Genomic DNA, 57,457 nt, shown 5'->3' with positions numbered 1-57,457 from the left:
GCAGGACGGCCGCGGACTGCGCGGGCGGGAAGTCGTCGAGGAGCGCGCCCAGCAACCCGCCACTCCCGTTCGCCCCGGTGCTGTCCGGGTCGAGATCGGCCAGGTCGAGATCGGTTAGGCCAAGCCCGGCGAGGGCCTCGTCCGGGAGACAGTCGGCGATGGCGTGGGCGGCCTCCTCGACGCGCGGATCGGCCGGGTCGGCGTCGGCGAGCTCGTCCAGCAGCGTGTACGCCGCGTGTGTCCGCTCCAGGGCGCCCGGCACATCGGCGGTGGCGCGCAGTGCCGACAGCAGACGCTCCCGGTCCTTCGGGGCCGAGACCGTTTCGAGGAGGGCGATCATCTCGCGGTCCTTCGCGGCGATCGCGGGTTCCGGGTGTCGGGTCAACCTGCCGAAGACGGCGGCGAGTTCGGGGGAGACGGGGCCTTCGGCGGGGATCCGGCCCCCGTCGATCAGGGCGCGCAGCCGCAGTCGCCTCGCCCGGATCGCCGCCTCCTGCCGCGCGAGGTCGTCGTCGAGTTCCGTGAGTACCTCGGCGAGGTCACGTCCGGCGTCGTCCGCGAGGATGTCCCGTACCTCGGGGAGACCGAGTCCCAGCTCGGTCAGCCGCCTGATCCGGGCGAGTGCGACGGCGTGCCGCAGCCCGTAGTCGCGGTAACCGTTGGGGCGCCGCTCGGGCTCGGGCAGCAGCCCGAGCTGGTGGTAGTGCCGCACGGTCCGCGTCGTGACGCCGACGGCCGCGGCAAGCTCTCCGATCCGCATGCCTTCAGTAGAAACGTTGACGCTGCGACAAGGTCAAGCGGGCGAGCGAGCGGGGAGCGGGGGAGGGGAGGCGGAGGGGCGAACGCCCGGTAGCATGGTCGACACGGCAGACGAGCCGGGCGGACGGCCGCGTGGAGTCCCCTTCGGGGGTGCTTCCCGAGGAACGTCCGGGCTCCACAGGGCAGGGTGGTGGCTAACGGCCACCCGGGGTGACCCGCGGGACAGTGCCACAGAAAACAAACCGCCCGGGACTTCGGTCCCGGGTAAGGGTGAAACGGTGGTGTAAGAGACCACCAGCGCCTGAGGTGACTCAGGCGGCTAGGTAAACCCCACCCGGAGCAAGGTCAAAAGGAGCCGCCGCTTCGGAAGAACGGCGACTCTGCGCGGACGTTCGAGGGCTGCCCGCCCGAGTCCGCGGGTAGACCGCACGAGGTCGGCGGCAACGCCGACCCTAGATGGATGGCCGTCTCCCCGGCCGCCGCAAGGCAGCCGGGCGACAGAACCCGGCGTACAGCCCGACTCGTCTGCCGCTCTTTATTTTCGCAGGTCAGAGGCCATGTTTACCAGTTGAACAAACCCTCGGGGTCGAATCCGGGCGAATTCGGGCTGTAGGTATCGCCGTTTCTGTCTGCAGTCTGTGCGGTAAATTCGGGCATTCTGGGCGTTGAATGCAGTACAGGGCCGCTCTGGAGTGGACATCTCGGATCCTGATTGCTCGTAAGTACATGTACGAGGTGTCCTCTTGTCACCTTGATTTGGCTGAACTTGACCGCCGATGTTGCGTCCTCCGGGGAGCCGCTCCCGGGCGGGGAGATGACTTTGTTCGCGTGCCTTGTCGAGGCAGCGGTCAGTGGCGCCTCTCGGGTGTCGCGGGACGTGTCGGGCTGAACTCCGAGTGTCGTTGTCTATGTCTCGGTCGTAAGTCGATGCTGTGCGTGCGGATGAAGCGTGTCGGGCGTTCTGGCGGTGTCGTCCGGCGTGGTTGGAGGCTAGGGCGACGACTCGCGTTTGCTGTCCTGTGCTGTCATGGTGTTCAAGCCTCCTGCTTGGCGTCGATCTCGGCGACCAGGGCCTCGATACGGGTCTTGATCTCGTCGCGGATGGGGCGTACGGACCCGACGCCCTTGCCGGCCGGGTCTTCGAGGTCCCAGTCGAGGTACCTCTTGCCGGGGAAGATCGGGCAGGCGTCCCCGCAGCCCATAGTGATGACGTAGTCGGACGCCTGCACGGCCTCGGTGGTGAGGATCTTCGGCTGCTGGTCGGAGATGTCGACGCCGACCTCGTTCATGGCCTCGATGGCGGCCGGGTTAACCTGGTTGCCCGGGATCGAACCCGCGGAGCGGACCTCGACCCGGTCGCCCGCGAGGTGGCTGAGGAATCCGGCGGCCATCTGTGATCGCCCCGCGTTGTGGACGCAGACGAACAGCACGGAGGCGAGTGGAGTCGGGGACATCGGTTCTTCCTTCACGAGGTGGATCAGGTGGAGCTGGTGGAGCGGCCGGCGCGTCAGGCCTGCGGCAGGGAGTCGAGCAAGTCGGTGATGCGGGCGTCTATCTCGTCGCGGATACCGCGCCCGCGGCGCCCTCGGGGTCGCTGATGGGCCAGTCCAGGTAGCGGCGGCCCGGTAGTACGACCGGGCAGGTGTTTTCCCAGCCCATGGTGATGACGACGTCGGCGGCCTGGACGACTTCCTCGGTGAGCGGCTTGGGGAACGCGTCGCAGAGATTCAAGTCGGCCTCGGCCAGCACCTGGACGGCAGCCGGTTCGACGTCGGAGGCCGGGTGCGTGCCTGCGGAGGAGGCGACCACCTGCCCGGCTGCCCGATGGGTGAGAAGGGCGGCCGCCATCTGGGAGCGGCCGGCGTTGTGGGTGCATACGAACAGCTCTCGGGGCAGCTCGACGCCGGGCTGTCCCTCTACGTGGGCGAGAGCGTCAAGACGCTGGGTGGCGAGGCGCTCAGCGAGCACGACGAGGTGACTGCGGACGTGTGCGTGCTGGGCAAGACGGTCGTAGGAGTCGATGACGACTCGCTGGATGGTCTCTGCCGAGAACTGGCCGCGGTAGCGCGACGCGAGCCGGGATACACCTGCCGCAAGGCGCTGATCAGGGAAAACCGGGGGTGGGGATGCGTTCATCGATGACCCCCTTCTACGGGTCATGGGCCCAGTTGGTGCCGTTGGCGGGCCCGCAGGTCGGCCCGGACTGGTATCAGTCCCAGCTGATGTGACAATATCAGTGCATGCTGACATCAGTCGACACTGATCTGATCCGTGTTTTAGCCGACCCGCTCAGACTTCACATCGTGACCCTGCTCGCCCGCGAGACGCTGTGCACCACTCATCTGGTGGAGGAGACCGGTGCCAAGCAGACCAACCTCTCCAACCACCTGAGGGTGCTGCGCGAGGCGGGGGTCGTCGAGACCGAGCCGTGCGGGCGGTTCACCTACTACAAGCTCCGCCCGGACGTCGTCGACCGGCTTGCCGGTCAGTTCGCCGGCCTGGCCGCGTCCGCTCGCAGCGCCGCCGACAACAAGAGGGCCTGTCCGTGACCCCCACCGAAGCACCCACGACCACCGCCGAGGATCCCTCGGTCGTCGCGAAGCTCTCGACGCTCGACCGCTTCCTCGCTGTCTGGATCCTCGCCGCCATGGCCCTCGGTCTGGGCCTCGGCAGGCTCATCCCGGGCCTGAACGACGCCCTCGCCAAGGTCGAGATCGGCGGCATCTCACTGCCCATCGCCGTCGGCTTGCTGATCATGATGTACCCGGTCCTGGCCAAAGTCCGATACGACAAGCTCGACGCCGTCACCGGCGACCGGAAGCTCATGGTCTCGTCGCTGGTCATCAACTGGATCGTCGGCCCCGCGATCATGTTCGCGCTCGCCTGGATCTTCCTGCCGGACCTGCCCGAGTACCGCACCGGCCTGATCATCGTCGGGCTCGCCCGCTGCATCGCCATGGTCATCATCTGGAACGACCTCGCCTGCGGTGACCGCGAAGCCGCCGCGGTGCTTGTCGCGCTCAACTCGGTCTTCCAGGTCCTGGCGTTCGGCCTGCTCGGCTGGTTCTACCTCGACCTGCTGCCCGGCTGGCTGGGACTTGGCGATGGCGAGCACCTCGACATCTCCATGTGGAAGATCGCCCTCAACGTCGTCATCTTCCTCGGCGTCCCCCTCCTGGCCGGGTTCCTGACCCGCCGGATCGGCGAGAAGAAGCTCGGCCGCGAGAAGTACGAGTCCGGCTTCCTCCCGAAGATCGACCCCTGGGCCCTGTACGGCCTGCTCTTCACGATTGTCATCCTCTTCGCCCTGCAGGGAAAGACGATCACCTCCCAGCCGCTGGACGTGGTCCGCATCGCGCTGCCGCTGCTCGTGTACTTCGCGGTCATGTGGTTCGGCACCTTCGCCCTCGGCAAGGTGATCGGCCTCGCGTACGACCGCACGGCGACGCTCGCCTTCACGGCGGCCGGCAACAACTTCGAGCTGGCCATCGCGGTCGCCATCGCCACCTTCGGCGTCACCTCCGGCCAAGCACTGTCAGGCGTCGTCGGCCCGCTCATCGAAGTGCCGGTCCTCATCGCCCTCGTATACGTCTCCCTGGCCTGGCGACGGAAGTTCAGCGACGACCGGCAACTGACGGCTGCTTCGCGGGAGAGCTGATGCACTGTCTGGACTGCTCCGGCACCGGGGCACAGGTCACGGCCGTCGGCGTCTGCACCCAGTGCGGAGCCGCTGCCCGTCCCGACCACTCCGAACTGTCTGAACAGTTCCTGACCTGTACCAAGCCGGTCTCCCGTCCGGTGGCCACCGAGCCGCCGGTACGCCGACTGCTGTGTGGTGCCTGCGCCACGGCTCACCGCGCCCACGGGGCGTGTTGCCCGCAGACCACCAACTCCATTCGCACCTCGTAATGGGGGAGTGGCACACGCAGGTTGTGATCGTCGGCGGCGGTCAGTCCGGCCTCGCCGCCGGCTACCACCTGCGCCGCCAAGGCGTGGACTTCGTCATCCTCGATGCTCAGGCCACTCCTGGCGGGGCCTGGCAGCACGCCTGGAACTCGCTGCACCTGTTCTCCCCGGCGGCCTTTTCCTCCCTCCCCGGCCGACTCATGCCGACGCAGCCGGGCGAGGAGTATCCAACTGCCGGGCACGTGGTGGCGTACCTGAGTGACTACGAGAACCGGTACGAGCTTCCTGTGCAGCGACCGGTCCAGGTGCTTGGTGTGCACAAGGACGGTCGGCTTCTCAGGGTGGACACCGACTCCGGCACGTGGCATGCACGCGTGGTGATCAGCGCGACCGGTACCTGGTGGCGCCCCTTCCTCCCTGCAATCCCCGGCCGCGAGGACTTCGAGGGCAGGCAACTGCACACCGTCGCCTACCGAAGGCCGCAGGACTTCGCGGGCCGCCGCGTGATAGTCGTCGGCGGCGGCAACTCGGGTGCACAGATCGCCGCCGACCTCGCACACGACACAGAACTGACCTGGGTGACCCAGCGCCCGCCCCGCTTCCTCGCCGACGACATCGACGGCCGCGCTCTGTTCGACGCGGCCACCGCCCGCCGCCGCGCACTCGACGAGGGCCACACCGACACCGGAGGCGTCGCCGCACTGGGTGACATCGTCGCCGTACCGCCGGTGCGTGAAGCTCGGGACGCCGGGCTGCTGAAAACGTCGCCGATGTTCGTACGCCTTGACCGCGACGGTGTCGTATGGGCCGACGGTACGAGGGCGCCCGCCGACGCAGTGATCTGGTGCACCGGCTTCCGGCCGGCCCTTTCGCACCTGTCACCTCTTGGCCTGCCTGGCTCACGCGGCCACATCGCCACCCAGGGCACCCGCTGCCTGGGGGAGCCTCGACTGCACCTTCTCGGCTACGGCGACTGGACGGGTCCTGCCTCTGCCACGCTTATCGGTGTCGGACGGCCGGGTCGCGACGCGGCGCGCGAGATCGCCGGGCTCCTCGGCGCCGGAGCGTGATCCGCGCAGTACCGGCAGCGGTCACTCGCCTGAGGCTCTGGGCGCCGGGTCCAGGATGGACCGAATGCGTTGCAGTCCGTCGTGGTTGACCGAGAACCAGGCCCAGGTGCCACGTCGTTCGCGGTCCAGTAGCCCGGCCTCAGTCATGATCTTCAAATGGTGGCTGACGGTGGACTGGCGTAGTTCCAGGCTGTCGGCCAGGTCGCAGACGCAGGCTTCGCCGTTGGGGGCTTGTTCCAGTAGTCGGAACAACTGTAGGCGGGTGGGATCGGCGATGGTTCGCAGCATCGCTGACAACTGTTCGGCCTCCGCGCGTTGCAGGGGTTTGCAGTGCAACCCCGGTCCGCACGTACCGCCTTCGAGGAACCCGTCCTCCGACATCTCCAGGTCTATGACAGCCACGTACCGACCATAAGCGCTGAGTGATCACTTTGGCACGATCGAAAATGGTCGCACCGTGCGTTCGGCCGCGATTGGTCGGCTATTCGGCCAATAGTGGCTGGCTGTTGGGGCAGAAATCGAGGCAACGGCAGCGGACCGTGCGGGCACCGCTGGGCACCGCTGGGCAGCGCGTCGGCGACGGTTGCCGTTCCTGGCTGTCACGCCGTCCGGCCGGTTGGTGTGGTGTGCCAGGCGATCAGCGCGGCGGCGGCCGAGACCAGAGCGAGGACCACGAACAGCTGGGGGTAGCCGCCCAGTGGCACGGTCAGGGCTGTGCCGGCGAACGGGGCGAGTGCTGAGGCGGTCGTCATCGGGGCGGCAAGGATGCCGGACAGTCGGCCGTAACGGTTGGCGCCCCACCGGTCAGTGATGGCGGTGGCCTGCAGCAAGGTCAGGTTTCCGCGAACGGTGCCGGCAACGACGGCCAGGACTGCCAGCAGTGCGTAAGGGCCGGGGACAAGCGCGAAGGCGGCGGTGGTCACTCCCCCCAAGCCCATGAGAACAGCAGCGCGCAGGGCTGGTGAACTGCGGCGGGCCAGGGCGGCGTACAGCGTGCGGCCGAGAGTCTGCCCGGCCCCGCCCAGGCCCAGAGCCCATGCCGCCTGGGTCGCGGTGTAGCCGCGGTCGAGCAGCAGGGGGACCAGGGCGACGACCACGGCGTACATCGCGAACGCCGAGAGAGTCAAGGCGGTGGCAAGAAGCAGGAAGGGACGGCTGCGGGTGATGGCCCCCGGCGTGGCCGGAACGCTGTTCGAGGCAGGGCGCGGGGCGGGAGGCCAGGGGCCCCGTAGGGCGAAGGCGTGGGCGGGTATGGTCACGGCGGCCAGGACCGCGGCCAGGATCAGGTACGTGTGCCGCCAGCTGAAGTGGCCGGCCAACTGGGCGGTCAGGGGTGCGAAGACGGTGGAGGCCAGACCGCCGGCGAGAGTGACGGTGGTCAGGGCGCGTATGTGGTTCGGGGCCCACCAGCGGGTGAGTGCGGCGAAGGCGGGTTGGTAGAAGGTGGATGCCATGGCAAGACCGGCCAGCAGCCAACCGACCGTGAATAGGGCCAAGTTGGGCGCGGTGGCGATGATGACCAGGCTGGCTGTGCCGATGACAGAGCCGGTGGTCATGACCGTGCGGGGGCCGCGGGCGTCCAGGATGCGGCCGATGCGGATACCGGCCAGGGCGGAGACGAGCAGAGCGGCGGAGAACGCGGCCATGGTCGTGGCCGCGCTCCAGCCGGTGGCAGTGGTGATCTGCGGGTTCAGGACGGGAAAGGCGTAGTAAACGATGCCCCAGCTGGTGATCTGGGTCAGGCACAGAGCAGGCAGGGCCGCCCGCGGCCGCATCGGTTGATCAGTGGCGACGGCCGCGGTGGCCGTGGAAAGGTCGCTCATGAGTCGGTCAGCAGCAACTGGCTTCGGGCTGCTGTTCGGGCCGGGTGGGGTCGGCGGAGGTGCAGCAGGCGCTCCCGGGCTGCTTCGCCAGGGTGTCGGCGTCCGCCTTGACCACATACACCTCCCATGGCTCCTGGCCGGGGCCGCGCACCCAGACCTTGTCCTGCACGGCGTAACAACAGGCGGTGTCCTTCTCCTCGGCGGTGGCCAGCCCCGCCTGGACCAGCCGGGTGGCAGCGGCCTGGACGTCCTCGGTGGACGCCACTTCGACACCGAGGTGGTCCAGGCGGGTGTCCTCGCCTGCCGTCCCTTCGATGAGAACGAGCTTGAGCGCAGGCTCGGTGATGGCGAAGTTGGCGTAGCCGTCACGCAGCTTGGCCGGCGTGGTGTCGAACAGCTTGCTGTAGAAGGCGACTGCGGCCTGCAGATCGGGTACTCGCAGAGCGAGTTGTATCCGGGACACGGGGCATTCCTCCTGCTGGATCGATGGTGCGCGCTGCCCGCGGCCGGGACGGCGTTGGGCGGTGACGTTCAGGTGCTTCAGCAGCCGGACGAACTCGCCGAGCCAGAGGAGACGGTGATGAGCTGGACCGGCTGTGGAGCGACGGGGGCGCAGCAGCCTGCTGCCACAGCTTGGTCGGAGTCGGCGGTGTCGAAGAGGCCGGAGCCACCACACACGCCGGTCTCGGGCAGGACCAGTTCCACACGGTCGGCCGCGTCGGTGTCGCCCGCCAGGGCAGCCGCCACGGAACGGACCTGCTCGTAGCCGGTCATGGCCAGGAATGTGGGAGCGCGGCCGTAGCTCTTCATGCCGACGAGGTAGACACCGGAATCCGGGTGGGACAGCTCCCGGTGGCCGTGTGGGTAGACGGTGCCGCAGGAGTGCTGGTTGGGATCGATCAGCGGGGCGAGTTCCACTGGTGCCTGCAGACGCTCGTCCAGGCGCAGGCGCACTTCTGACAGGAAGGACAGGTCGGGGCGGAGCCCGGTCAGGACAATGACTTCGTCCACCGGCTCGAGTTGCCGCCCGTCCTCGGAGACCAGGACCAGTCGGCCGTCGATGCTGCCTTCGATGGCCTCGGTACGGAAGCCGGTGACCGCTTCGGCGTGGCCGTCGTCAACGGCGGCCTTGGCTGCCAGGCCGAGGGCGCCGCGCGCGGGCAGTTCGTCGGTGTCTCCGCCGCCGAAGGTAGAGCCGGAGATGCCACGACGCAGCACCCACACCGCCTTCGTGTCCGTACCGTCCTGGGACTGCGCCAGCTCGGCCAGCGAGGAGAGCGCGGTGAACGCGGAGGCGCCCGAGCCGATGACAGCGGTGCGCTTACCCGCGTAGCGGGCACGTACGGCCGGGTCCGTGAGGTCGGGGACGCGGTAACTGATGAGATCGGCCGCCGCGCGCTCGCCGAGAGCGGGCAGGCCGCTGCCGCCGGCGGGGGAGGGCAGTGCCCAGGTGCCGGAGGCATCGATCACGGCGGCGGCGAGGATCCGCTCTTCCCGGTCATCGGCGTATCGAACGTGCGCGACGAAGGGCTGCGTGTCGCGGTCGGTGTCCACGACGCGGTCGCGGCCGGCCTTTGAGACGCCGGTGACGCGGGCGCCGTAGCGGATTTGATCACCGAGAGTGTCGGCGAGCGGCTGCAGATACTGCTCGACCCAGTCACCACCGCTGGGGTAGCTGTCGGCGTCGGGCTTGCTCCAGCCCGTATCCGCCAGAAGTTTCTCGGCTGCGGGGTCGACGACTTCGCCCCAGGTGGAGAAGAGGCGTACGTGTGCCCATTCGCGTACGGCGGTGCCCGCGGATTGACCGGCTTCCAGAACGAGAGGAAGCTGTCCGCGTTCGGACAGGTGGACTGCGGCGGCCAGGCCGATGGGGCCGGCGCCGATGATAACCACAGGCAGAGCAGGGGCAGTGGACATAATGGCGACGACTCCTCGGATTCGATGTTTGTCGATGCCGCCCAGCATGCCTCTAGGATCGATGTGCGTCAACATAGAAGTTCATCGAATCTGTGCCCGAACGGGCGCGGAGGGGTTCCGTTTCCTGCTTGGCAAATGATTTGATGACTGTCAACATAGAGGTATGTCTAATCTGGCTCCGAGCTCCACCAATCTGACCACCACCATGACCTGGTGCTGCCAGCCGCTGGGGAAGGAAGAGCTGTCCGCTGCCGACTCGGAGAGGATCGCCGTCATGTTCAAGGCGCTGTCCGACCCCGTCCGGCTGCGGCTGTTCTCAAGGATCGCCGCCCAGGCGGGCGGCGAGGCTTGTGTCTGCGACATTCAGGACGTCGGGGTCTCTCAGCCCACGGTCAGTCACCACTTGCGGAAGCTGCGAGAAGCCGGGCTTCTGGAATCGGAGCGCCGCGCCAGCTGGGTGTACTACCGAGTTGCGCCCGGGGTGTTGTCGGCCATGGCGGGCCTGCTGTCACAGACCACCTGAACCAGTAGGCTCCGGCGGCCGTAGTAGAGGCGTCGGTCAGGTTCAACGGTCCCGGCCGCAGGCATGCCGACCGGTAACGGATCCCAGAGGGGACGCTGGGAGGGAGATGCCATGTGCCAGAAGGGGACTGCGTCCGCCTGTGACGGTTCGTGCTTGGAGCTGAGCACGGCCGACATGGCCTGGTGGTCCAACGTGTTCAAGACCCTCGGAGATCCTGTCCGCCTACAGCTTCTGATGCAGCTGGCGGAACACTCCGGGGCCGAGGTTGCCGTGCATGAACTGGCGGACGTCGGGGTGTCTCTGGCGACCGTCAGTCATCACCTGAAACGGCTGCGGTGTATCGGCCTGATCGAGGGCAGGCGTGATGGCCGCCTCATTTACTACCGGTTGGGTGTGGGGGTGCGCTCTGCGCTGATGCAGATTCTGCACCAGCGCAGCCAGGTCGACGTCTAGCGAGCGTCGGAGACGGACCAGGACTCCTGCTCCGCCCCGCGGCGATCAGGGCGCCGCGGCATGAATCGGCTCATTGGCTCGGAGACTTTGGGCGCTGTAGTGCCGCCGAAGCAATGCCGAGCATCAACCCGCGACGGCGGCCGGAGTCGCCGTCGCGGGCTGGTCCAGGTGGATGGTCGTATCGCACAGGCGCTCAACTTGGGCTGGGTCGTGGGAGACGATAAGCACCGCCCGGCGGCCGTGCAGCGCGGCGATGGACTGTTCGACCTTGTCCCTGCTGCGTTCGTCGAGCGCACTGGTGGGCTCGTCGAGCAGCAGTCCAGCAGGCTCCAAGGCCAGGGCACGGGCAAGACAGAGTCGCTGGCGCTGCCCGGCGGAGAGGTTCTGTGCGGGTGAATCGAGGCGGTCGGCAACCTCCTTCCACAGTCCTGCCTCCTCCAGCGCCTGCTCCGCTCGGGCCTTCAGCACCTCGGGGGAGGCGCGCAGGACATGGCGCAGGCCGAACAGGGCGTTGTCGAGGATGCTGCCTCCGAAGACGACGGGCATCTGGGGCACGAGAACGACCTTGGCCCGCAGGTCGGCGTCTCCCTTGCCCGGCGGGATGGTCCGGTCCAGCACCCGCAGGTCGCCGTCCCGGCTGAGTCCGTTGGGGAGCAGGTCCACCAAGGCGCGCAGGATGGTGGACTTGCCGGCGCCCGATGGCCCGCACAGGCCGGTGGTGGACCCGTGCTCCACACTGAAGGAGACCGGGCCGACCAGGGTCTTGTCGCGGCTGAGCACGCGCAACTGACTTACGGTGATTACGTTGTCCATCGCTCCCCCTCGAAGCGGTTGCGCAGCGCGACTGCCGCGCTGAGGAGTACTGCAGTGATCAGGACCAGCACCATGGCGCTCCCCCACGCCTGAGCGACCGCCTGCGGGTCCCCCGAGTCCTGGGAAAGAGTGAAGATGTGGGTGGGCAGCGCCTGCACCGGTGACTCCACGATCCCGCTCGGTACGGTGGGCGCACCGAAGAAGACGGTCGCCGTGAAAAGCAACGGGGCGGTTTCGCCCGCGGCGCGTGCCAGGCCGAGCAGCAGACCGGTGATCGTGGCCGGCCAGGTGTACGGGACGACGACGGAACGCACATACTGTGCGCGCGTCAGCCCCAGTGACATGGCGCTCTCGGTGAGTTCGGGAGGGATGCTCCTGACGCGTGCGGAGGTGGTCAGGGCGATCACCGGCACCACGACGGGAACGAGCACGATCGCACCCGCCAGCCAGGACCTGCCCCAGCCCATCGTGGTGGACAGGATGACGAATCCGGCGAGCCCCAACAGGATGGTCGGCGCCCCGCCCAGGACGACCGTGAAGGTTTGCAACACGCGTGCCGTGCGCTCGGATGCGTGGACACCGATCAGGATGCCCGCACCGAAGCCGAGCGGCAGGGCCAGGATGCCCGTGGTGGCGATGAGCAACGTGGTGCCGACGATCTGGTCGCGTACGCCCCCTCCTGCCGCGCCTGCTGCTGACGTGAACCAGAAGGAGGGATTGAATGCCGAACTCCCTCGCGTCACCAGCAGGGCCAGCATGCCGATGAGGAGGGCGCTGGGCAGAAGCAGGGCCCCCAACCGCAGCGTCATCGCCAGTCGGTCGCGCTGCAGACGCATCCGCGACATGCCGCGGAACTTGGGGGAGCGTTCGGCCGTTGCGTCGCGGGTGCGGCCTCGTGTGCCCCAGACCGTGATGGCGGCCACGAAGGCCAGAAGGACGAGGCCGAGTCCGCAGATCGCGGCGAAATAGGGGCCGGACGTTCCCGCCAGTACGGGTTCCGGTCCGGCGAGCTTCGTCGTGAGGGTCTGACCAGGGTGGCTCAGTGAGTCGAAGAACTCCCCGAAGGTGGTGGGCAGTCTCCCGTCCGCCCGCCCCACGACCAGGAACACGGCGATGGCTTCACCCAGGGCACGGGCCAGACCGAGCAGAACACCCGCTCGCATGCCGGACCGCGCCAGCGGAAGCACCGCGGAACGGATCACTTCCCGGCGGGTCAGGCCCAGCGAGTAGGCGGCCTCGCGGACACGGTCCGGTACCGCGGCGAGCGCGTCCACGCTGACGGCCACGACAGTCGGGATGATCATGACGGCGAGGACGATCCCGGCGGCCAGCAGGCTGTCCCCGCCGGGCACGTCGGCGATCCGAGCGATGACCGGACGGACGACCATGATGCCGATGAGGCCGTAGACGATGGACGGGACGGCGGCGAGCAACTCCACGCACATGCGCAACGGTCGCGCCAGGCGAGGCGGGAGGTACTCCGACAGCGCGACGGCCGCCCCCCAGCTGACGGGTACGGCGATGACGAGGGCGAGAGCGCACACCACGGCGGTGCCGTAGATCATCGCCAGGCCGCCGTACACCGAGTTGGCCGGGCTCCACTCGGATTCGGTCAGCAGTTCCGGCCAGTCGACGTGTCCGCTGGTGACTCCTGCGCCGAGATAGCCGACGACAACCAGGAGGAGTGCCGCCACGGCGGACGCCCCGGCATACAGCCAGGCCCAGATCCACTTCGACGGGCGCGGGCGGCTGTCGGTGGCAGGTTCGACGGGCGGCCGGGTCAGAGTTTCGGTGGTCATCGGCTACTTCCCGATTTCCTTGAGGGTCAGGTAGCCGTGCTTGGTCATGAGCTTCTGGCCCTTGGCTGTCAGCACGTAGTTGATGAACTTCTTGGCGGAACCCTTCGGCTTTCCGTCGGTGAGCAGGTAGAGCGGCCGGGACATGGGGTACTTGCCGGAAGCGATGTTGTCCGGAGACGCCTCGATGCCGTCCAGTGTCACAGCGGCGAGACCGTCGCGTCCCTCGACGAAGCTGGTGGACAGCGGCGCCACGGCGCCGGGTGTGGATTCGAGCTTGTTGCGGGTTTCGAGGTTGCCGCCGACGATGGCGAAGTTGCCGGACTTCGGGGGCGGCGGAGCCTTTTTGTCTCCGTAGATGTACTTGTCGAGGACCTCTCGCGTTCCGCGTCCCGGTTCCTTGTCGTAGACGAAGACCTCAAGATCCGGGCCGCCGAGCTCGGACCAGTTGGTGATCTTTCCCTCGAACAGGTCGCGTACCTGTGCAGCGGTGAGGTTCTTGACCCCGGCGTCGGCGACCTTCTTCGTGACGATGACGCCGACCGCGTCGGCGCCGATCTGAGTGGAGAGGAAGTCCGTGTTGGGGTTGGCGGCCTTGTCCTCCTTCGCCAGAGGCTTCGAGCTCATGGCGATGTTGATCTGGCCGGCGGCGAGCTGGGAGATGCCACCGGCGGAACCACCCTGGGTGGCGACGGTGATGTCGAGCCCGTCGGCCTTGAGCGCATGAGCCGCGTCCGCGGCGACCGGTGCCACGGTGGTCGACCCGCTGACCTGCAGGGCACCATTCGCACCGGTGTCGCTGTCGGCGCAGCCTGCCAGAGCCATGACCGTCACAACCGAGGTGACGAGGTATGCGCGGCGGAACTTCTTGTTGACCACTGAGGCCCTTCCTTCATGCGTGACCGCGGTACGTGGGACGAGAGAGATCGGGGCGTGGTGCGGTGCCCCCGAGGCGATCACTGCTGTGCCGATCGGGGAAGGGCCGACCCGCAGGTAGGTCTGGACCGGCTGCGGCTAGCGGCGGTGAAGAACGGCAGGCCGTCGGGACGGGCAGCTGTTCCGGCTGCCCAGGCCGATATCGAGTGCTGTGCAGATGTATTCATGTCAGATCCTTCGGGGATGGCGGTGCCCTGAAAGAGAAGAACGCGGGGCAGCGCACCCGTAGGAGGCCGCCCCGCGCAGGCTGCGTTGGATCTGGCGAGGCGGTGCCGACGGGTTCATACCCGTCGGCACCCGGACGCGGGGTGACCAGGCGTCATACGAGCTGGCCCCCAGCACCCTCCTCTACGAGGCTGCGGTGAGCCACGTCGTGCCGGCTGCGTCCAGGTGGACGTACATACCGTCGGTCGCGTCGCTGGTGTGCATGGAACCGCTGAGGAAGCGCCACGTGCCGTCGGCGCGTTCGGGCAGCAGGGCGCTGAGGTTGATACGGGCTTCGGTCGCGGACGGGTTGTGCAGGCCCAGCACCACGCGCGAGCGGTCGGCGGGCTCATGGAGCACGCCCTCTATGCTGCCGGCGCCCAGTTCGCGGACAGTGGCGTCCTCGGCGAAGGCGGCTGCGATGTGTGGCTTGCTGAGACAGCCGGACAGAGCCGGAGCCTGATGCGACAGGGCGTGGGTGGGTGTGGGGGTGAGGGGACTCACAGCAGGGGCCTTCCTGTCATGGCGGATCCAGGTTTGTGTCCCAGCAGGCGCAGGACAGTGGGGGCGACATCGGCCAGCGTGGCCGTCTCCCGCAGCGCGGGTGTGGACCTGTCGGTGCCCGGAGGGACGATCACCAGCGGCACCGGATTGGTGGTGTGTCCGCCGTAGGGCCGTACGGTGCCGTCCGGCGCCGGCTTGGTCATGCGTTCGGCGTTGCCGTGGTCACCGACGGCAAGTACCCACCGGTGACTGTCCCCGGCTGCTTCCAGGATCTGACCGACCGCGGCGTCGGTCGCCTCGCAGGCGGTGACGGTGGCCGCCAGGTTGCCGGTGTGCCCGACCACGTCGATGTTGGCCAGATTGGCCACGACCAGGTCGACCTCCGGGCGGGCGGCGGCCTCTACCACGGCCGCGGTGACGCGGTCGAGATTCATCCGGGGACGCGCGACGTAGTCGGGCTTGCCGTCCCCGGTGATGCGTACGTGCTCCTCCCCGCCGCGCGCCGCGGCGTCCCGGCCGTTGATGTAGTAGGTGACGTGCTCGAACTTCTCGGCCTCTGCGATGCGGACCGTGCGCAGCCCGACCGTGGCGAGCTCGTCGGCCAGGCCGCCGGAGGCATCTGCGCGTTGGACCAGCGCAGGTATGGCGGCGCGGGTGTCGTACTGGGCGAGGCTGACCATGTCCACCGAGCGGCCGGTGTCCAGCAGATGCTCGCTGAGTCGGTCGGCGAACTGCTGGATGCGATCACTGCGGAAGTTGAACCACAGCACCGCGTCCCCATCGGCGACGCCCGCGCTTCCGACGGTCGTGAAGACGGCCGCAGGAACCCACTCGTCACCGCGCTCACCGGCGGTGACCGCGTCGTGAATGCTGTCGACGGGCGCACCGCGTCCGTCGGCGACCAAGGTGACCGCCTCTTCGGTCAGATCTAGATTGCCGGCCTTGTCCATCGCGTAGCCGCGGCCGATCACGGTGGCGATCTGTCCGATTTCGGCCCAGGCGGTCAGTTCGGTCAACCGGCTCAGATAGGTCTTGCCGGTGTGGTCGGCGACATCCCGGCCGTCGGTGATCGCATGGATGAGGACGCGCTGTACCTGGTGTGCGGCGGCAGCAGCCAGCAGCTCGCTCAGGTGCTCGACATTCGCGTGGATCTGTCCGTCCGAACACAGACCGATCAGATGCAGCGTGCCGGAGGAAACGGCGAGCTTGTCCAGCAGGACGCCCAGTTGGGGGTGCGCGCGCAGGGTGCCGTTGTCGATGGCCTGTTGGACCAGGAGGCTGTCGTAGGGCAGAGGCCGCCCGGCTCCGATGACCATGTGACCGATCTCGGAGTTGCCGACCGTGCCGGGCAGCAGGCCGACCGCATCGCCGGAGGCTTCGGCCAGCGTGCTGGTACGGCTGGCCACCAGTCCGTCCAGGACCGGAGTGCGGGCCAGTGCCAGGGCATTGTCGTCGGATGCGTCGGCGTGGCCCCAGCCGTCGAGGACCAGCAGGATGCCGGGGCCGGTGAACGCCCCTTCGGACGCGCTCACTTGGTGCTCTGCAGGTCGGGGTGGAGGGTGTCGAGCGTCTGCCAGAAGGTAGGGAAGGACTTCGCGACGCAGCCCGGTTCCTTGATGACGACGCCTTCGGTACGCAGCCCGGCGATGGCGAAGGTCATGGCGATGCGGTGGTCGTCGTAGGTGTCGATGGTCGCGCCGTGGGGGGTGCCGCCGGTGATGTACATCGCGTCGGGGAGTTCCTCGACCTCGATGCCCATCTTGCGCAGTTCGGTGGTGACGGCGGAGATGCGGTCGCACTCCTTGACGCGCAGCGAGGCGATGTTGGTGATGCGGGTGGTGCCCTCCGCGTAGGCGGCGACGGCGGCCAGGGACGGTACGACGTCGGGCATGGCTTCCATGTCGATGTCGATGCCGCGCAGCGGGCCGCCGGTCAGGGTGATCTCGTCGTCGGTGATCTGGGTACGACAGCCCATCCGCTCCAGGGCGTCGACCAGGTCGACGTCGCCCTGATGTGAGCCGGAGCCGATGCCGGGGATGACGACGCGGCTGCCCAGGATGGCGGCGGCGGCCAGGAAGTAGGACATGCCGGAGGCGTCGGGCTCGACGGTGACCTCGCCGCCGCGGGCCTGCTGGCCCGCCGCGACGGTGAAGGTGCTGTAGCCGTCGCGTCCGACGTTGACGCCCATCTCCTTGAGGGCGGCCAGCGTCATCTCGACGTACGGCTTGGAGACCAGGTCGTCCGCGATGGTGATGTGGGTGTCGTTCTCGGCGCGCAGCGCGTTGATGATCAGGCTGGAGGTGAACTGGCTGGAGACGAGGCCGTTGATGGTCGTGGCGCCGCCCTTGAAGGAGCCGCCCACGACGCGGATCGGCGGGCTGCCGTTGCCGCGCACCGCGGTGGCGTCCACACCAAGCGGCGGCAGTGCCTGCAGCAGGTCGCCCATGGGCCGTTCCTGCATGCGAGTGTTGCCCGTGATGATCGTGGTGCCCTGGGCGTGGCCGGCCATGGAGATCAGGAAGCGCAGCGGGGTGCCGGCGCCGCCGACGAAGATGTCCTCCTTCGGGGCGCGCATGGGCTGCCCGGTGGGGGTGACGTGGATGCTGGCGGTGGCGTGGTCGATGGCGCAGGTGACGTGGCAGAACGTCTCGATGGCGCGGGCGAAGTAGAGGGTGTCGTCGGACAGCAGGGCGCCCTTGATGACGGTCTCCTGGCCCGAGAGGGAGGCGATGGCCAGGTAGCGGTTGGTGTAGCTCTTCGAGCCGAGGACGTTCACAGCCTCGTCGAAACCGGCCAATGTCCGGACGGTGACGGACTCGGCCTTGAGGCGCGGGTCGGGCGTGGCGGACATGCGTTGCCTCCAGCATTGAGAAACGGGTGGGTGGCGCCTGTACTGGTGCGGTGGTTCAGGCCTTGACGACCCGGCAGGCGAAGCACTTGAACGCCTGCTGGCCGGAGAGGTTGTCGTAGAAGCGGTCGTCGGGGAGGGTGTTGGCCGCCTCGTAGCGTGGGTCGCCGAAGAGATCACCCAGCTTCTGAGCGGGGCCGAAGGTGTTGGGGACGAAGACGGTGTCCGTCCTGATCCCCTCCCACAGCAGTGCTGTGCCCGTCACCGATCCGCGAGGGCTCTCGACGCGGACGTCGTCGCCGTCGGCGATGCCCGCACGCTGGGCCGTCCTCGGGTGGATCTGAATAAAGCGGATGCCGTTGAGCTGCTTGCCCGTCGGCGTCCAATGGGTGACCTCGGCGAAGTGCACGACACTGGGCCGGCCGGTCATACCCATCAGCGGGAAGTCACGGTGCACCGCGTCGCTCCCGGGCACTCCCAGACGCACCGGATGGGTGACGGCCTGCGGGTTGAGGGGATTGGTGACGAACTTGCGGCTGTAGGACAGGGTCGGATTCTTACCCGTGACCTCGGGGTGGGTGTAGAAGATCGGCAGGGCGCCGTGCCCGGTGCCTGCCAGCTTCTTCTCCAGGGCCGGAGTGGTGATCTCGATCTTGCCGCTGGGAGTGAGGAAGCGTTTGCCCCGGTTGGCCGGGTCCAGCGACTCCGCGGCCCGGTACCAGCTGGGGTGGTCCAGGTAGAGGGTGCTCACACCCGGGTGGCCCTCATCGGGGCACGGCCAGCGCAGCGGCTCGACGCGCTTCTGCATCCGCGTACGCGTCATGCCGCCCACACCGGGAGTGTGGGTGACGAAGTCGTCCCACAGCTTCGGGTAGTCCATCCACCGCTTCGGAAACGCCTCACGCCATTCGGCCGCCGGGCGGCGGGTGTCCAGTTCGGCCATCGCGTGCGCGAGGCCGACCCAGATCTCCCAGTCCGGCCGGGACTCGCCGACACGGTCGACGACCTGCTCCTGCCAGCGGATGGCCCGGTCGTCACGGCGCATGTAGACGCCTTCCATCTCCAGTCCGCTGCAGACCGGGAGGATGACGTCGGCGTAGTAGGCGGCCTCTTCCATGAACAGGCCGGTGTAGACGTAGAAGTCGAGCTGCTCGAAGGCTTCTTTGACCTTGGTGGTGTTCGCGGAGGACACCAGAGGGTTGCCCTGGGACATCACCGCACGCAGCCGGTAGGGGTTGCCCGTCAGGATGGACTCGGCGAAGTAGTCCGGCCCGACCGGCAGCGCTTCACGCCGTTCGGGCACCTCGGCCTCCAGAGGCGGCAGGTGCAGGTCGCCGGGCCAGGTGTTGTGCATGAAGTTGCAGCCGGCGCCGGGCTTGCCGATGTTGCCGGTCACCGCGGCGAGGAAGGTGAGCACCCGGTAGGTGTCGAACGCGCCGAGCTGGTGCGAGATCCCGGCGTTGCAGAAGATCGCCGCCGTTTCCGCCGTCGCGTACTCCACGGCCATCTCGGTGATGACCTCGGCTTTGAGACCGGTGACCTTCGCGGCCCACGCGGGGGTGTACTGGTGCTCGGCCAGATGCGCGCGCAGTTCGTCGAAGCCGACGACCCAGCGTTTGACGAACGCCTTGTCGTACAGCTCCTTCTCCACGATGTGGTGGAGCATGGCCAGCAGCAGCGCGAAGTCGGTGTGCGGCTTGGGCGCCACCCACCGGTCAGCCACGGCTCCGGTCGGCGTCAGGCGCGGGTCGACCACAGTCAGGGTGGCCTTGGTCTTCGCCCGGCCGCGCAGCAGGTAGTCGAAGGTCACCGGGTGGGTCTCGGCCTGGTTGGTGCCCAGGAACAGGTAGTGACTGGCCGAGCCGAGGTCGTCCTTGCCCGTCGCGCCGTCGGTTCCGTACCCGTTGGTGAAGTTGCCCAGGCCGAAGGAGGTCGCGAGTGCGTTGCCGCCGGCGTCGTTGCACACCGGGCCCACGTCGGTGTTGTTGGGGCTGCCCAACATCGCGAAAAGGCGGGCCACGAGCGACCCGGTGCCGCGGGGCAGACGGCCGGTGGTGCGGTTGGCGATCGTGTGCGCCTGCCCGGCATCGCGCAGTGCCAGGAACTTCTCGGCGATGGTGCGCAGGGCTTCGTCCCAGCTCACAGCCTCGAACTTGGAGTGCGGTGAGCCCTTCGCCCCGGAGACGCGACGCAGCGGGCGGGTCAGCCGTTCGGTGTTGTAGACGAGCTGGGGCATCAGCTCGGCCTTGACGCACACCTGTCCCTGCTGGACGGGGTCGCGGTCCTCGCCCCGTACGGCCAGTACCCGGCCCGCCTTGAGATCGACGTTGAGCCGGCAGTTGGAATTGCAGAACTGGCAGGCCGTGGCGACGGTCTTGTCCGGGGTCAGTGCAGCGGACTGGTCAGTGAAGTCTGCGCTCGCCCGACCGTCGACAGCGGGTAACCCGCCCGTCGCGGTGGATCCTTCGGCGGCGTGAGCTGAGATCACCGGAAGCAGGACCGGCGTTCCAAGGCCGGCGCCGCCGATGACGCTGCCGCGGACAAAGCCGCGCCGGGACATACCGTGCTGATCATGCTTCATGGAGACGTGGGGATCCTTCCGCCTGGTGTGGGGAACGAGGCGGGCATGGCGGTGCCCGGGCCGTGCGGACATGCCGCACGGCCTTGTCACAGCAGATGTTGCTCGGTCGTGGTCAGGAGGTGAGTGTCGACAGGGCGTTGGTGTCGGCCTTGGCCCGCACAGCAGCCAGGAAAGCCTTGAGAATCTTGTGCTCGGCGCCCGGAGCCGACGAGAGCTCGGGCTGGAAGAGGCTGCCCATGAAGAACGGGTGCCCCTCGATCTCCAGTGCGCGCGGTGCGCCGTCGATGTCCCAGGCGCTGAGCTGCAGCGAGCCCTGGTTGGCGGCGTCCATGAAGGTGTCGGTCAGCCCGTAGTCACAGTGGAAGATCTCCTCCACCTCGGTGGTGCCGTAGATGGAGGCGAGCCGGGAATTCTCCGCGACCCGCAACGGGGCCTTCTCACCGCGGAAGGAGCACTTCAGCGGCGTGACAAGGGGCATCAGCTTCTCGGGGTCCTCGTCGACGCCGATGGCCTCCGGCAGGTGCAGCACGTTCTGGGCGTGCTCGATCAGGGCGCTGAAGAAGCCGCCGCAGGTGCCCAGGAACGGGAGTTGGTTCTCCCGGGCATGGCGCACAGCGATGTGTACGCCCTTCTGGTTGAAGTACGGCGCTCCCGGCACTACCCATACGCCGTCGAAGCTGTCCAGGAAGGAGGCGTCGCTGATTTCGGTGGTCGGTATCCACTCGGTGGTCAGGTCCCACTGCTCACGCATCGCGTCGATCTTCGGGTGAGACGGCTCGTCATGATTGCCGTGGTCTCCCACGAGGGCAAGGCGCGGCTGGGCGTGGACTGACATCGTTGTCCCCTTCAATTACAGGAAGGCCATGAACTGCTTTCGCCAGTGACAGTTCCAGCCCCGTGAACGCAGCGGAGCGCGTGCCGAGCGCACCGCTGCGCGGGTGTGGTGTGGTGTGGTGCCTGAGGTGACGTCAGGACCGTGCCGCCACGCACGGATTCCATGACAAGAGAAGTGAGGGGTGCTACCGCCGCGTTGGCGGTGGTGTGGCTGGGAGTTGCCGCCTACCGGATGTACGCATGTCTTCCAGCCCCCTAGCCGCCCCGTGCAGAGGTCCTTCGCAGGCCCTCCGTGCTGCTTCTCGCTCAATTTATCGATGGCGGTCAAAGTATTCGAGTGCCCCTCGGTAACTCTGGAAACTATTGCGCCATCACTACTGCGCGGTAGGAGAAATCTCGAAATGAGCGGTTGATTCGAGTAAGTGCCTTCCCATCAGCCGCGTTGGTCGAGATCGGGACCTGGCCGATAGCCCGTCCCGGATGATGTCGCTTCGTGCTCACCTCGTCGCTTTGGGTGCGTTTAGGCATGCCAGCGCGTCAAGTGCCCTGATTCGAGGGCCACTTGAACGGGGTCTGTGGAGATGGCTGGAATCGGTGCACAAAGTTAGCCATTATCAACAGCGATGACTGTTGATAGCGGCGGATGCTGTTTAGTCTGGAGTGGCTGGCAGCCGGCCTGCTGTCCGAACCCCGCGGACACGGGCGGCGCCGGCCGCCCTACGGGGCGCCAACCTGTTCCGTTCGAGGAGAAGTTAAGTGACCCGCTCCGCCGGCCATCCCCGCCGATGGCAGATCCTGAACATCCTGTGCCTGAGCCTGGTCCTGATCGGCCTGGACACCCTCATCCTGAATCTGGCGCTGCCAAGCATCCAGAAGGATTTGGACGCCACCAGCAGTCAGCTGCAGTGGATGGTCGACTCCTACGCCCTGGCCTTCGGCGGACTGCTGCTCATGGCCGGCGGTCTGTCCGACCGGTTCGGCCGCAAGCGGCTTCTCACCATCGGCACGGGCGCCTTCGCACTGACCAGCCTGGGTGCCGCGTTCGCCTCGAACGCCGAGATGCTGATCACCTTCCGTGCCCTCATGGGTATCTCCGCGGCGCTGATGATGCCCGCCACCCTCGCCATCATCAAGGACGTCTTCCCGCGTGAGGAGCAGGGCAAGGCGATCGGCATCTGGTCCGGCGCGGCCGCCGTCGGCGTGCCGCTCGGCCCGCTGGTCAGCGGGCTGCTGCTGGAGCACTTCTGGTGGGGGTCGATGTTCCTCATCAACGTGCCCCTGGCGGCCATCGCCCTGATCGGCGGAGCCAAGCTGATCCCCGAGTCCAAGGCCGAAGCTCACCCCGGACTGGACCTCGTCGGCGCTCTGCTCTCGGTGGCCGGACTGGTTGCCATCGTCTACGGCCTGGTCGAAGCGCCGCACAACGGCTGGGGCGACATCATCACCCTCGGCTCCCTCTTCCTCGGCGTGGCCCTGATGGTCGCCTTCGTCGTGTGGGAGCGCAAGACCGCCCATCCGATGCTCGACGTCGGCCTGTTCCTCAACGCCCGCTACGGGGGCGGGGCCCTGGCGATCGCCGCCACGTCCTTCGGGCTCTACAGCGGCCTGTACCTGCTCACCCAGTACCTGCAGTCGGTACTCGAACTGGACCCGCTGGGTGCGGGCCTGCGGATGCTCGCCATCGGCACGATGATGGTGGGTGCCCCGCTGTCGGCGAAACTGGTGGAGCGCGCGGGCCTGAAGGCCACGGTGGTGTCCGGTCTGCTGCTGTGCGCCGTGGGACTGGGTGTCCTGGCCGGGCTCACCGTCGACGACGAGACGCAGTCGCTCATCGGGCTGGCCGTGTTCGGTCTGGGCATGGGTATCGCCCTGCCGGCCGCCGTCGACGCCATCCTGGTCGTCTCCGCCGCCCGCCAGGCAGGAGCCGGCTCCGCGGTCGCGGACGTGGGCATGCAGGTCGGCGGCGCCCTCGGTATCGCCATCAGCGGCAGTGTGATCACCACGCTGTACCGTGACGACCTGCCTCAAGCCGCTCAACTGCCGGGAGAGGCCGGGCAAGCGGTGCACGAGTCCCTGACCGGTGCGTCGGCAGTCGCCCAGCAGCTCGGTGGCGCCGCCGGCCAGCGTGTCCTCAACGCGGCGCAGGAGTCCTTCGTCGGCGGATTCGCCACCACCCTGCTGATTGCCGTCGGTGTCGCCGTCGTCGGCGCTGTCGCCGCCGCGGTCATCCTGCCGAAGGCTCGCGTCGGCGACGACGATGGCGCAGCACAGCTGGAAGCCAGCGACCACAGCGGCAGTGCAGACGCACCTGCCGCCTCCTGAGGACCGAGGGAGCGACAGTGCATAGGATCGAAGCCACAGCCCGGCCCGGCCCACGCGCCAGGACCGGACGCGGACCGGACAGCCGGTCCACGGGCGAGAGGGAGGTGGCGATGGCCAGGCCATCGAAACTCAGGGTGGCCGTCAGCGATCCTGCCCAGTGGCTGAGCGAACGCGAGCGGGCACAGATGCTGGCGCCCAAACTGCGGGCCCTGGCGGACGAGACCCGGCTCACGCTGATCCTGTTGATCGCTCAGCGCCCCCGCACGGTCAAGGAGTTGCAGGAGGCCACAGGTCTGAGCCAGACCTTGGTCAGCCATCACCTGGCTCCGCTGCGCGAGCAGAACCTTGTCGAGGCGATTCCCAAGGGCCGCAGCAATCAGTACGTGATGTGCTGCCAGACCTTGGCCGAACCGTTGCGCATGTTCGCGAGCCTGGCTGCCATGGACCCCGAGACGGTTGCGGCCTGTCTTCAGACCGGGGACGGCGAGCCCGCGACGGCCCAAGGAGCCTGAAGCCGGGAGCCGGTGACGAAGGGGGTGTTCCGCGCCGCGCGCGGAACACCCCCTTCAGCGTAGGCGCGTTACTGTCGCAGATCGCTCTGGAAGCGGTCCCGGATGTCCAGCGTGCTGAGCGCGTGGGTCGCGCGCGGCGGCATGGCCCCCGTGCGAGGCAGTGTCTTGACGCAGACCAGATGCGGGCCGGGAGTCGCCTGGGCCCGTGCCATCGCCGCCTGCAGGGCGTCCTCCCGGTCGCAGACGACCGCGCTGGCGTAGCCGGCAGCCGTCGCCATGTCGGGGAACGAGGTGGTCGCCGATGTGGTGGCCTGCCCGCCGGTCGATTCATGGACCCGGTTGTCGAGCACGACGTGGATCAGGTTGGCGGGCGCCTCACTGCCGATCATCGACAACGCGCCGAGGTGCATCAGCAGCGCGCCGTCCCCGTCCAGGACCACTACGGGCCGCTCCGGATGCGTCAGAGCCACACCAAGGCCGATGGAGGAGGCGTGGCCCATGGAGCCCTGCATGTAGAAGGTGCCCGGCGTATCGGCCACCGCGAACGTGTCACGGCCGGTGAAGCCCGTGGTGGCGATGACAGCGGCTTGCGGCGCGGCGGCGGTGACGATCCGAATAGCTTCCGAGGCCGGCAGCCCTTCGGTGTGCGGGTCGTTGGCCGCGGTGGCCTTGCCGATAGCGCCTCGTTCGACCAGGACGAACGGCGCCCGCTGCTCGGCCAGATCCTTCTCCGCCTTCTCCAGGACCGCGGAGAACTCCTCCACTCCGTCCTGGGCGTACAGGGTGTGATGCGGAGTGTTGACGCTGTCGAGCAGTTTGGGGGTCGCCGGGCCCATGACCTCGTGCTGCGGCTCGTCCGTGGCCGGGTCGGGCCAGCCGCGCAGACTGGTGAAGGTCAGGATCGGCAGTTTGTAGGTCATCACCAGCGAGGTGAGCGGGTTGATGAGGTTGCCGAGACCGGAGTTCTGCAGCATCACATAGGCACGCTGTCCACCCAGGGCGGCACCGGCGGCCACCGCCAGTGCGTTGCCTTCGTTCGGCGCGGGTACGTAGCGGCCCGGGCGCGTGCTCAGATGCGCGATCGGCCCGCCGAAATGGGAGCAGGGAACGCCACTGGCGAACGTGAATCCACGGTCGGCCAGCAGATAACAGAATTCTTCTGCGGAGATCATGTGCGGGGCAGCTCCGTTTCAGGGGTGGCGGCCTGTGTCGTGGACGGCGCCTGGTCCGCAGCCTGGGCCTGGCGGCTGCGGCGCCTCATCTTTATGCCCTCGATGATGATCGGGATACCCGAGATCAGGACGATGCCGATGACCATGCCTTCGATGTTGTCGCGGACGAAGGCGATCTGGCCGAGGTAGTAGCCGACCAGGGTGAGACTGACGGACCACAGGACGGCACCGATGACGTTGAAGAGGAAGAACGTCCGGTAGTTCATGCGGCCCACGCCGGCGGTGATCGGGATGAAGGTACGGAACACCGGGATGAAGCGGGCCATCACCAGGGCCTTGGGGCCGTGCTTGAGCATGAACTCCTGTGCGCGCTCGGCGTTTTCCTGCTTGAAGAAGCGGGAGTTGGGCCGTCTGAACAGTGCTGGGCCTACCTTGCGACCGAAGGCGTAGCCGAACTGATCACCCAGGATGGCCGCCGCGGCGATGGCCAGCATGACCACCCATAGGGGCTGGTGCAGGATCTGGTCGTTGGCGACGAGCAGGCCTGCGGTGAACAGCAGTGAGTCGCCGGGCAGGAAGAAGCAGACGATCAGGCCCGATTCCGCGAAGACGGTGGCCATGATGCCCAGCAGGCCGAAGGTGGAGATGAGCTGTTCCGCGTCGAGCAAGGGTGATGAGGCGAGATTCTGCACAGGTGCCCCCCTGGACGTTGGTGAGAGTGAGCGGACATGCCGTCTGCCGGCCCCGTGGCGGGGCCGGCAGACGGTCGGGGTCGGTCAGTTGGCGGCCCAGCTGGGCCGCTCGTCGATGCGTACGACAGCGCAGGTGATGGACACCCCGCCGCCGTGGGCGACGATCAGGACGTGGTCGCCGGGACCGACCTGCCCGGTCTCCACCAGGTGCGTCAGGCCCACGACCTGGTCGTTGACCGTCATGTGGCCCAGATTGCGGCCGAAGTCGAGCAGGCCCTGTTCGGGGGAGAGGCCCATCGGGTCGAGGATGACCTTCAGGTAGCTCTCCTGGCCGGTGAAGACGTGGCAGACACGGGTGATGTCCCCCGACTCCAGACCGGCTTCGGCCATGGTTCGCAGAGCTATCTCTGTGCGCAGCTCGCCCTGACGGCGTACGACCTCTGCGACGGTCTCCTCCAGCCCGCCGCCGGCAGCCAGACGCTCCTTGAAGTCCATGCTGCGCCCCACTGTCAGTGACGGTGGAAAGAGCGGCTCGCTACCGCGGTACTGCTCCTCAACCTCGGCGGTGGAGCCGGTGTTGATGGACAGCAGACTCGCGAAACCCTCGGACTTCGACAGCAGGACCGCGCTGCCCCCGTCACCGAGGACACCGTTCTGGATGCCGAAGGCCCACCGGTTGAAGTTGGGCGTACCGACGTTGTCGGCACCGGTGATCAGCGCGGCATCGCGCTCGGGCACAGCCTGGAGGTAGCAGGCGGCCAGTTCCAGAGACCCGATCAGGCCGCTGCAAGCCTGCCAGACACGGAAGGAGGGCACGTCACGGTCGGACAGATGCCGCAGGATGTAGTGCTGCGGCGACCACCCCTCCGGCCCCTGCTCGTGACCGCAGGCATGGATATGCAGGTCGATGTCGTGCGGGTGCAGCTCGGAACGTTCCATCGCCTGCCGGGCGGCGGCTATCGCCATGTCCGGAGCAGGCATGTCGCCGGCGACAGCGGCACCGGTCCAGCCGTAGAACTCGTACTCGTCGGCGTCGTACAGGCCCAGAGCGACGGCCTTACGGGCATCGACGATCTCTGGGATGTACGCGCCCAGGCCGGCGATGCGAATGTCGGTGGTCTTCATGAGTCGGTCCTCGTCACTCGCTCGGTCAGGCCGAGTTGTCTGCGGAGTTGAGTTCGGTGGCCAGGGCCTGGGCGACGGTGGTGACGGTGCCGTCCTTGAGGAGTTGCACCATGGGGAGTTTGATCTGGTAGCGGCGTTCGATGCGGTTGCGCAGTTCGACGGCCATGAGGGAGTCCATGCCGAGGCGGTTGAGGGGTCGGCTGACGTTGACGCGTTCGGCGCGCAGCCCCATGACCACGGCTACTTCCTGCTTGAGGAAGTCGAGCAACTCGCTGCTGGGCGTGGCGTGTCCGGGGGCAGGAGTCTGCGGCGTGGGCTGAGCAGTAGCCGCGGGCTCCGGGACAGACGTGGCAACGACCGGTGCCGGAGCCGGTGTAGCAGCCTTCTGCGCTGGCGCGTCGTCGGCCGTGGTGGGCGCCGTGGCAGTGTCCGCTGTGCTCTTGGGCGCGGCGTCGGTGGAGTTGAGTTCGGTGGCCAGGGCTTGGGCGACGGTGGTGACGGTGCCGTCCTTGAGGAGTTGCACCATGGGGAGTTTGATCTGGTAGCGGCGTTCGATGCGGTTGCGCAGTTCGACGGCCATGAGGGAGTCCATGCCGAGGCGGTTGAGGGGTCGGCTGACGTTGACGCGTTCGGCGCGCAGCCCCATGACCACGGCTACTTCCTGCTTGAGGAAGTCGAGCAACTCGCTGCTGGGCACGGCCTGGCCGGAAGCCGGAGCCTGCGGCACAGGCAGGGCAGCAGCCGCGGGCTCCGGGACGGCCACAGGGACGACCGGTACCGGTGCCGGCGCGACCGGGTGTTGCGCAGCGGGCTCGGCAGCCCGGGACGGCGTGACAGGCTCGACAACCCGCTCCTCACGGGCGGGGGCCTGCTGCCTGGCTCGGTTGCCGCCGGTCAGATGCTGCAGCAGCGGAGCCGTCGCGGCACTCGGGTAGGCACGGGCCCACGCGGGCCAGTCGGCCGGCAGCACCGCGGTCTGCACCCGGCCCTCGGCCAGGATCCTGCCCAGCAGCGCCAGTCCGTCGGCCGGGCTGAAGGAAGCCATGCCCTGCGGCAGCAGAGTGCGCTCGTCCTCCTCTTCCTTGCGGGCCACCATGCCGACGCTGTCCCAGAAGCCCCAGTTGACGACCGTGGCGGGCAGTCCCTGGGCATGCCGGTGGTGGGCCAGCCCGTCGAGGAAGGCGTTGCCGGCCGCGTATCCGCCCAGCATGGGAGAGCTGAGCAGGGCCGAGCCGGAGGAGAACAGTACGAACGCGTCCACCGACTCCTCGCTCAGCATCCGGTGCAGGTTCCACGCCCCGGACACCTTGGCCGCCAGGACGCGGTCCATCTCGGAGCCGCTCATGTCGCTCAGCGGGGTGTAGTCGATGACCCCGGCCGCGTGGAAGACACCGCGTACGGGCGGCAGTCCGGTGCGGCGCCGGGCTTCGAGCATCGTCTTCATGGCCTGGGCGTCGGCGACGTCCACCGCCTCGTACGTCACGTGCACGCCGCGCTCGCGCAGCTGCCTGATCACGGCGACAGCTGCGGCCTGCGGATGGTTCGCGTCCAGTTCCGCATCCCACTGCGGCAGCGCGCTGCGGCCGGTGAGCAGCAGGTGCCGGGCTCCCTGGTCCGCCAGCCACAGTGCGAGCTGTCCGCCGATGCCGCCCGCGCCCCCGGTGAGCAGGTAGGTGCCGTCGGCATGCACGGTCACGGCCCGGCCGCGCGGGCCGTTTGCTGCTGCGGCAGGCGCCTGGCCGAACGACAGCACGATCTTGCCGGTGTGCCGGGCCTGGGCCATGAGGCGGAAGGCGTCGGCTGCCTGCTCGACGGGGTACACCGTGTGCGGCAGGGCTTGCAGGTCGCCCTTGTCGACGAGGGCGGCGGCGTCCCGCAGTACTCGACCGGCGCGCTCGGGAGCGTGCTGGATCATGTGCACGACGTCGATGGCGTGGAAGGACAGGTTGCGGGCGAAGGCCCCCAGCGGCAGCGCGTTGTTGTCGAGGATGTCGCGCTTGCTGAGCTCCAGGTAGTGCCCGTACGGGGCCATCAGTGACAGGTTCGCTTCGATCGCCTCACCTGCCAGGGTGTTGCAGATGACGTCGAAGCCCTCTTCCCCTGCGGCCGGCTTGAAGGCTTCGGCGAAGGCGAGGCTGCGGGAGTCGGAGACCTGCTCCACACCGAGTTTGGTCAGCAGTTCACGCTTGGCGTCACTGCCGGCGGTGGCGAAGACGCGGGCTCCCTTCCAGCGGGCCACGTTGAGCGCGGCTCGCCCGGTGCCGCCGGTGGCGGTGTGGATGAGGATCTTCTGGCCGCGCTCCAGGCGGGCCATGTCGTGCAGCGCGTGGTAGGCGGTGAGGTAGGCGGCCGGCAGCGTCGCGGCCTCGGCCGCGGTGAGCCGGGACGGCTTCGGGGCAGTGAGGCAGGCGCGCGTGACGACTTCGGAGGCCAGGGACCCTTCGGCGAAAGCGATCACCTCATCGCCCGCCACGACGTCGGTGACGGCGTGGCCGGTTTCGATGACCGTGCCGGCGCACTCCCAGCCCATTACAGGCGGCTTGTCGTCCTGTCCGGGGTACATGCCAAGGCTCAGCAGCACGTCGCGGTAGTTGACGCCGGCATGGCTGACCTGGATACGGACCTCGTCCGCGGCGAGGGCACGCGAGGGCGTGTCGAGCAGCTGCAGGTCGTCGATGACACCGGGAGCGGGCAGCGACAGCGCCTGCGGCGTGCGGGCTGCGGTGTCCGCCGGGCGCAGCCGGGCGGCAAGACGGCGGCCGTCGCGCAGCGCGATCTGGTCCTCCTGGTCCGCGTTCAGCATCAGCTGCGCCAGGGCGGGAACGCTGGCTGCGGACCGGTCGAGGTCTACCAGGCGCGGATGCAGCGCGGGGGCCTCGGCGGCCAGCGTGCGGCCCAGCCCCCACAACATGGCCTGGAGGGGATGGCGCACTTCCTCTGCGCCACCGGTGGCCTGGGACAGCTGGGTGAGCAGCCACAGCGGCGGGTGTCCGAGCGACTCCTTCTCCAGGGCGTGGGTCAGGTGCAGGACACTGTGCGCGGCCAGCAGCTGGGCACGGCGGATCTCGGTGGATGTGGCGTCCAGGCCGGCCTGGGCGTCCAGTGCCCACAGGTGGACGATGCCGCGGCAGGCGCCGTAACGGGCGACGTCGACCAGGACCTCGCGGTAGTGCCCCTCGTCCGCCGGATCGATGCGGTAGCGGTCGCCGCCTCCGGCCAGGTGACCCGCGCCGGCGGTGACGGCCACCACGCGCTGCCCACGGCCCGTCAGTTCCCGCACCAGGGCCCGCCCGGTGGATCCGCTGTCGGTCAGCACCAACCAGAACCCCTCCGGGGTGGTGGAGGCAGTGTTGGGGACGGGCAGAGGCGCCTGGTCCCAGGTGAGCGTGTGCAGCCAGGTGTTGCGCGCACTGTCGTGCGGGGAGGCCGGGGAGGCGGGGGTAAGCGGTGCTGTCACGGAATCCTCGGAGCGGGGGTGGAGCAGGGCGGGGGCGTGGCCGGCCAGGTACTGCAGCCGCAGGCCGCGCATCTGGGCGATGAGGCGGCCGTCGTCGGCGCGGATGTCGATGTCGGCGACGAAGGAGTCCTCGCGCGCGGACGGCAGGAGCCTGGCGTGGCTGAACAATGAGGCGGGCGGTTGCTGGTAGAAGCGGACCTCGTCGATGCCGCCAAGGACGAAGACGCCTTCCTCACCGGGCACGGTCAGGGGGCGGGCGGCGGCCATGGAGTGGCCGCTGGCGTCCAGGAGCGCCGGGTGGAAGTGGTGGCGGGCCAGGCCGTCCACGAGCGGGGCGGGGCAGGTCAGCTGGGCGAGGACTTCGCCGTCTGCGCGCCACAGTTCGGTGATGCCTTGGAAGGTGCCGTTCCACTGGTTGCCGCGTTCGGCATTCCAGGGGTAGAAGTCGTCGGCGCTCTGGTGCTGCGGCAGGCGGGTACGGATCGACTGGAGCGCTTCGCTGGGCTGGGGCGCGTTGCCGGGCAGCGCGCGAGCGGTGGCCTCGGTGTTCAAAGTCCAGTCGTCGGCGTCCGCGTCCTGGCTGTCGATGCGGCAGTGCAGCGAGCCGTCAGGGCGGGGGGAGAGGGTGACCCGGACCTCGGGTGCGGGTCCTTCCTCGTCCAGGAAGAGGGCGCGGTGGTAGTGCACCTCACTCAACGACAGCGCGCCCGCGCCCAGTTGGGTGCGCGCGGCGGCGCTGATCAGTTCCAGGTGGGCGGTGCCCGGCAGGATGATCGTGTCCTGGATGCAGTGGTCGCGCAGGTAGGCGTTGTCGGTGAGCCGCAGAGGGCCCTGCCAGACGCGTGTGGTTCCCTCGGCCGGGACCGGCCGGCCCAGCAGCGGATGCGCGGGCTGCTCGGCGGATTCCGGTTCGGCAGGTGCCGTGGCGGCAGGTGCCGCGGGGGCGGGGGTCTGGCTTATCCAGTGGCGGGTGCGCTGCCACGGGTAGGTGGGCAGCGGGACGTAGTGGCCGCCGGCGGTCAGCTTGCCGAGGTCGAGGTCGGCGCCGGCCGTGTGCAGGGCGGCGGCGAAGGTCAGCAGTGCGGTGCGCTCGTCGGAGTGGCGGCGCAGGCTGCCCACCGCCGTGGTGTCCGTACCGGTGGCCACGCGGCTGGTCTCGCGGATGCCGGCCACGAGCAGCGGGTGAGGGCTGACCTCGACGAACACCGTGTCGCCCAGGTCGAGTTGGCCGCGGACCGCGCCGACGAAGTCGACCGGCTGGCGGATGTTGCGTACCCAGTAGTCGGCGTCCATGCCAGAGCCGTCGACCACTTCGTTGAGGAGGGTGGAGTGCAGGGGGATGCGGCCCGCACGCGGGGTGAGGTGGGACAACTCGGCGAGCAGGTCCTCGCGCAGGGCGTCCATCTGAGGGCAGTGCGAGGCGAAGTCGACGTTGACACGCTTGTTGTCGATACCGCGGGCGTCGAGGTCGGCCAACACCTGCATGAGGGCGTCGACGTCGCCGGACAGCAGGGTGGAGGTGGGGCTGTTGATGGCGGCGACCGCCACCTTGTCCTCGTGACCGGCCAGTGCGGCGGTGGCTTCGTCCGCGGGCAGACCGACCCAGGCCATCGTGCCGCGACCGGAAAGACGCTTGGCCAGGCGACTGCGGCGGCAGATGACCGCTGCGGCGTCGGGCAGCGACAGCGCGCCGGAGATGTAGGCGGCGGCGGATTCACCCATGCTGTGGCCGATGACCACGTCCGGCTCGATGCCCCAGGAGCGCCACAGTTCGGCCAGAGCGATCTCCATGGCCCACAGGGTGGGCTGGATGACGTCGAGCTGCTTGAGCCGCTCCTCGTCCGCTGAGCGCAGAAGCTCGATGACCGACCAGCCGGTCTCGGCCTTGATGGCTTCGTCGCAGGCCTGCATGGTCTGGTTGAAGACCGGTTCGGTGTCCAGGAGTTCGCGGCCCATGCCCGGCCACTGGGAGCCCTGGCCGGGGAAGACGAACGCGATCCGGGGCGCCGCTTCGGGGTCGGTGTAGTCGCTGGAGGACAGACCGGGCTCGTTGCCGCCTTCGACGAAGCCGCGCAACGCGGCGATGGTCTCGGCATGGTCTTCCATGGGCATCGCGAGCCGGGCGTCATGCGGGGTGCGGCGCAGTGCTGCGGAGTAGCTGATGTCGCGCAGCGTGTGCTGGGCGCCGGGGCCCTCAAGGTGGTCGGCCATGGCGTCGGCCGTGGCGGCAAGGGCTTCGGGGCTGAGGGCCGACAGCACCAGCAGCTCGCTGCGGGAGTCCGGCGCCGGGGCGTCGGCGGTGCGGGTGGCCGGCTCGGGCGCCGCTTCCAGGACGAGGTGGGCGTTGGTGCCGGAGAAGCCGAAGCTGGAGACCCCGGCGATGGCGGGACGGCCCCGCTCGGGCAGCGGTGTCGCCTGGGTAGGAATGGTGAGCGGCAGGTTGTCCCAGTCCACGGCCGGGTTGGGGTTGTTCAGGTGCAGGTTGGGGGGGACCGTCTTGTTCTCCAGGCACAGCACGGCCTTGATGAGGCCGGCGATTCCGGCCGCCGCTTCGGCGTGACCGATGTTCGTCTTCACCGAGCCGACCAGGCAGCGCTGGTCGGGAGTGCGCGGGCCGACGATGTCGCCCAGGGCCTGCAGTTCGACCGGGTCGCCGACACTGGTGCCGGTGCCGTGGGCCTCGATGTAGTCGATGTCGGCCGGGTCGACACCCGCGTTGGCGTAGGCACGGCGCAGTACGCCGAGCTGGCCCTCGACGGCGGGAGTCACGAGGTAGCCGCTGCTCTGGCCGTCGTTGCCGACGGCGGAACCGCGGATGACGGCCCGGATACGGTCGCCGTCGGCCAGAGCCGCGGACAGAGGCTTGAGGATGACGGCGCCGATGCCGTCGCTGCGTACGAAGCCGTCGCCGGAGGCGTCGGCGAACTTGCAGCGGCCGTCGGAGGCGAGCATGCCGGCTCCGGAGTAGACGACCCCCTCCTCCGGAAGCAGTACGAGGTTGACGCCGCCGGCGATCGCCAGGGGGCACTCGCCGAGCCGGATCGCCTGTACGGCGTTGTGGACCGCGACGAGCGCGGAGGAGCAGGCGGTGTCGACGGTGAAACTGGGCCCGCGCAGGTCGAAGGCGTACGAGAGGCGGCCTGAGGTGATGGCGCGTGAGGCGGCGCCGGTCATCGCGTACAGGTCGAGCTGATCACGGTTGTCGTACTGCAGATGCCAGTAGTCGCCACCGAGTTGACCGATGAACACGCCCGTGTCGGAGCCCGCGATGCTCGGCAGGGGCTGGCCCGCGTCCTCCAGGGCTTCGTAGGCGACTTCCAGCAGCAACCGCTGCTGGGGGTCCATACGGTCGGCCTCGCGGGGGGAGACGCCGAAGAACTCCGCGTCGAAGGCGTCGATGTCGCGCAGCAGCCCGCCCCACCGGCTCACCGTGCGGCCGGGGGTGCGGGGCGTGGGGTCGTAGACGGCGTCGATGTCGTAGCGCTCGGACGGGATGTCCGTGATGGCGTCACGTCCCTGGAGCAGCATGTCCCAGAGCTGTTCAGGGCTGGTGGCATCGGCGAATCGTCCGGCCAGGCCGATGATGGCGATCGGTTCACTGGCGGTCTCAGCCGCGCGGGTGGAGTCGTGAGGCATGGATGTCCTTCCGGGCATGGCGAAGCCGTTCACTGGTGAAGCAGCACGGAAGGAACTGCGGTACAGGCGCGGCGAACCGGCAAAGAGGAACCGGCCCGGTGGCGGGCGCACATACCGAGGACAAAGCGGGAGTGGCGGGAAAGCGTCGGCTCCGCTGGCTGAGCGGCCGCGTGCGGGGCGAGCGCACTGACCGTTCACGGGCCGGGCGCGGCTATCGGCACAGCCGCTGCTTCCCGATGTCGAGGTGGCACTGGGCGCTTGGCCCCGTACCGCTATCCCCGCTGATTCGACATGTATCGAGATTGGCCCGACGCAAGAGTCAAACGCAACGCGGCGCGGAGTGAGGCTCGTCACAACCCGTCAAGCCCGGACGTGAGGTTGACATTCATCAAATCAGAAGCGAGGCTGGAGCTTTGATTCGTTGTTTATCTATATAGGCGGTTGTGATGCGTTCGCTCCCGCGTCGCCGTCTGAACCGCCGCGACAGGAGCCGACTTTGACGAGTGAATCCGCCGGTGCCGAGCAGACCCGTTCCTGCTGTGCCGCGATCGACGCACTACGGCAGCGGGCAGAGCAGCGAACCGAGCAGCACGCACAAGCGGACCGCGGTGAGGGCCTCGTGACGCCCTCGACCGCTCCCACGCAAGACGCCTGACTCCCGCCTCGCCCCTCGTGAAAGGACACCGCACCGTGGTTGACCTCACCCCCGACCGTCTGCCCGTCGCCGTGATCGGAGCTGGCCCCGTCGGCCTTGCCGCCGCAGCGCATCTGGCCGAACGCAACCTCCCCTTCGTCGTCGTGGAAGCCGGCGACGCCGCGGCATCGGCCGTACAGGCCTGGTCCCACGTTCAGCTCTTCAGCCCCTGGGAGTTCAACACCGACCCTGCCGCCCGCCGTCTGCTCGCAGCTGCCGGGTGGGAGGAGCCCGACGCCTCCGCCCTGCCCACCGGCGGCGACCTCGTCAAGCAGTACCTCCAGCCGCTGGCCGAACTGCCCGCCCTGGCCCCCCACATCCGTTACGGCACTGCCGTCACCGCCATCAGTCGCCTGGGCATCGACCGTCTGCGCACCGCCGGCCGGGAAGAAGCCCCCTTCGTCCTTCGTCTGGCCGACGGGGACGAAGTGCTCGCCCGCGCCGTCATCGACGCCTCCGGCACCTGGAACCAGCCCAATCACCTCGGCGCCAACGGCCTGCCCGCCCACGGCGAGCAGGACGCCGCCGCCTGGATCAACCACGGCCTGCCCGACGTCTTCGGGGCCGACCGCGACCAGCACGCCGGCCGCCACACCGTCGTCGTCGGCGCCGGACACTCAGCGGCCAACACCCTGCTCTCCCTGGCCGAACTGGCCGACACCGCACCGGGCACCACCATCACCTGGGCCATCCGCGGAGCCGACCCGGCCGGCTCCTTCGGCGGCGGCAGCGACGACGAACTGCCCGCCCGCGGGGCCATCGGCTCCGGCCTGAAGATGCTCGTGGACACCGGCCGTGTCGCCCTCGCCCCCAACTTCCGCACCCACACCGTCCGCACTCTGGGCGGCGACCCCGGGCGCGACCAGGTCGAACTCATCTCCCGGGGCCCGGACGGCACCGAGCAGACCCTCACCGCCGACCGGGTCGTCGCGGCCACCGGCTTCAGGCCCGACTACCGCATCGCCGACGAGCTGCGCCTGGAGCTGGACCCGATCATGTCCGCGTCCCGTGCGCTGGCGCCGCTGATCGACCCCAACCAGCACTCCTGCGGCACCGTCACCCCGCACGGCTACCGCGAACTGGCCCACCCCGAGCCGGGCTACTTCGCCGTCGGCATGAAGAGCTACGGGCGCGCTCCGACGTTCCTCATGCTCACCGGCTACGAGCAGGTCCGCTCCATCGCCGCCGCCCTCGCCGGTGACATGGAGGCCGCCCAGTCGGTCGAACTGCAGCTGCCCGAGACCGGGGTGTGCTCGGTGACCGCCGGGGGTGAGGCGATCGCACTGCGCCTGGGTCTGAGCAAGGAGCAGCACGAGCAGCTCCTGCACGTCACCGCCAAGCACCTGGGCACCTCGGCCACCGCCTCGGACGCCGTGCTGTCCGCCGCCACGGAACTCGGCATCGACCACACAGCCGCCCTGCAGCTGGCCGCCTACGCCGCCGACATGTTCGACGCGCCCGGCGCCTCCGGCTGCTGAACGACGCCGCCGCGGTCGCCTCCCCGCACCGGGGGAGACGGCCGCAGCGGCGCTTTGGCGTCAGGAGGTGCGGTGCACCTTGTGCTGCGCCGCCTGCGCGCGTGGCCGCACCACCAGGAGATCGATGTTCACGTGCGACGGCCGCGAGACCGCCCAGGTCACCACGTCGGCGACATCCTCGGCGACCAGCGGCTCGGCGACCCCGTCATAGACGGCATCGGCCTTGTCCAGGTCCCCGCGGTAGCGGTTGAGGGAGAACTCCTCGGTGTGCACCATGCCCGGGGCGACCTCGACGACCCGCAGAGGCTCCCCGCAGACCTCAAGGCGCAGGGTCTCGGCCAGTACGTGCGCCCCGTGCTTCGCGGCGCTGTAACCGCCGCCGCCCTCATAACAGGTGAACGAGGCGGTTGAGGAGATGACGACCACGACCCCGTCTCCAGAGGCTTTAAGGCTCGGCAGCAGCGCCTGGGTCATGTGCAGCGCCCCGACGACGTTCACCTCGAACATGGACTGCCAGTCGCCGGGATCGGCGTGCTCGATGTGTTCCGTCCCATAGGCGCCGCCGGCGTTGTTGACCAGTACGTCGCATGTCGGCACCTGCTTGGCGAAGGCGCGGACCGCCTCCTTGTCGGTGACGTCCAGCGGGAAAACTCGGGCCGTTCCGCCCTCGTCCCCGATCTCCTTGGCGACGGCCTCCAGCCGGTCGGAGCGGCGTGCGGTGAGGACGACCTCGAAGCCGTCGCGAGCCAGTGCCCGCGCGGTCGCAGCCCCGATTCCGCTGCTGGCTCCCGTGACGACGGCCGTCCTCGCGGACCGTCCTGCGTCGGCGGTGCGCACGTCTGTCATGCTTCCCCCAGCTTAATGATTAGATAGGCATCGAATTAAGCGATCTTGGCAGGAGGCGGAACCGGTGTCAACATAGATGCATGTCGAAACTAGCGCAGTTGGCGGCCGCCCCCGTCGCCCCGCCCTGCTGCCCGTCCCTCACGGACCGGGAGCTGACCGATGAGGAAGCCGAACTCACGGCCGCCATGTTCAAGGCGCTGGGGGACCCGGTGCGGCTACGCCTGTTCTCCAAGGTCGCCTCTCATCCTGACGGTGAGGCCTGTGTGTGCGACATCGCCGATGTCGGCGTTTCCCAGCCCACGGTCAGCCACCACCTGAAGAAGCTCCGCGAAGCGGGCCTGCTGCTGTCCGAACGGCGCGGAACCTGGGTCTACTACCGGCTCGCTCCCGCGGTCCTCGCCGCGCTGTCCGGATTCCTCACCACCGGCGACTGAACCGCGCTCTGACGCGCTCGCCGAGCCCTGGCGTGAGGGGCTGAGCCCCGACATGCCATGTGTGTCTGAGTCATGCCCTGCCACCGGCGCTGAGTCCTGTCGCGTCCTGCAGAGCGAGCTCGGTATGTGACGCCAGGAATGAACTGGCGATCCGCCGCTGTCCTGTGAAATTTCCCCTGGTCTCGTCTCCGGCTCCGCCGCCCGAGCGACCTTTTTCGTGCCCGCGCCCGCGGCCGTGCCGCCGTGCGCCGCGCATCTTGCGTGTGACGCCCGCCCTCACCCTCCCGCGGTGAAGATCGTTTGCCTTGAGTTCCGGGAAGTGGTTGACAGCCGCCGCGGATCGACGCCAAGCTGATTCTTAATTCGGCAACAGTCGATATAGCGAAGTCGCGGCAGCCCGTTGTGGCGTGGCGACGACCGTGGTGTTCCCTGACGCACCGACGCGCAGGGGACCTCCACGTCCTCGATCAGCGACGCGCCGCCCCTCGGCCGCGCCCTCCATCCCTGTCAGTTCGCCTGTTCAAAGCGCCCTGCGTGAGAGGACTCGCACATGACCAGCACCATCCTCAGCACTGCTCAGGACCGCCCCGACAACATCCTGCGGAGCGACGACGGCCGTCCCTCCGAGCCCAACATCTTCCTGTCGGGCGGAAAGGACATCCCCGAGGACCTGCGGGTCCATCAGGTCGCGGACTTCACGGACCGGGTGAAGCTCAGCGTTCAGAACCGTTACGAGCACTTCGAGGCAACCGCCGAGGTACGGGACGTCGACGGACGTTCCCTGCGGGTCTACGGATGGATCTACCGGACCTACATGGCTGAGTAGGACTTATCCCATGTCACAGGCATGGAGAACCAGCGGCAGCGGTCACCACTGTCGGCCCGTGCCGTCACCTCCTCCACCACCAACGCCCACGAAAGGCCCTCTGACCATGGCGCGCGAGTCGGAGTCCGGACTGCCCATCGAACCGGTCTACGGGCCCGCAGCACAGGGGGACTGGGACCCGGCCGAGAAGCTGGGCCAACCGGGCGCGTACCCCTTCACGCGTGGTGTCTACCCGTCCATGTACACCGGCCGGCCGTGGACGATGCGCCAGTACGCCGGCTTCGGTACGGCGACGGAGTCCAATGCCCGCTACAAGCAGCTGATCGCCAACGGCACGACGGGCCTGTCGGTCGCCTTCGACCTGCCCACCCAGATGGGCCACGACTCGGACGCGCCGATCGCGAGCGGCGAAGTGGGCAAGGTCGGCGTGGCGATCGATTCCATCGACGACATGCGGGTGCTGTTCGACGGGATCCCGCTGGACAGGGTGTCGACGTCGATGACGATCAACGCGCCCGCTGCGCTCCTCCTGGTGCTCTACCAACTGGTCGCCGAAGAGCAGGGGATCAGCGCCGACCGGCTCACGGGAACCATCCAGAACGACGTGCTGAAGGAGTACATCGCACGCGGGACGTACATTTTCCCGCCGACGCCCTCCCTACGTCTGACCGCGGACATCTTCAAGTACTGCCGTGCCGAGATGCCCAGGTGGAACACGATCTCGATCTCCGGCTACCACATGGCGGAGGCCGGTGCCTCGCCCGCCCAGGAGATCGCCTTCACCCTGGCGGACGGCATCGAGTACGTACGCACGGCGGTAGCCGCCGGCATGGATGTCGACGACTTCGCGCCCCGCCTGTCCTTCTTCTTCGTGGCCCGCACGACGATCCTGGAGGAGGTCGCCAAGTTCCGTGCCGCCCGCCGGATCTGGGCGCGGGTGATGCGCGAGGAGTTCGGTGCGAAGAACCCCAAGTCGCTGATGCTGCGCTTCCACACGCAGACAGCCGGTGTACAGCTGACGGCCCAGCAGCCCGAGATCAACCTCGTCCGCGTCGCGGTGCAGGGCCTGGCCGCGGTCTTGGGAGGCACCCAGTCGCTGCACACCAACTCCTTCGACGAGGCCCTCGCGCTGCCGACCGACAAGTCCGCGCGCCTGGCCCTGCGTACCCAGCAGGTCCTCGCCTACGAGACGGACGTGACGGCGACCGTCGACCCCTTCGCCGGCTCCTATGTCGTCGAGCGGATGACCGACGACGTGGAGGTGGCCGTACTGGAACTGATGCAGAAGGTCGAGGACCTCGGCGGCGCGGTCAACGCCATCGAGCACGGCTTCCAGAAGAACGAGATCGAAATCAACGCCTACCGCATTGCTCAGGAGACCGACTCCGGCGAACGGGTGGTCGTCGGCGTCAACCGCTTCCAGCTCGACGAGGAGGAGCCGTACGAGCCTCTCCGCGTCGACCCGGCCATCGAAGCCCAGCAGGCTGAACGCCTCGCCACGCTCCGCGCGGAGCGTGACCAGCAACTGGTGGACTCAGCGCTGACGAGCCTGAAGAAGGCCGCCGACGGCGAGGACAACGTGCTCTACCCGATGAAGGAAGCGCTGCGAGCGCGAGCAACGGTCGGTGAGGTGAGCAACGCCTTGCGGGAAGTCTGGGGAACCTACGTCCCGTCCAACCTCTAGAGCTGAGCCGACACGCACTTTGAACGAGGAGCCGTCATGCCGTCTTCACCCCTGCGCGTCATCGTGGCCAAGCCCGGCCTCGACGGCCACGACCGTGGCGCGAAGGTCGTCGCACGAGCACTGCGAGACGCCGGAGTGGAAGTCATCTACACGGGGCTGCATCAGACCCCCGCGCAGATCGTAGCGACCGCTGTCCAGGAGGACGTCGACGGCATCGGACTGTCTGTCCTGTCCGGGGCCCATATGACCACCTTCGCGGAAGTCGTGAGGCTGCTCCGGCATGAGGACGCTGAAGACATCGTCGTCTTCGGAGGCGGCATCATCCCCGCGGACGACGTCGAAAACCTCCTCAAAGAGGGAGTCGCCGCACTGTTCACGCCAGGGACTTCGATGGCGACGGTCGTGGACTGGGTGACGACGCACGTGGGAGCGAGCAAGGACTCTCTCGATCCCGTGCCTTCGTAGCATCCCCTGAACGACAAGAACCTCGTACGTGTGGTGTCCGGAGCCCACCGCCCGAGTGCCGACCGTTGCTGCGACGCCGACCTGTCACGGTCGCCGGTCACGGATAATGAGACGGGAAGCACTGAGCGTTGAGGGAGGCCGGTATGCGGGTCGGTGGTTGGGGTGCGGACATCGGGACGCGACGCTGCCGGGCGCTGCGGACAGACGCCGTGCGCAACCGGACCAGGATCCTCGCCGCAGCCCAGGAAGTGCTTGTCGAGCAGGGCTGGGAAGCGCCGTTGGACGAGATAGCACGTCGCGCTGGGGTGGGTAACGCCACTCTCTACCGACACTTTCCGGTTCGGGATGCGCTGCTGGCGGAAGCGATCGAGCGAATCGTGGTGAACGTCGCTGATGCGGCGGAAGAGGTCGCTGCGAAGGACGACGATCCCTGCGTCGCGTTGCGCCATTTCTTGGAGACCGCAGCTCACGAGCGGCTGGCTGCCCTGTGCTGCCTGTCAGAAGAAAAAGCTGGCGTGCGTCCGGAACTGGCACGGCAGAAGGGCCGGATGATGCAAGCCGCTCAGACGTTGCTGAACCGTGCGCAACAGACGCAACAGGTGCGCGCAGACATGTCGTTGGAGGAGATCATCATGGCCGTCGCTCAGCTTGGCCGCCCGCTGCCGGGCACCAGCTGGTCCGCCACTGACCAGTTCGGCCCACGCATCCTGCGCTTGTATCTCGACGGCCTGCTGGCTTCGGCTCCCGCCTGAAGGACACCGCCAGGCCGCTGCAACTCGGGCATCACCGGGCCGGCGATAATGCCGACGGCACGGCGAACCGACACGATGTAGTTCCCAGTCGTGGGCGCACCACTCCGGGGCGCGCTGCACAACTTTCCTACGCGGCTGCCACCCTCGCTCACCCCTCCGCCGCTATGGCGCACCGCACGTGAGGTGAGTTGTACATCACAGCGATGGCCGCTCAGGGTGGCTCGTGCGCGGCACCCGGAGGGGTTTCAGCCCTCTTGTGTGGAAAGCCATTGTGCAGACAGTGCATCATTCTGTCCGGCACACGGCAGTCAGCCGGTTCAGACAGCTTGTTGCCCCGACCAGGGGAGAGCGCTGCATGACTGCGCACCCGGCGGTTTGCGATGGCATTGACCCCATCGGGCGGCAACTAAAAGGCCATCGGGCGCACCGTTGGCGCTGCTCGACGGGCCCGACAACCCGTATCCATGGATCATGTGCTCCCGCAGCCCAGCTGTCGATACACGGAGACAGAGAGCCAGGTCCGGGAAGGCCGTCCTAGGTCTCACTGTTGCTGAAGTCCGCTGGTTCCCAACTGACGTGTTGCCAGGTTCTTATAAGGATGGCACCGCATGTGCGGTACTGTTCTTATAACTTGGAGTCTGTCTAGCCCCGGAGGTTGCATGGCCGTCCTTTCCGTCGCCGCACCCGAGCCCGACGACTATCGCGTGCAGCTGGCTGCCCTCGGCACCAAACTGGAGTACCTGCATCCCGCCCTGCGGGCCGGTGAGGTCGCCCGTCGCTCCGTAACGCCCAACCACCCAGCCAACACGGCGGGCACCCGGGCCTACCAAGAGCACGTCCGTATCGTCCGGGAGATGCACATCCAGAATGAGGGCTGGAAGCGGCTCCTGCATGACCATCTGGAAGTGGTCTGCAGCCCCGACGGGGCCATCGCGATCGGCGCCATGGCGGGGGACGCCGCGACGGGGGACCGCGGGCTTCACCCCCGAAATCAGCGCCGCCGAGGTGCCGCGACGGAACGTGCCGCCGAGGTCAACACTCAGCTGGAGTTCTTCCCCCGGCCGGTGCCCCGTCACGAGATTGCGCTGAGTGAAGAAGAGGCCGATCGGCTGCAGATCTGGTTCCTCGTCTCGTACCGGGTCGAAGACGGCGACAAGCTGCACATCCACAGTGAGCTGTCACTGCCGGGCGAGGTCACCGACGGCTACGTCACAAAATGGAAGCAACGCATACCTCTCCCGGCCCTCGAAATGGACGGAATCGAACCGCTGTACGAAGATGGACCCGGCGAGATCGACATCCCCGTCGACTTCCGCTGATCGTCCGTCCTGGTGCGGCACTGTCTACCTAGTGCCGCACCGAGCACCACGACAAATGAGGCAGTTCCACCATGGTGACTCCATCACGCATCACACTGGCCCGGAAACGCCGGGGACTGACCCTCGCAGAACTTTCCCAGCACGCAGGCGTCTCTCTGCAGAGCCTCTCCAACTACGAGACAGGGCGCACGTCACCCCGGCCCCCCACCGTCCGGAAGATCGCCGCAGCACTCGACTTCCCCGAAGCGTTCTTCAGCGGTGCGGAGGTCAACGAACTTCCCTCGGACGGCATCTCGTGGCGCGCTCGGACCAAGACCCCACCGCGCGTACTGGACTCGGCCCGGGCTGCAGGCACTCTTGCCGCGCAGTTGTATGACTGGATCGCCGAACGCTTCCTCCTGCCAGAGCCCGATCTCCCCTCCCTCGGCAAGCCGGACCCGGAAACCGCCGCAGGCATGGTCCGCACCCGCTGGGACCTGGGCCAGGCGCCGGCACCGAACATGGTGCACCTGCTGGAAGCCCACGGCGTTCGAGTCTTCTCTCTGCCGCCGGACTCGCTGGAGGTCGATGCCTTCGCCGTCTGGAGGAGCGGTGTGCCCTTCGTCTTCCTGAACACACTGAAAACCGTGGAACGCAGCCGGTTCGATGCCGCCCACGAACTGGGCCACCTCGTCATGCACGCCAGCGGCGAGCGCCCCTGCATCGGACCAGAAGCCGAACGCCAGGCAAACGACTTCGCCAGCGCCTTCCTGATGCCCGCCGCCAGCGTCCTCGGCCACATGCCCGCAGGCGCCCGCGTCGATCAGATTTTGAGCGGCAAGCGCATCTGGAAAGTTTCCGCCATGGCCCTGACCTACCGCATGCACGACCTGAACCTCCTCACCAACTGGCAGTACCGCTCCACCTGCGCGGAACTGAGTGCTCGCGGATACCGCACCGACGAGCCGCAGGGGCTGAGGAAGCGGGAGGCATCCCAGATTCTGACCAAGGCCTTTCAGGGCCTGCGTACCAAAGACATCCGCCCGCACAACGTGGCCGACCAACTCGGCATCACGCCAGGAGAGCTGAAGAACATGCTCTTCGGGCTGACGATGACTTCCATTGACGGAGGCCGCGAACACTCCCGCAGTCATAGAATTGACGGCGTCCTGAGCCTCGTCCGCGGATAAGCGAACAAAACCTGCAGGCAGGAGGCACCAGGAGCCCTGGCTCGCGGACGGCGCACACCTCACCGCCGAGGGCGAGCCGGCCTTGGCGCTGCGAACGTGGGGCTTACCCAAGGGAAGCATCGGCGCGCTGTGCGACCCAGAGCAGCCGCTGACCTTCAACGCCCTGTACACGAAAGTGCGGGCGGCCTTCACCTTGCGCGGACTCCGGTAGGACCATCTACTTGCTTACGGGATCGCGGCGGCAACGCTGGTCAGCGAACCGCTGAGTGGGTAGATCCATGAGATGTGCTGAAATTCCCGAAGGGCCGGCGGAGATACGCAAAGCCATCGGTCGATGGCTCAGCGACATGGATCGGCGCTCAGGGGACACGAATCTGTGCTGGCAGGCCCTCGGCGTACAGCGCGTGTGGTTGGCAACGTTGCTTCAAACGATGTGGTGGCGCGAGGCGTCACTGCGGCCCTGGGTGGCTGCTCAATTGGCTTTCTGGTACTCCTCGCGAACCGATGCCGGCACGCGTCCGCGGTCGCTGATCTCGTAGCCGTTGTTCTTTGCCCACAGCCTGATTGCCGACGAGTCGGCCCCACGTGCCGTAGTTTGCTTGCGCTTCCCGTTGACTTTCGTGGCTCCGCGGATCCTGCGGGCTCCCTCAGCGTGGAGGTAGGGGTTGAGGAGTTCGAGGAGCCTTTCGTAGTTTTCGTCAGTAAGGTCGATCTCGACTCCCGCTCCATCGATAAGAATGCTGTGCGGGGCGATATCGATTGCTTCTTCGCCGGTCACATCGTCCACATATGTCGTAACTACTTTCGAGGCCATGAGGACGACTATAATCGTGCTCCACCTGTGGCTTCTCCTTGCCTCGGCGGTGCTCACGCAGCGCGGGGCGACCACGGTCAAGCGCCTGGAGCTGGAGTACGCCGAGCGGCAGCGGGCCGCCGAGCGACGGGCCGAGGAGCACTGCCAGGCGCTGGAGGTGCGGCGCACCTGCTACATCAAGGTGCATCAAGTGATACGTCACTACGAGGCGATGCTCTACAGCCATATGCGCATGCCTTGGGTCGGGGCCCGACCACCGCCGAGCGCCGTGCTGGAAGCGGCCCGCTGCAGCGTGCGGGACGCCTACGCCGAGGCTCTCATAGGCGTCCCGGACGGTGTTGTTCATGTAGGGGGCGGGTCAGGAGGTGGCCCGAGTTGACGGGGCTCAGATTCTCGTTCTCCGGAAGACTGGCGTCCAACCAGTTGCGTTGCTGGGTGGGTGCGAGCAGGGACTCGATCGTGGACGACCAAGCTTGGCGCAAGGCTCGCAGGAAGAGTCCGTGCAGGTCTCCCGACCAACGCCATCATTGTTTCTGCCAGGTGAGGGTGCGGTCATTGTGGGCCGACTCGTATGCGGGGTCGCGTGCCGCGACGTCTGGGAAGACCTCGACCAAGGGCGGGGCGAGCGCTGAGGTGAAGATGGCGAGCCAGTTGTCGGGCAGTCTGACTGTTTGTCCAGACGCGTAGGTCAAAGCCAGTGGGGGTCGGCTCCGCAGGGACAGGGGCCTACCGGCGGCCCAAAAGATCTCGGTCTTGCTTGCGGCTCAGTCGGCTATACCGGCTGGTACGTGACCATCCCTCGTTGATGGGCGCAGCTGTGTGAACCCTCAGGGCGGTCAGAACGATGCGGGAACGATGAGTGCACTTCCAGAACCATGGAGCAGCGAAAGTTACAACCCTGGGGTGGCGTGGTGCGACGAAAGTTACACTCTGAACGTAACAAATGCTGGATCGGCGTGTAATGATTGCTGTATGAGTCAGGCTGACGTGCTGAGGAAGCTAGGGGAGCGAGCCTCCGACCAGTGGGGGCTTGTGACCGCTGCCCAGGCGAAACTGGACGGTATCCAGGGAGTGCACCTCCTGCGGCTGGAGCGTGCGGGCCTGCTCGAAAACGTCGGGCGCGGGGTCTACCGAATCGCAGCCGGTGCACCGCCAGAGCACCTGGAGACCAAGGTGGCCTGGCTGCGTCTGGACCCCGAGACGCCGGCCTGGCAGCGCAGCAGCGCCCAGAAGTGGGCGGGCGTCGTTTCGCATGCATCCGCCTGTGAACTCCACGCACTGGGTGATCTTCCCGCAGACCGGGTGGAGCTCATTGTCCCGGCACGGCGCACCACCCGGGACGAAAGCGTGCTGCTTCACCGCCTGACGCTAGAAGCCGATGACGTCACCATGGTGGAGGGGCTGCCGGTCACCACGGCCGAACGAACCATCACCGATCTGCTGCGCTCGCGTGCAGACGGCGCGCACATCGGCACGGTGATCGCTGACGCCGACCGCAGAGGCCTGATCGACATCGACCGCCTGGCCGACCGAGTGGTTCCCTTCGTCCGTGGCTACGGCCTTCCCGCCGCAGCCACAGGAGAGGAACTGCTGCAGGCCCTGTGCCAGCAGGCAGGCCGCAGCCTGCTCCGCCACGAAACCGAACAGGCCGCCGCAGCAGGCTTCGCTTCCGCCCTGAGCGCACTGGAAGAACTGGCCGACCCGGCCTCGCTGGAGAAGGTCCTACAGAACACGCCCGTGGACGACCGTCAGCCCCTGCCACGTTCTATGGCTGCCGAGCAGACTGCGGTGGAGAAGGTTCTGCAGAGACTCGGGTCGATGCCTCTGGAGAAGATCCTGCAGGATGCGGCTGCCCGCCAGTCCGTACTGCAGGGGCAGACTGCGGTGGAGAAGGTTCTGCAGAGACTCGGGTCGAAGCCCCTGGAGAAGATCCTGCAGGACGCGGCCGCACGGCGCTCTCTTGAGGCTTCGAGCGGTCTGGGCCAGGCCCTCAAAGGCCTGGATGTATGGCGGCCTGTGCTGGAGAAGAGACCAATCCGGCCTCGGGCGCTTGAGAGGGCGGAGCGCGATGAAGAGGAAGCTGACTGACTACCCGGTCCGCGTCCGTAGGGCCGGTACCTTCGAAACGGCCCGGCGAGGAGCACGATGAACGACGGCTATGCCACTCCGGGAGCGCTGGATGCAGCGCTGAAGCACCATGCCAAGAAGCATGCGAAAGACGCCCGGGATGTAGGGGCGCTGCGCCGTGCCTTCTTCTTCCAGCGGCTGGCGGCACGCGTCTTTGTCGCCGACCCCGACGGCTGGATGATCAAGGGCGGGCAGGCGCTGCTGTTGCGCTACTCCACTGACGCACGTCTGAGCAAGGACATTGACATCCTGCGGGTAGACAGCGGGGCGAGCATCGAGGAGGCAGTACAGGCTCTGAAGACCGCGGTAGGTGTGGACCTGGGCGACCATCTCACGTTCGTCCCCACCGGTCTGATCCTGCACGGCGATGAGGAAGGCGGTGCCAACCAGGCTTTCACTGTTCAACTGGGGCCTCGCAAATCCGAATCCATCCGAGTCGACCTGGTAGTCGGGCGTATCCCGACGGCTGTTCCCCAGGTGTGCCGTATCGAGCCGGCCGTACCGATGCCCTGGCCCGACGACTGGCCCGAGGTGCGTCTGTATCCCGTGGTCGATCACCTGGCCGACAAGATCTGCGCCATGTACGAGTGGCACGGCGCCATCCCTTCGAGCCGGTTCCGCGACCTGGCGGACCTGCTGCTGATCAGTCAGCGCGAGGTGATCGACGGTGTACAGGCCCGGCACGCGCTCCACACAGAGGCCACCCTGCGGATCGCCAGGGGCAAGGTCCGTCTTGAGCTGCCGGACTCCTTCAAGAAACCGCACTCGTCCTGGCAGACGGGCTATCCCAGGGCTGCCCGCGACGTGAGCGGCCTCGTGGGGTGCGCGACCTGGGAGACTGCCGAAGCTGCCGCCGCCAACTTCCTCACCCCCCTCCTGGGGAGCGACCCCATTGGCACCTGGGATCCCGAGCACCGCCAATGGCGAGCAGGATGAGCTGTCGCAGATTTTGATGGAGACCGACCTGCCACCCGGCCTGCGCGCCTGGATGCGCTCCGAAGAACCCTGGGCCCCCGGGGAGCCAGTTTCTCCGCAGGACTCGTCGCGCCGTTGGTCAGTGCCGGCTCACGACTGGTCCTCCTCGCCGTTTGGTCGAAGTTCAACCGGCTCGTCCTGCGGCACGAAGATGTGCCGCGTAATTTCGTCGTACTCGCTGGGACGCAGGGTCTGCAGAAGCGGAATCGCGCTCTGAAGGAACTCCGAGAGGTAGAACTGGGCCACGGTGCGCCCGAAAGCCGCGCGCTTCGTCAGATCGCACTTCAGGTGTCGGCTGCCCTGCCCCAGGGTGACGACCGCGGCGTGGACCGAGGAGCGGCGCCCAAGTGCACCTCTGAGATCTTCAAGGATCTCTTCGCGCCCCAGCGTGGCGTGCGGCGGTGCCGAGTACTCAATGTGCCCGCCTGCCGCAGACTCGATCACCAGCTCGCTGATGCTCACGTTTGCTTCCTCGGACCGGTCGAGGAGTTCGGGAAGAGTGACGGAGCCGTCCTCGATCGCCTCCATGAAGTCCATGGACGAGACAGGGCCCGTTGAGAAGAGTGCACGGTATCTGTCCGTGGTAAAGCCCAGGATTCCCGAGTGCGTGAACCAACGCAGGTCGTGGCCGTAGCCACCGGTCAGGGGCATCCCGGACACGCGACAGCTCTTGGCCTTGAACCGGTCCAGATTCGCGTTGACGAGTCGTTGCAGGTTCGCCGAGTCAGGTGGCATCTCCACTTCACACAGTCGTGCCAGTGTGATGCCGGTTCCGATGCGCCGCCAGAAGTCTTCGTCGTCGGTGACTGCGATGTCCAGCAACAGTTTTAGACCGGCAGCGTCCAGGTCGGCTGCTACGTCCGTGGCGCCGGGAAAACTTGCCGGGGAGGCCCCGGAGCCGAGCCAAACGGCGTGCAGCAGCCGGGTGAACTGGTCGGCGTGCACGGGATCCAAGAGGGACTCAGCCATCTCGACTGCATCCCGTGTCGGATCGACCTGTGCCTGCTGGGCGCCGGCGAAGCCCAGGCCGACAGCGTCACTCGCGGACCGAGCGCGCGCTTGGTCTACGAGGCCTTTGCCGCCCTGCAGCACAGCTCGTGACAGCAAGTTGAGGACCGGCCGTTCGGCCCTGTCCGAAGAGAAAGCGTGAAGGCTGTCTGGGTCCGCTACCAGGGTCCTGGCGTCGGCTGACTCGCGGCCCAGCTCTTCGATGTACTCGGGAGACTGCAGCGGGGCCAATGGCATAAGAATGGGATTGCGCTCAGAGATGGTTTCGATGTCTTCCCTCAGGTATTGCGCGTTCGTGCTCGTTCTGAGGAATACCAGACGCTGTTCCTGGGTCTGAGCCCATCGCAAGACGAGATCAGGTGCATACGTATGATTGAAGTAGTCCGTGGACTCGATCTGTACCGAACTGTCCGATGACCGGATGTTCGAAATGACAGCGTTCTTGATGGACTGCACGTTCCGGCCCGGGTCCTCTCCCACGAGATTAGAGATGGCGACGCTGTACTCGCTCATCAGATCTCTCCCTTCTCGGCTTGGTGGGCGAGGATGAGTCCCCGGTGCTGGGGCGTAATGACTAGCCTCTCCTGCTTGCTATTGAGGACAATCAACCAAAGGCGGGTCGCCACGTCGTTGACGACATCTTGGTCAATCTTGCTCTTCGCCTCTTCCTCGTCTTCTGTGTCGAAGACTCTCGTCAGGTTGCGTGGCCTGCAGAGGCCTTCGGTCACCGCCTCGGCAGTGCACAGGTCCTTCCACTTCCCGATTCGGAAGGGGGCCCAGGTGATCCACATAAAGTGGTCCGCCAGCCGGTGGTGGTCACGGCGGGTCAGATAGCACTTTGCGACCCAGTCGTCGTAGTGAGTTCCCTGATCGTTGGCATCCGCGTAGTTCTTGCACTCCGCCACGAAGAAGTGCCCTTCGAACTCTGCACCGCTGAGAATTCCGCCCACGTCGAAGGAGTATGGCTGCTGCTCGCCGTGCGGCCAATTGAACTCAAGACGGGAGGCTAGAACCTCGTCCTCGTTGGTCCAGGAACTGCGCACCCGCGTAGTAGCGTCGAGCCAGCGCTTCGCCCGTCTCGCGCCGTCCGCTCCCTTTTGATGCATTGCTTCCCCCGGCATGCCGTGATGGTAGCGGACGAAGCTGGACACCTGTATTCAAATGATCGATAGTGTGCCGAATGTCCCTGCTGCCGTTCAGGAGCAGACAGATCTTGTCGTGGTGCCATACCTCCACACCTCTGATTGAGAGGCCGAGTTTGCGAGCGCGCGCCCACAGTTCTGCCTCGCCACGGTGCATGCCACCACTTCCCGGTTTCAACGAGAGGATGACGTTGCTGGTGACGAGCAGGTACTGGGGCATACGCCCCTTCCGGACACGGTTTGAACCGGGAGTTGCCCACGCCACCAGCTCGGCCGTCATGCGCCGGATCAACCACCGCGCGTTCTCGGCAGCGGTCTCCGGGCGGCTGCGGAACTTGGCCTGCAGCACGCCGTAACCGGAGCAGGGGGCGCCAGGCATCGGGAAGTGACTCAGGTCCTCAAAAGAGGCCTCCCGTCCGCCGTCGGGTCCGCCGCCGAAGACCTGAACGGCTGGCCCGAGCAGGCCAAGAGCTCGCAGAGAACTAGGGTGTTGCTTCCCGTGACGTGGCTCGTCGCTGTGATATGAGCGTCTCCGGCGAGGTCCGCGGCCAACTCGCTGTGAGGTTCCAGGTGTTGTTCCCACACCTTGATGATCGGCAGCGGCGGCTGATGCTGGAGGCCGAGGCCTCCAGCTCGTCACTCCCGCCAGCCGAAACGGTCCCTGCCCGACGGGCACGGGAGACCCAGCTCACCAGCATGGTCTCGTTGATCCCCAGGTCGTAGGCGACCTCGGCGATCGTCTTGCCGGTCTCCGTGACAATGCGTACGGCCCCCTCACGGAACTCCGCATCGAACTTCCGTCGCTTCTCCGCCATGACTCCCAACTTCCCCTGCAGCCACGGCCTTCACGCTACGAGGGGAGGGACACAGCCTCCACCCCGTAGGCCAGCCGGGAAAGCCTGGCCTGCCATGCAGCACAGTTTTCGCGGCAATGCGGTGGTGAGAGCCTGGCAGGTGAATGTGCCCCTGTGATGTGCGGATAGGGCATGCCCGTGGTGGGACGCTGGTGGTGTCCGGCCGCCGCCGCGCGGGAGCAGCGACGGCCGGAGAGCGCGAGGGACCGAGATTCCTCCCGATCGGACCTCGCGCGAGGTGCTCTCCCGGCGGTGCGAGGCAGCGGGAGTTGCCTCGCTGGGCGCGCCCGGAGAGCCAAGGCTGGAGCTGCGCTGTCGGCTGGCGCGGCTCCAGCCGACCTCAAACAGTTCAGGACGGGCTCGGGGGCTGGGACTTGCGGTGGCAGGACCGTGGCCCAATGCAACCTTCCGCCAGCGTAGAAGATGGCCGCAGTGATCGGAAGCCGAAGACGGTTTTGGACGCGGTCAGGAAAACTGCCGTCGTGCGCCGGGCGGCCCAACGAGCTGACACCACGGCCATGCGGTCACGGGGTCCTTACGCGCATCGGCTCAGCCGTGTCCGCACGGTACGAGGCGGCGGCGTGCGGACACGGCTGGCGGTGCTTCGGGTTCAGCTGCGCGGGACCCGCCGTGGGCGTGCATGATGTCGGTCTGCCGCTCCTCGAACAACCGGGGCAGGATCTTGGGATCGCGGTCGGGGTCGCGGTGCCCCTCGATGAAACCGCACGCCCAACGGGTGAAGGGTTTTCTCCGCTCCCAGCGCTGAGAGGCAGCAACGAAATGGGCGGGTGCCGCAGTCACTCGGGATGACCACGGCACCCCCCCTCACACACACGCATCGGGAAGACGCCTGGGAGGCCGTATGCCGACACGCTCAGATCCTGGTTCCCCCTCGCTTCCGCAACAGGCAAGGCCAATCAGGTGATCCGTTCGACGATGTACCTCCAGACGCCGGTCAGCCGACCGATTACCGGAACGCATCGATCGCGGTGCGCACCTCGTGCGCCTGGTCCCACTCCCCGGGGTGGCCGCCGTCGTAGTGTGCAGGCGCCGGGCCATGAGCGCGTCGGCCACCTCCAGCTCGCAGCCGCACCGGTGAGGCACTCGCCGCATGTCCCGGCAGGCGCGGCGTTCCGGTGGGCTGCCTGACCGTTTGAGGTCTCGTGCAACGATGGATGGTGAGCCGAGATCGTGGGCTGGCCGCAATAGCCGTGTACCTAGTCGGACCCCCAGACCCTGGGACGGCGATCTCGCAAGGCTCGGCCGTCCTCGCCGGCGAGGACGGCCGCAGGCAAGAAGGCCCGACAGGGGACGCCCTGCCGGGATCTTGGTTTCCGGCGCGGGCTCGTGCCTCGTTGACTGGCCGCGCTGCAACCATCATTAGCGCCCGCTCCACCGTCACACTGTCGGCTTCCCGCACCGCCCCGGCCTTGACCGGGGCGCGCTGCGCGGAGACTCCCGGCCGACGCGCAGCAGGCAAGCAGGGCACCTCGGTCCCCGAGGCGCGCCCGCCCGCCCCGCCCTTCTTGTCTCCTTTTCTCGGCCGGGCGGGGTGTGGGGGTGTGCAGAGGAGGATGTCGGACTCCATGGTCGGGCGTCGGGCGATATCCGAGGACAGCCGCCCTGTACGACGGGCTCGGCCATGACTGCCAAGACTTCTTCGGGCCTTACGACGTGCGGGAACTCAACGCGTTCGAGGGCGTCGCGCGGTGGGTTGCGAGATCGAGCGCACGCCGCGAGCGCTGGAGATCGTGTGCAGCCCGCTTCAGGGGTCAGCGGTTTGTCTTCGTCACGCTCACTGGTCGGATGGCCAGGACAGTGCCGTACCCAGCTGGCTCCACCGTGGCCGTCGTGCCTCCGCACACGACCAGATCTATGAGCGCAAGAAGGAGTACATACTGCGCGCCAAGATCATCCCGACTGCGCCTGAGGCTGTCTGTAACCCGGTCAGGCGGCCGGCCGTCGTCGACGAGTTCCAGGGCATGCTCCTGGCTCATCTGCCCACCACCGGCAAGCCCGTCATCCTGTCGCACCAATACCGGATGGCGGATTCCCGCTGACCCGCTCTCCCTGCGAGGCCAACGGTCACATTCGTCACCTCAATGTGATCGTGTCGAGCCGATAAGGCTGCCCCTCCCGGAAGGGATCCGGGAGGGGCTAGCGCCATTCGGCGGGGCAGCTGGATGTGGTCGCGGCGCAGGTCGATCTCATTCGTCGACTTCACACCGCGGCAGGATCAGTGGAGCTACCGCGCCCGCGGGTGGCGCTTGGGCGGATCTGCCCGGTGCGGCGGCAGTTCGAGCGCCTGGACGGTGGCCGAGGCGCGGCGCATGCGGATGCAGTCCAGAACCACGAGGGCGACGCAGACGGCCACGGCTTCAGGGACGTCGGGCTGCAGATGCAGCAGGTAGAACATAGCGAGGGCAACGACGACGGTGGCGGGTGTTGGGCGTCGCACTTCGACTCCCAGGTTGCGCCATCGTTGTGATTCCATGGACAGAGTCCTCCCGTATCGCTTAGGGGCGTTGGGTGCAGGACGCGTGCGGGGGTCGCCTGGCAGGGCGGCCCCCGTCCTGCTTGAAGAACGGTAGATGACAGGCGTGTTGCACGCTGCTACGCCCGTGTTACATCTTCACCCGGCCGCTCAGGCACGACGGTAGGCGATAGAAACCGGCCCTGATTTAAGCAGGGCTTCCCGTCAGCCATGCGGCTTGCGACCGTCGGGCCATCCACGCAGATCAATCAGCTAGATTCGCAGGTCGGAGGCTATCTGACCTAAAACGCGCATCTTGGAGAATCGCACAAAATCTATGCGGTGAAAGGGAGTTGTGGCTTGGCTGAAAATCGTCGACAATTTATGCTCTCGGTGCTCTAGCGAACGCAAGGGGTATCGAGATCGGCTCGACGCATACCCGGGGCGTACCGCGCTGCACCCTGGCACGATCAGCTCATGCTCATCACTCCGCGGCCCGGTGCCCACCGAGACAACATCCTGAAGGCCCTTGAGCAGGTTCGCCAGGACGCATCGAACCTGCGAGGCTCAGGCTCTGCCAACTATGAAGGGCTGCTGCGATATCTGGAGTGGGTCACCGTCGCCGCCCGGCTGTTGCAGGATCAAGTCAGCGGTAAGGACGTTGAGCGTCTCGTCCAGACCCGCCGGTACTACGCCCTCCTCGGGGCCTGCGGCACCATGGCCGGCACTAGTCAGCAGCGGCTAGTCAATGGGCTCGTCCAGCAGGAGCTCGACGACCGTGTCGGTGCTCTCGACGCTGCGGTGGAAGCACTTCAGAGCCACATTCGGCGCTGGTCGGGCCCGGGGCGGCTCGCGGTGGCAGATTCGAGTTTCTACTGCAACAGCCCCAAGCCCCTCGCCGACACGGATCTGCACGTGCTCATGGGCTTGCCCACCGACGAAAACATCCATCTGCTCTTTCCGATCGTGGTGGTCGACGAGCTCGACCGGCTCAAGGAGATGGGCGCCGACCATCCGAGGTGGCGGGCCGGTCACACGCTGGGGCGCCTTGATGAAGCGATCACCTCAGGGGCCACAGGCACCCTGCATGACCGGAAGCCTGGCGAGGGTCAGTCCGTCGTCGCACAGGTCACCGTGGAGATTGTGCTTGACCAGCCGGGCCACATTCGACAGTCGATCGCCGATGACGAGATCATCGAACGTGCCGCCACGATCCAGGCCGTTGCGGGTCGCGAGGTGCGTCTACTGACGTGCGATACGAGTCAAGCCACCCGTGGCCGTCTGGCCGGGCTGCCAGTCACCAAGCTCCCCAGCAAAGCGGGCACTGGCGACGAGCCGCCCCGTCGCGGCAGTCAGTCGCGCGGCAACGGTACGCGCGCGCAGCGGAAGAACCGTCGGGAGGCCGAGATGGTCAAGGCCCTCCCCGAAGGGCAGGACGAGGCGTAACGGTTGCTCGATGCCGTGTGATCGTCGAGCGAAGCGGCGAGCAGGGTCCCTACCGGAGGCGTCCGGTGATGAGGGCGCGGTTCTAACACGGATCCCGTGTACAGAACCAACGCGGTGGGCTCCGGTCGCGGCTCTCACCGGTCCGCGGTTCTATGACTGCTGGCTACCGTGGGTACCGGGAGATGCCTGGGGTCGCGATAGCGCGACATGCCCATCAGAACGACGCATCGGTCGAGCCTGTCGGCGCTGCCCTTAGCGCTCATCGAGTGCCTGCTCCCGGCGCAAGTCCGCCATGAAGGGCTCAGTCTCGGCGGAGAACCGAACAGCTGATGGAAAATTCGGCCGGACACATTGATGAGAGGGTCCCAAGAACGTGCAGCTCGCAGCGGTCTGTTCGGATAAAAAGATTGAGAACCTGCATCGGGTGCACTCTTGCAACGATCGCAGACCAGACATGACTCAGACGGACGGCCACCATCTATCCGCGTCGAACGGAATTTCGTCATGAAGTCCGCTTACGACGGCTCCGGCTGAGGCGCCAGGCTGGGCGGGTAGCCCTTGGCTCGCAGGAAGGTGTCGAGGGCGAGGGCGACGATGTCGCCGTGTGGGATGTCGGAGTCGGCGTTGTAGCGGCGGATACGTCGTTGGAGTTGCAGTGCGTCGGGTACGGCGTAGTTGAGCTGCCGTCGGTTGGTATGACGGCCGCTGAGGATCTCCTGCGTGTCTGGGTGAGGAGAGTGTGGGTCTTCTGGGCGGCTGGTTTGTGCTTCGAGGAGGTCAGCCAGGTCACGTAGTTGATGGGCGTGGTGCGAGAGGTCGGGCATGGGATGCTCCGGTTCGGTCCACTATTCGAATAGTGAGCCGCCTATTGGCCTAGTGGACTATTGGAATAGTCGGGCGACGGGTGGCCGTGAACGAGTGGTGCGTTCGCGGCCACCCGGCGCCGTTTGCTGGGTCAGAACCCGCGGGTGGTGAGCCACTCGTCCAGGGCGACGGAGACGATGTCGCCGATGGGGAGATGGTCGAGTTCGTTGTCCAGGGCGAAGCGCTTGATCCGCTTCTTCAGCTTCAACGCTGCGGGGACTGATGAGTCGAGGCTTTCGCGGGCGATGATGCGTTGGTTGAGGACTACGGCGGCTTCGGGGATGTTTGTGGGCCGGCCGGGGCCGTGGGTCCAGGGTGTTCCCTCGCTTGCTGTTGGTTGTGCTCGTGCGTCCTGCTCGTACCGCAGGTCTCGAACGTCGTCCCGCACAGGAAACATCGTGTCGGTTGTCGGGGGGAGTGCTGCTGAATGGACCGCGACTTCGGCAGCCTGCGCCTGCGCTGGGTCCGTCCGGGTGTGTTGGGACGCTCCGCGCTGCGGAGTGTGGTCGGTAGCCTGCGCTTGCTTCTGGTCTGTCGCCGGAAGTCCGCCCGAGCCCAGCTGTGCTTGCGAACTGCTGATGGCAGTGCCCGCCGGCTCGCGGGACACGGAGTCCTGCTCCGGGCCGCGCTCCACGACATGCGTGGAGGGCTGGGCGGCTTGTTCCGCGGCGAACTGTTCGGGGGTGAGTTCGGCGGCTGGCGGGGGTGGAGGCGGAGCCGTCTTCTTGGCTGTTGCGCCCAGGGCGCGCCCCTTGGAGCGGGGCGGGGGCTTCATCCTGTCGGTCATGCGTTGAGCTCCTTCATGAGTGCGGTGTACTCGCTGAGTTCGGTGGGGATTTCGCCGAAGGCCTCCATGTAGTGGACCCAGGCGTGGATGACGGTGTCGGCGAGCGGGAACGGTTCGTCGTGGTCCGGGCCGATGCCTTCGCCCTGGGCGGGTTGGAGCAGCTTGTCCTTGGCGGTGCGGGGCAGGCTGGTGCGGTCGTCGGCCTTGACGAGGACGACGTGGGCGGTGATGTCGCGGGTGTTGCGGACGGCGGCGCGTTCGGCTTCGTCGAAGGTGGCGACGAGTTTGCGGCGTTCGATCTTGGTGGGGGCGACCGGCACGATCAGCCGGTTCGCCTCGGTGACGGCCTCGTGGAACAGCTTGGCGCTGCCGCCGCCGGCGTCGATGACGATCGCGCCGAACTCGGTGCGCTTGTCGCGGATGTACTCGGCGATGTCGTCGAACGGGTAGCGCTCGATGACCAGGTTGGCGGGGATCGCGAAGCCGGCGGCCTGGGCGACTTTGTACCAGTCGTAGGCGGACTGGCTGGTGGCGTCCGCGTCGAGCAGCAGGGTGGGCAGGTCGAGGACGATGGCGTAGTAGAGGGCGATGAACCAGGCGGAGGTGGTCTTGCCGGTGCCGCCCTTGAGCATGCCGATGACGATGACGAAGGCATCCCAGACAACAGCCGTGGTCTTGGCCAGATTCTTGTGACGGGTCAGTTCATTCACGTGCGTGATCTCCTGAAACTGGACGGTGTACTGCATTGCGGTGGGGGGGGCGACGTCGACGCATGGCGGCTTGTGCGGCAACTGGAGGTGCGCGTGCCGTATGCCTGTAGTCGGGTTGGTGCGCGCGCGTGCTGGTGCTCTGGCCGGCGCGGGCGGCGACAGAGGCGGAGCTCGGGCCGCTCATGAGCGCCGCCTGCGGCGGGGCGCGGGTCCGTGTCGGTGCGGGGGCCGCATCCAGGTCTTGGCCAGGTGCAGGAGCCGGTAGATCGTGGCGATGGAGTAGTTACATTCCTTGGCCAGTTCCGGCACCGAGGCTCCGGCCTCGTACTTCGTCCGCAGGGACATCGCGAGCTTCTTGCGTGCGGGAGCATCCGCGGCAGAGCGCATCCGCAACGTCTGCTGTGTGGTGCGCGGGGTGCCGCCGGCTTCGATGAGCAGGCGGCGGGCGGCACGCCGTGTTCCGGCTCCGGCCGCGGCCAGGTCGGTGAGGGTCGCGCCGTGCTTGTCGTAGAGAGTGCGCAGCCGGGCCGCCAGATTCCGGCGGGCCTGCGCGTCCTCACGCAGTCGGCGGGTCTGCCACGAGGTACGCATCACCGTCCCGGCCCCGCGCAGCCGGTTGAGGACCGTGCCGTACGAGAGCCCGCTCGTGGCGACGAGGTCGGTGACCGTGGCACCGGTTTCGTACTGCTTCCGCAGAGCTTGAGGAG

The 57,457-nt window shown here is 67.5% G+C and carries 48 protein-coding genes, 1 other RNA gene and 1 pseudogene (2 of these 50 running past the window's edge); 21 read left to right on the top strand and 29 right to left on the bottom strand.

Annotated elements, in window-relative coordinates:
• A protein-coding gene (locus K3769_RS10985; protein WP_267026252.1) for a MerR family transcriptional regulator crosses the window boundary here: on the bottom strand, positions 1-760 show its 5' portion. The gene continues 65 nt to the left of window position 1, outside the view; 760 of the gene's 825 nt are visible here — the first part of the coding sequence; it begins with the start codon at positions 758-760; its stop codon lies off the left edge, out of view.
• A 111-nt stretch (positions 761-871) separates the two neighbouring features.
• On the opposite strand from K3769_RS10985, the gene rnpB reads away from it, so the two are divergent.
• An RNA gene (gene rnpB / locus K3769_RS10980) (RNase P RNA component class A) lies at positions 872-1,287 on the top strand.
• Between the two features lie 506 nt (positions 1,288-1,793).
• Here the strand turns inward: rnpB and K3769_RS10975 are convergent.
• Together K3769_RS10975 and K3769_RS10970 are read right to left on the bottom strand one after the other, a co-directional pair.
• Positions 1,794-2,213 carry an arsenate reductase ArsC gene (locus tag K3769_RS10975; RefSeq protein WP_267026251.1) on the bottom strand — a complete coding sequence of 140 codons (420 nt, stop codon included), beginning with the start codon at positions 2,211-2,213 and terminating at the stop codon, positions 1,794-1,796.
• Between the two features lie 97 nt (positions 2,214-2,310).
• Positions 2,311-2,895, bottom strand: a complete 585-nt coding sequence (locus K3769_RS10970; protein ID WP_267026250.1) for an arsenate reductase/protein-tyrosine-phosphatase family protein — start codon at positions 2,893-2,895, stop codon at positions 2,311-2,313.
• 104 nt (positions 2,896-2,999) lie between these two features.
• Between K3769_RS10970 and K3769_RS10965 the strand changes: the two genes are divergently transcribed.
• The 3 genes from K3769_RS10965 to K3769_RS10955 all read left to right on the top strand — a co-directional run bounded on the left by K3769_RS10965 (position 3,000) and on the right by K3769_RS10955 (position 5,735).
• A complete protein-coding gene (locus tag K3769_RS10965) occupies positions 3,000-3,308 on the top strand; it encodes an ArsR/SmtB family transcription factor (RefSeq protein WP_267026249.1) in 309 nt (102 codons plus the stop codon).
• Positions 3,305-4,417, top strand: coding sequence for an ACR3 family arsenite efflux transporter (gene arsB, locus K3769_RS10960; protein ID WP_267026248.1), 1,113 nt, complete (start codon positions 3,305-3,307; stop codon positions 4,415-4,417). The genes K3769_RS10965 and arsB overlap by 4 nt, the downstream gene beginning before the upstream one ends.
• Positions 4,418-4,667: 250 nt before the next feature.
• On the top strand, positions 4,668-5,735 hold the full coding sequence (locus K3769_RS10955; protein ID WP_267026247.1) for an ArsO family NAD(P)H-dependent flavin-containing monooxygenase: 1,068 nt from the start codon (positions 4,668-4,670) through the stop codon (positions 5,733-5,735).
• Between the two features lie 21 nt (positions 5,736-5,756).
• On the opposite strand, the gene K3769_RS10950 is transcribed toward K3769_RS10955, so the two are convergent.
• The 4 genes from K3769_RS10950 to K3769_RS10935 all read right to left on the bottom strand — a co-directional run bounded on the left by K3769_RS10950 (position 5,757) and on the right by K3769_RS10935 (position 9,475).
• On the bottom strand, positions 5,757-6,116 hold the full coding sequence (locus K3769_RS10950) for an ArsR/SmtB family transcription factor (protein ID WP_267031319.1): 360 nt from the start codon (positions 6,114-6,116) through the stop codon (positions 5,757-5,759).
• 218 nt (positions 6,117-6,334) lie between these two features.
• On the bottom strand, positions 6,335-7,558 hold the full coding sequence (locus K3769_RS10945) for an MFS transporter (RefSeq protein ID WP_267026246.1): 1,224 nt from the start codon (positions 7,556-7,558) through the stop codon (positions 6,335-6,337).
• 7 nt (positions 7,559-7,565) lie between these two features.
• Entirely contained in the window at positions 7,566-8,021 is a 456-nt protein-coding gene (locus tag K3769_RS10940; protein ID WP_267026245.1) for an ArsI/CadI family heavy metal resistance metalloenzyme, read from the bottom strand.
• A 77-nt stretch (positions 8,022-8,098) separates the two neighbouring features.
• Positions 8,099-9,475: an NAD(P)-binding domain-containing protein gene (locus K3769_RS10935; protein WP_267031318.1), complete on the bottom strand. Its 1,377-nt coding sequence runs from the start codon at positions 9,473-9,475 to the stop codon at positions 8,099-8,101.
• A gap of 163 nt (positions 9,476-9,638) precedes the next feature.
• Between K3769_RS10935 and K3769_RS10930 the strand changes: the two genes are divergently transcribed.
• Positions 9,639-9,998, top strand: coding sequence for an ArsR/SmtB family transcription factor (locus K3769_RS10930; RefSeq protein WP_267026244.1), 360 nt, complete (start codon positions 9,639-9,641; stop codon positions 9,996-9,998).
• A 153-nt stretch (positions 9,999-10,151) separates the two neighbouring features.
• Positions 10,152-10,451 (top strand): ArsR/SmtB family transcription factor, encoded by a 300-nt coding sequence (locus K3769_RS10925; RefSeq protein WP_267026243.1) that lies wholly within the window; start codon positions 10,152-10,154, stop codon positions 10,449-10,451.
• Positions 10,452-10,574: 123 nt separating this feature from the next.
• Here the strand turns inward: K3769_RS10925 and K3769_RS10920 are convergent, their stop codons facing one another.
• The 8 genes from K3769_RS10920 to K3769_RS10885 form a co-directional block, all read right to left on the bottom strand.
• Positions 10,575-11,264, bottom strand: coding sequence for an ATP-binding cassette domain-containing protein (locus K3769_RS10920; RefSeq protein WP_267026242.1), 690 nt, complete (start codon positions 11,262-11,264; stop codon positions 10,575-10,577).
• Positions 11,252-13,063 (bottom strand): phosphate ABC transporter permease subunit PstC, encoded by a 1,812-nt coding sequence (gene pstC, locus K3769_RS10915; protein WP_267026241.1) that lies wholly within the window; start codon positions 13,061-13,063, stop codon positions 11,252-11,254. The genes K3769_RS10920 and pstC overlap by 13 nt, the downstream gene beginning before the upstream one ends.
• Positions 13,064-13,066: 3 nt before the next feature.
• Positions 13,067-13,939, bottom strand: coding sequence for a phosphate ABC transporter substrate-binding protein (locus K3769_RS10910; protein WP_267026240.1), 873 nt, complete (start codon positions 13,937-13,939; stop codon positions 13,067-13,069).
• Positions 13,940-14,344: 405 nt separating this feature from the next.
• On the bottom strand, positions 14,345-14,704 hold the full coding sequence (locus tag K3769_RS10905; RefSeq protein WP_267026239.1) for a hypothetical protein: 360 nt from the start codon (positions 14,702-14,704) through the stop codon (positions 14,345-14,347).
• Positions 14,701-16,236, bottom strand: coding sequence for a 2,3-bisphosphoglycerate-independent phosphoglycerate mutase (gene gpmI, locus K3769_RS10900; RefSeq protein ID WP_267026238.1), 1,536 nt, complete (start codon positions 16,234-16,236; stop codon positions 14,701-14,703). The genes K3769_RS10905 and gpmI overlap by 4 nt, the downstream gene beginning before the upstream one ends.
• Positions 16,233-17,555: a 3-phosphoshikimate 1-carboxyvinyltransferase gene (gene aroA, locus K3769_RS10895; RefSeq protein WP_267026237.1), complete on the bottom strand. Its 1,323-nt coding sequence runs from the start codon at positions 17,553-17,555 to the stop codon at positions 16,233-16,235. The genes gpmI and aroA overlap by 4 nt, the downstream gene beginning before the upstream one ends.
• Before the next feature lie 55 nt (positions 17,556-17,610).
• Entirely contained in the window at positions 17,611-20,133 is a 2,523-nt protein-coding gene (locus K3769_RS10890) for a molybdopterin-containing oxidoreductase family protein (RefSeq protein ID WP_267026236.1), read from the bottom strand.
• A gap of 112 nt (positions 20,134-20,245) precedes the next feature.
• Positions 20,246-20,968 (bottom strand): glutamine amidotransferase-related protein, encoded by a 723-nt coding sequence (locus K3769_RS10885; protein WP_267026235.1) that lies wholly within the window; start codon positions 20,966-20,968, stop codon positions 20,246-20,248.
• A gap of 755 nt (positions 20,969-21,723) precedes the next feature.
• On the opposite strand from K3769_RS10885, the gene K3769_RS10880 reads away from it, so the two are divergent.
• Both K3769_RS10880 and K3769_RS10875 read left to right on the top strand, forming a co-directional pair.
• Positions 21,724-23,289, top strand: coding sequence for an MFS transporter (locus tag K3769_RS10880; protein WP_267026234.1), 1,566 nt, complete (start codon positions 21,724-21,726; stop codon positions 23,287-23,289).
• Positions 23,290-23,399: 110 nt separating this feature from the next.
• Entirely contained in the window at positions 23,400-23,801 is a 402-nt protein-coding gene (locus tag K3769_RS10875) for an ArsR/SmtB family transcription factor (RefSeq protein WP_267026233.1), read from the top strand.
• Positions 23,802-23,869: 68 nt separating this feature from the next.
• Here K3769_RS10875 and aepY read toward each other — a convergent pair whose 3' ends face one another.
• The 4 genes from aepY to K3769_RS10855 all read right to left on the bottom strand — a co-directional run bounded on the left by aepY (position 23,870) and on the right by K3769_RS10855 (position 33,883).
• Positions 23,870-24,973 carry a phosphonopyruvate decarboxylase gene (gene aepY / locus K3769_RS10870; protein ID WP_267026232.1) on the bottom strand — a complete coding sequence of 368 codons (1,104 nt, stop codon included), beginning with the start codon at positions 24,971-24,973 and terminating at the stop codon, positions 23,870-23,872.
• On the bottom strand, positions 24,970-25,665 hold the full coding sequence (locus K3769_RS10865) for a DedA family protein (RefSeq protein ID WP_308216302.1): 696 nt from the start codon (positions 25,663-25,665) through the stop codon (positions 24,970-24,972). The genes aepY and K3769_RS10865 overlap by 4 nt, the downstream gene beginning before the upstream one ends.
• Before the next feature lie 84 nt (positions 25,666-25,749).
• The gene (locus K3769_RS10860; RefSeq protein ID WP_267026231.1) at positions 25,750-26,790 is read right to left on the bottom strand and encodes a ketoacyl-ACP synthase III family protein; all 1,041 of its coding nucleotides are present in this window, start codon (positions 26,788-26,790) and stop codon (positions 25,750-25,752) included.
• A gap of 25 nt (positions 26,791-26,815) precedes the next feature.
• Positions 26,816-33,883, bottom strand: coding sequence for a type I polyketide synthase (locus K3769_RS10855; RefSeq protein ID WP_267026230.1), 7,068 nt, complete (start codon positions 33,881-33,883; stop codon positions 26,816-26,818).
• Positions 33,884-34,573: 690 nt separating this feature from the next.
• Between K3769_RS10855 and K3769_RS10850 the strand changes: the two genes are divergently transcribed.
• Complete coding sequence (locus tag K3769_RS10850) at positions 34,574-36,055, top strand: NAD(P)-binding domain-containing protein (protein ID WP_267026229.1); 1,482 nt, start codon at positions 34,574-34,576, stop codon at positions 36,053-36,055.
• Between the two features lie 60 nt (positions 36,056-36,115).
• Here K3769_RS10850 and K3769_RS10845 read toward each other — a convergent pair whose 3' ends face one another.
• Positions 36,116-36,901, bottom strand: coding sequence for an SDR family oxidoreductase (locus tag K3769_RS10845; protein ID WP_267026228.1), 786 nt, complete (start codon positions 36,899-36,901; stop codon positions 36,116-36,118).
• An 80-nt stretch (positions 36,902-36,981) separates the two neighbouring features.
• Here K3769_RS10845 and K3769_RS10840 point away from each other — a divergent pair, with 80 nt between their 5' ends.
• The 7 genes from K3769_RS10840 (at position 36,982) to K3769_RS10810 (ending at position 43,550) form a co-directional block, all read left to right on the top strand.
• A complete protein-coding gene (locus K3769_RS10840; RefSeq protein ID WP_267026227.1) occupies positions 36,982-37,335 on the top strand; it encodes an ArsR/SmtB family transcription factor in 354 nt (117 codons plus the stop codon).
• Positions 37,336-37,885: 550 nt separating this feature from the next.
• Positions 37,886-38,161, top strand: a complete 276-nt coding sequence (locus tag K3769_RS10835) for a DUF5988 family protein (RefSeq protein WP_267026226.1) — start codon at positions 37,886-37,888, stop codon at positions 38,159-38,161.
• Positions 38,162-38,267: 106 nt separating this feature from the next.
• On the top strand, positions 38,268-39,845 hold the full coding sequence (locus tag K3769_RS10830; protein WP_267026225.1) for an acyl-CoA mutase large subunit family protein: 1,578 nt from the start codon (positions 38,268-38,270) through the stop codon (positions 39,843-39,845).
• A 36-nt stretch (positions 39,846-39,881) separates the two neighbouring features.
• Complete coding sequence (locus K3769_RS10825) at positions 39,882-40,310, top strand: cobalamin B12-binding domain-containing protein (protein WP_267026224.1); 429 nt, start codon at positions 39,882-39,884, stop codon at positions 40,308-40,310.
• 209 nt (positions 40,311-40,519) lie between these two features.
• Complete coding sequence (locus tag K3769_RS10820) at positions 40,520-41,062, top strand: TetR/AcrR family transcriptional regulator (protein ID WP_267026223.1); 543 nt, start codon at positions 40,520-40,522, stop codon at positions 41,060-41,062.
• Between the two features lie 659 nt (positions 41,063-41,721).
• Positions 41,722-42,381 carry a hypothetical protein gene (locus K3769_RS10815; RefSeq protein ID WP_267026222.1) on the top strand — a complete coding sequence of 220 codons (660 nt, stop codon included), beginning with the start codon at positions 41,722-41,724 and terminating at the stop codon, positions 42,379-42,381.
• Positions 42,382-42,452: 71 nt separating this feature from the next.
• Positions 42,453-43,550 (top strand): helix-turn-helix domain-containing protein, encoded by a 1,098-nt coding sequence (locus K3769_RS10810; protein ID WP_267026221.1) that lies wholly within the window; start codon positions 42,453-42,455, stop codon positions 43,548-43,550.
• A 472-nt stretch (positions 43,551-44,022) separates the two neighbouring features.
• On the opposite strand, the gene K3769_RS10805 is transcribed toward K3769_RS10810, so the two are convergent.
• Entirely contained in the window at positions 44,023-44,364 is a 342-nt protein-coding gene (locus K3769_RS10805; protein ID WP_267026220.1) for a histone-like nucleoid-structuring protein Lsr2, read from the bottom strand.
• On the opposite strand from K3769_RS10805, the gene K3769_RS10800 reads away from it, so the two are divergent.
• From K3769_RS10800 to K3769_RS10790, 3 genes are all read left to right on the top strand, one after another.
• A complete protein-coding gene (locus K3769_RS10800) occupies positions 44,363-44,743 on the top strand; it encodes a hypothetical protein (protein WP_267026219.1) in 381 nt (126 codons plus the stop codon). The two genes, K3769_RS10805 and K3769_RS10800, sit on opposite strands and share 2 nt — an antisense overlap.
• A gap of 593 nt (positions 44,744-45,336) precedes the next feature.
• Positions 45,337-46,452, top strand: a complete 1,116-nt coding sequence (locus K3769_RS10795; RefSeq protein ID WP_267026218.1) for a type IV toxin-antitoxin system AbiEi family antitoxin domain-containing protein — start codon at positions 45,337-45,339, stop codon at positions 46,450-46,452.
• Positions 46,453-46,509: 57 nt separating this feature from the next.
• Positions 46,510-47,427: a nucleotidyl transferase AbiEii/AbiGii toxin family protein gene (locus K3769_RS10790; protein WP_267026217.1), complete on the top strand. Its 918-nt coding sequence runs from the start codon at positions 46,510-46,512 to the stop codon at positions 47,425-47,427.
• A gap of 129 nt (positions 47,428-47,556) precedes the next feature.
• Here the strand turns inward: K3769_RS10790 and K3769_RS10785 are convergent, their stop codons facing one another.
• The 3 genes and pseudogenes from K3769_RS10785 to K3769_RS41280 all read right to left on the bottom strand — a co-directional run.
• A complete protein-coding gene (locus K3769_RS10785) occupies positions 47,557-48,987 on the bottom strand; it encodes a hypothetical protein (RefSeq protein ID WP_267026216.1) in 1,431 nt (476 codons plus the stop codon).
• A complete protein-coding gene (locus tag K3769_RS10780; protein WP_267026215.1) occupies positions 48,987-49,625 on the bottom strand; it encodes a hypothetical protein in 639 nt (212 codons plus the stop codon). Before K3769_RS10780 ends, K3769_RS10785 begins: the two co-directional genes overlap by 1 nt.
• Positions 49,626-50,278: 653 nt before the next feature.
• Positions 50,279-50,431, bottom strand: a pseudogene (locus tag K3769_RS41280) (transposase); the annotation flags it as partial.
• Between the two features lie 1,748 nt (positions 50,432-52,179).
• Between K3769_RS41280 and K3769_RS10770 the strand changes: the two are divergent.
• Positions 52,180-52,530, top strand: coding sequence for a hypothetical protein (locus K3769_RS10770; RefSeq protein WP_267026214.1), 351 nt, complete (start codon positions 52,180-52,182; stop codon positions 52,528-52,530).
• A gap of 185 nt (positions 52,531-52,715) precedes the next feature.
• On the opposite strand, the gene K3769_RS10765 is transcribed toward K3769_RS10770, so the two are convergent.
• Positions 52,716-52,964 (bottom strand): hypothetical protein, encoded by a 249-nt coding sequence (locus K3769_RS10765; RefSeq protein WP_267026213.1) that lies wholly within the window; start codon positions 52,962-52,964, stop codon positions 52,716-52,718.
• Between the two features lie 456 nt (positions 52,965-53,420).
• On the opposite strand from K3769_RS10765, the gene K3769_RS10760 reads away from it, so the two are divergent.
• The gene (locus K3769_RS10760) at positions 53,421-54,389 is read left to right on the top strand and encodes a PIN domain-containing protein (protein ID WP_267026212.1); all 969 of its coding nucleotides are present in this window, start codon (positions 53,421-53,423) and stop codon (positions 54,387-54,389) included.
• Between the two features lie 515 nt (positions 54,390-54,904).
• Here K3769_RS10760 and K3769_RS10755 read toward each other — a convergent pair.
• From K3769_RS10755 to K3769_RS10740, 4 genes are all read right to left on the bottom strand, one after another.
• Entirely contained in the window at positions 54,905-55,213 is a 309-nt protein-coding gene (locus tag K3769_RS10755; protein WP_267026211.1) for a hypothetical protein, read from the bottom strand.
• A gap of 131 nt (positions 55,214-55,344) precedes the next feature.
• Complete coding sequence (locus K3769_RS10750; protein ID WP_267026210.1) at positions 55,345-55,641, bottom strand: hypothetical protein; 297 nt, start codon at positions 55,639-55,641, stop codon at positions 55,345-55,347.
• Between the two features lie 395 nt (positions 55,642-56,036).
• A complete protein-coding gene (locus K3769_RS10745) occupies positions 56,037-56,750 on the bottom strand; it encodes a ParA family protein (protein WP_267026209.1) in 714 nt (237 codons plus the stop codon).
• A gap of 180 nt (positions 56,751-56,930) precedes the next feature.
• Positions 56,931-57,457, bottom strand: partial view of a helix-turn-helix domain-containing protein gene (locus K3769_RS10740; protein WP_308216300.1) — the 3' portion only. It continues 49 nt past the right edge of the window; only the last 527 of its 576 coding nucleotides appear in the window; its start codon lies off the right edge, out of view; the stop codon is at positions 56,931-56,933.

Source organism: Streptomyces ortus, from assembly GCF_026341275.1.
GTDB classification, from domain to species: domain Bacteria; phylum Actinomycetota; class Actinomycetes; order Streptomycetales; family Streptomycetaceae; genus Streptomyces; species Streptomyces ortus.
Note: the sequence above shows the minus strand (reverse complement) of the source record. Positions and strands in the feature narration are given on the sequence as shown.

Coding starts and splice junctions, on each gene's coding strand:
- K3769_RS10975 (WP_267026251.1), bottom strand. CDS start 2,213: ATGTCCCCGACTCCACTCGCCTCCGTGCTGTTCGTCTGCGTCCACAAC.
- K3769_RS10970 (WP_267026250.1), bottom strand. CDS start 2,895: ATGAACGCATCCCCACCCCCGGTTTTCCCTGATCAGCGCCTTGCGGCA.
- K3769_RS10965 (WP_267026249.1), top strand. CDS start 3,000: ATGCTGACATCAGTCGACACTGATCTGATCCGTGTTTTAGCCGACCCG.
- K3769_RS10955 (WP_267026247.1), top strand. CDS start 4,668: ATGGGGGAGTGGCACACGCAGGTTGTGATCGTCGGCGGCGGTCAGTCC.
- K3769_RS10950 (WP_267031319.1), bottom strand. CDS start 6,116: ATGTCGGAGGACGGGTTCCTCGAAGGCGGTACGTGCGGACCGGGGTTG.
- K3769_RS10945 (WP_267026246.1), bottom strand. CDS start 7,558: ATGAGCGACCTTTCCACGGCCACCGCGGCCGTCGCCACTGATCAACCG.
- K3769_RS10935 (WP_267031318.1), bottom strand. CDS start 9,475: ATGTCCACTGCCCCTGCTCTGCCTGTGGTTATCATCGGCGCCGGCCCC.
- K3769_RS10930 (WP_267026244.1), top strand. CDS start 9,639: ATGTCTAATCTGGCTCCGAGCTCCACCAATCTGACCACCACCATGACC.
- K3769_RS10920 (WP_267026242.1), bottom strand. CDS start 11,264: ATGGACAACGTAATCACCGTAAGTCAGTTGCGCGTGCTCAGCCGCGAC.
- pstC (WP_267026241.1), bottom strand. CDS start 13,063: ATGACCACCGAAACTCTGACCCGGCCGCCCGTCGAACCTGCCACCGAC.
- aroA (WP_267026237.1), bottom strand. CDS start 17,555: ATGTCCGCCACGCCCGACCCGCGCCTCAAGGCCGAGTCCGTCACCGTC.
- K3769_RS10890 (WP_267026236.1), bottom strand. CDS start 20,133: ATGAAGCATGATCAGCACGGTATGTCCCGGCGCGGCTTTGTCCGCGGC.
- K3769_RS10885 (WP_267026235.1), bottom strand. CDS start 20,968: ATGTCAGTCCACGCCCAGCCGCGCCTTGCCCTCGTGGGAGACCACGGC.
- K3769_RS10875 (WP_267026233.1), top strand. CDS start 23,400: ATGGCCAGGCCATCGAAACTCAGGGTGGCCGTCAGCGATCCTGCCCAG.
- aepY (WP_267026232.1), bottom strand. CDS start 24,973: ATGATCTCCGCAGAAGAATTCTGTTATCTGCTGGCCGACCGTGGATTC.
- K3769_RS10860 (WP_267026231.1), bottom strand. CDS start 26,790: ATGAAGACCACCGACATTCGCATCGCCGGCCTGGGCGCGTACATCCCA.
- K3769_RS10855 (WP_267026230.1), bottom strand. CDS start 33,883: ATGCCTCACGACTCCACCCGCGCGGCTGAGACCGCCAGTGAACCGATC.
- K3769_RS10845 (WP_267026228.1), bottom strand. CDS start 36,901: ATGACAGACGTGCGCACCGCCGACGCAGGACGGTCCGCGAGGACGGCC.
- K3769_RS10840 (WP_267026227.1), top strand. CDS start 36,982: ATGTCGAAACTAGCGCAGTTGGCGGCCGCCCCCGTCGCCCCGCCCTGC.
- K3769_RS10835 (WP_267026226.1), top strand. CDS start 37,886: ATGACCAGCACCATCCTCAGCACTGCTCAGGACCGCCCCGACAACATC.
- K3769_RS10830 (WP_267026225.1), top strand. CDS start 38,268: ATGGCGCGCGAGTCGGAGTCCGGACTGCCCATCGAACCGGTCTACGGG.
- K3769_RS10825 (WP_267026224.1), top strand. CDS start 39,882: ATGCCGTCTTCACCCCTGCGCGTCATCGTGGCCAAGCCCGGCCTCGAC.
- K3769_RS10815 (WP_267026222.1), top strand. CDS start 41,722: ATGGCCGTCCTTTCCGTCGCCGCACCCGAGCCCGACGACTATCGCGTG.
- K3769_RS10810 (WP_267026221.1), top strand. CDS start 42,453: ATGGTGACTCCATCACGCATCACACTGGCCCGGAAACGCCGGGGACTG.
- K3769_RS10800 (WP_267026219.1), top strand. CDS start 44,363: ATGAGGACGACTATAATCGTGCTCCACCTGTGGCTTCTCCTTGCCTCG.
- K3769_RS10805 (WP_267026220.1), bottom strand. CDS start 44,364: ATGGCCTCGAAAGTAGTTACGACATATGTGGACGATGTGACCGGCGAA.
- K3769_RS10795 (WP_267026218.1), top strand. CDS start 45,337: ATGAGTCAGGCTGACGTGCTGAGGAAGCTAGGGGAGCGAGCCTCCGAC.
- K3769_RS10790 (WP_267026217.1), top strand. CDS start 46,510: ATGAACGACGGCTATGCCACTCCGGGAGCGCTGGATGCAGCGCTGAAG.
- K3769_RS10785 (WP_267026216.1), bottom strand. CDS start 48,987: ATGAGCGAGTACAGCGTCGCCATCTCTAATCTCGTGGGAGAGGACCCG.
- K3769_RS10765 (WP_267026213.1), bottom strand. CDS start 52,964: ATGGAATCACAACGATGGCGCAACCTGGGAGTCGAAGTGCGACGCCCA.
- K3769_RS10760 (WP_267026212.1), top strand. CDS start 53,421: ATGCTCATCACTCCGCGGCCCGGTGCCCACCGAGACAACATCCTGAAG.
- K3769_RS10755 (WP_267026211.1), bottom strand. CDS start 55,213: ATGCCCGACCTCTCGCACCACGCCCATCAACTACGTGACCTGGCTGAC.